The sequence below is a fragment of the Streptomyces sp. 3N207 genome (assembly GCF_052246355.1).
Taxonomy (GTDB): domain Bacteria; phylum Actinomycetota; class Actinomycetes; order Streptomycetales; family Streptomycetaceae; genus Streptomyces.
Window position 1 is genome coordinate 564730 of sequence record NZ_JBQQBV010000001.1, and the last position, 56830, is coordinate 621559.

Here is a 56830-nt window from a genome sequence, read left to right on the forward strand (position 1 = left end):
GTGTGCCGGTTGTCGCGCGGGCAGAACTTCTTCATCTCAAGCCTGTCCGGGTTGTTGCGCCGGTTCTTCTTAGTGATGTAGTTCCGCTCCTTGCACTCCACGCAGGCCAGCGTGATCTTCGGGCGGACGTCTGTGGCAGCCACGTGAGTGCTCCTTGACGAACGGACGGGTTTTAACGCAGAAAGAGTAGCCGATCGGAGGACCGACCCCACAACCGGCTACTGTCGGTGAAGTAGCGGTGACCGGACTTGAACCGGTGACACAGCGATTATGAGCCGCTTGCTCTACCGACTGAGCTACACCGCCACGATGCGGCGACCTCCCGGCGGAAGATCTCTCACATCAGAGCCCCAAAACGGAATCGAACCGTTGACCTTCTCCTTACCATGGAGACGCTCTGCCGACTGAGCTATTGGGGCGAGCGGTGAAGACATTACACGTCCCGCCGCCAAACGTGAAATCGGTATTCGTGCCGTCGGCACGCCCTGATCTTGTCCCGGACCGGGCCGATCACGCACTCGTACGAGTACCTGGCACCGGCCGTCTCAATCGGCTCCGGCACCACACCAGTACGACTATTCGCCTCCTCCCCGCCGCCGGTCACCGGGCGTCCTACGCTCGTCCCAGATGCGACGTGGGAGCCAGATGACCGACAGCGAGCCGCAGGAACCGGGAAAGGCGGGGCGGGATTTCCGCGACGCCGCCGCCCGGCATTCCGCCCGCCCGGCACGCTCTCTCGTGCTGTGCGGCGCACGGCTCGCGGACGGCCGCACCGTGGACGTACGACTCGTCGGCGAACGCATCGAGGCCGTCGGCACGGCCGGCAGCCTCGGGACCGGGCAGGACAGCGCCACGCGTATCGACCTGTCGGGCTATTTGCTGCTCCCCGCGCCCGCCGAGCCCCACGCGCACTACGACACCGCACTGACAGCCGAACCCCCCGGCCGCCCCGATCTCGGTCGGGGCGGCGACAGTCGGCACGGAGACAGCCGACACGGCGACACCGCCGACCCCGCGGCGGAGGACGTACAGCGGCGCACGACCGAAGCGGCGCTCCTGCAGCTCAGTCAGGGCGCCACCGCGCTGCGCACCCATGTGCACGTCGGTGACGTCGCCGGGCTGCGCTCCCTGTCGGCGGTGCTCCAGGCGCGCAGGGCGCTGCGCGGTCTGGTGGACCTGAGCGCCGTCGCCGTACCCCGGCTGCTGACCGGTGCCGCGGGCGCGGAGGGGCTGTCGATACTGCGGGACGCGGTGAAGATGGGCGCGGCGGCGGTCGGCGGCTGCCCCGACCTGGACCCTGATCCGGGTGGCTATGTGGAGGCCGTGCTGGAGGTCGCCGCCGAACACGGTTGCCCGGTCGACCTGCACACCGACGGCAGCGACCCGGCGCGCCTCGCCCGGCTCGCCGCTGCGGTGGGCGGGCTGCGGCCCGGCGTCACGATCGGCCCGTGCGGCGGCCTCGCCCGGCTGCCGCACCAGGTCGCGCAGCGCGCGGCGGGCCAACTGGCTGCCGCGGGGGTGACGGTGGTGTGTCTGCCGCAGGGCAACTGTGGCGTTCTGGAGCGCCCCACCCCCACCGTGCCCTCCCGGACGGCACCCGTACGGGTGCTCACGGCGGCCGGGGTTGCGGTCGCCGCGGGCAGCGGAGCCCTGCGGGACGCCGCCAACCAGGTCGGCCGGGGCGACCCGCTGGAGGCCGCGTATCTGCTCGCCTCCCACGGGGAGGCCCGCCCGTACAGCGCCTATGAGGCGATCAGCATGCGCGCACGAGCCGCGATGGGATTGCCCGAAGTACGCGTCGAAGCCGGCTTTCCCGCCGAGTTGCTCGCTGTCCGTGGAAACGAGCTGGCGGGGGCGCTCTCACTCGCCTACAGCCGGATCGTCGTCCACCGGGGGCGCGTGGTGGCGCGCACCAGTGCCGTACGCGAGTACTGCGACCTGGTCGGAGTACGCGAGTTGGGACTGCCACGCCAGTCCCAGGGGTGACTCGCCGGGCAGGCGGTGCCTGTGCGGTGCGGGTGGCCTCTCGTCCTGGCGGGCCAGGGTGCGCCGGTGACTGTCGTGGTGGGCGTACGGTCGAGGCATGCGCACAGTTATCGCTGGTGGACACGGTCAGATCGCGCTGCGGCTGGAGCGGCTGCTCGCCGGGCGCGGGGACAGGGCGGCGGGCATCGTGCGCCGCCCTGAGCAGGCGAGCGACCTCTTGGCGGCGGGCGCCGAACCCGTCGTGTGCGACCTGGAGACGGCGAGTGTCGAGGAGGTCGCGCGGCATCTGGAGGGCGCCGACGCGGCCGTCTTCGCGGCCGGCGCCGGGCCGGGCAGCGGCAGCGCACGCAAGGAGACGGTGGACCACAAGGCAGCCGTCCTGTTCGCGGACGCTGCGGAGGCGGCGGGCGTACGGCGCTATCTGATGGTCTCCGCCATGCACGCCGACGCCTCCTTGCAGGGGACGCCCGAGGGCATGGATCCGATCTTCGCGGACTATCTGCGCGCCAAGGGAGCCGCCGACGACAACTTGCGGGCCCGGGACGGCCTCGACTGGACGGTGCTGCGCCCCGGCCGGCTGACCGACGACCCTGGCACCGGCCGCGTCCACCTGGCCCCCGAAACCGGCCGCGCCGAGGTGACGAGGGACGACGTGGCAGCGGTCCTGGTGGCCCTGCTGGACGAGCCGCGTACCTCCGGACTGACGCTGGAGCTGGTGGGCGGCCGGATGCCGATCCCCGAGGCGATCGACGAGGTAGCCGGAGTGACCGGCAACTGACCCTCCCGCAGGGGCCGCCAGCCACCCTTCCGGAGGCGCCGACAGCGCCTCCGGAAGAGCCCGGACGGCCACTGAGCCGACAGCGAAAAAGCGGCCCCCTCGCACTGCTGCGAGGGGGCCGCTCTCTGCTGTGGCGGCGCTAGGATTCGAACCTAGGAAGGCTGAGCCGGCAGATTTACAGTCTGCTCCCTTTGGCCGCTCGGGCACACCGCCTGGGATTGCTGCTCGGCACCCCGCTCGGGGCAGTGCGCCGTGGCAACGGTGTAAACCATACCCGATGGCCGGGGGTGGTTCGCCACCCGATTGATCAGTCGCGTACGACCCGCCGTGCGGATCCACCGGACGGCCCCCGGGCGGTTCCTGGTCGCCTCCGTAATACTCCGCCGCGACGCCCCTCGCCGTCGGAGTCGGGTGGCCGTCGCGGGTGGCTAGGCTTTGCGCACGGCCCTCGGGCCGTTTTCTGCCGGATCTATGTACGAGGAGCCAACTCACCATGGCCGACTCCAGTTTCGACATCGTCTCGAAGGTCGAGCGGCAGGAGGTCGACAACGCGCTGAACCAGGCCGCGAAGGAGATCTCCCAGCGCTACGACTTCAAGGGTGTGGACGCTTCCATCGCGTGGTCGGGCGAGCGGATCGAGATGCGGGCGAACTCGGAGGAGCGGGTGAAGGCCGTGCTCGACATCTTCCAGTCCAAGCTGATCAAGCGCGGCATCTCGCTGAAGGCGCTGGACGCCGGGGAGCCGCAGGCATCCGGCAAGGAGTACCGCATCTCCGCGTCGCTCCAGGAAGGCATCTCCCAGGACAACGCGAAGAAGGTCGCGAAGGTGATCCGGGAAGAGGGGCCCAAGGGCGTCAAGGCTCAGGTGCAGGGTGACGAGCTGCGGGTGACCTCCAAGAGTCGGGACAGCCTGCAAGAGGTCATCAGTCTGCTGAAGGGCAAGGACTTCGACTTCGCTTTGCAGTACGTGAACTTCCGCTGAGGTTCGCGCACCGCGGTCGAGGTGCGCGAACCGTCACCGACCCGCTCGGCTCCGCCCCGGAGCTCGCTGCCTTGGAGCGCACCGTCCTGGAGCGCGGCCGAGCGGAGGTGAGTTCTTACCGCCGGGAGTGGGTGAGTGCTTACCGGCGAGCGTGAGTGAGCACTCACCACCATTCATGGGTAAGCACTCACCAGCGTCCATGGGTGAGCACTCACCAGCGGTATCCCGGGTAGGCCGCCGGGGCGCTGGTGGAGACGATCTCGCGGCCGAGCGGCATCAGCGAGACCGGGACCATTTTGAAGTGGGCGAGTCCGAAGGGGATGCCGATGATGGTCACGCAGAGCGCCGCACCCAGGGTGATGTGGCCGAGCGTGAGCCAGATTCCCGCGAGGACGAGCCAGACGATGTTGCCGGCGCCGGATGCCGCACCCGCGTCCCTGCGCTGCACCACCGTCCTGCCGAACGGCCACAGGGCGTATGCGGCGATGCGGAAGCACGCCAGGCCCCAGGGGATCGTGATGATGAGCACGCAGCAGATGAGCCCGGCGAAGACGTAGCCGAGGGCCATCCAAAGCCCGGAGAAAATCAGCCAGATGAGGTTGAGGAGGGTCTTCACCCTCGCCAGCCTGCCATCTTCTCCAGCCTGGCGACACGCTCCGCCATCGGCGGGTGGGTGGAGAAAAGTTTCGTCATTCCGCCCTCGCCCTTGCGGAACGGGTTGGCGATCATCAGGTGGCTCGCAGTCTCGAGCCGTGGCTCAGGCGGCAGCGGCAGTTGCGCCGTACCCGCCTCCAGCTTGCGCAGCGCCGAGGCGAGCGCGAGAGGGTCGCCGGTGAGCTGCGCCCCGGAAGCATCCGCCTCGTACTCACGGGAGCGGGAGACGGCGAGCTGGATGAGGGCGGCGGCGAGCGGGCCCAGCAGCATGATCAGCAGCATGCCGACCAGGCCCGGTCCCTCGTCGTCGTCGGAGCGCCCTATGGGGATCAGCCAGGCGAAGTTGACGAGGAAGAGCACCACAGAGGCGAGGGCGCCCGCGATGGAGGAGATCAGGATGTCCCGGTTGTAGACATGGCTCAGCTCGTGGCCGAGGACGCCGCGCAGCTCACGCTCGTCCAGGATGCGCAGGATGCCGTCCGTGCAGCACACGGCCGCGTTGCGCGGGTTGCGGCCGGTCGCGAAGGCGTTGGGGGCCTGGGTGGGCGAGATGTAGAGGCGTGGCATGGGCTGCCGTGCGGCCGTGGACAGCTCGCGGACCATGCGGTACAACAGCGGGGCCTCGAACTCGCTGACCGGTCGGGCACGCATGGCGCGTAGCGCGATCTTGTCGCTGTTCCAGTACGCGTAGGCGTTGGTGCCCAGCGCGATCAGCAGCGCGAGGACCAGGCCCGTGGTGCCGAAGAAACTCCCGATGACGATGATGAGAGCGGACAGCCCTCCCAGGAGCAGAGCTGTCCTCAGCCCGTTGTGCCGGCGGTGCACGGTTCGCCCTCCAGATGGTGCTGCGGAGCCCTGACCCAGGCAGACCTTCCGCCCTCAGCAGCCCCGTCCAGTGGACCCTCCCTTTTCGTCAACGGAGAGTGGGCGTCCTCAGTTCCCCCGGCACATTCCGGTCATATTCCGGTCAGAACAGCGCTGTGCCGGCGAACCGGAGAACCAGCTGCGGTGCGCCGGATGCGGCCAGGGCGAGCACGCCGGTCAGTGCGACGGTCGCGGTCAGCGGGGCGGAGAGCCGCGGACGGGCCGGGGCGACAGCCTCCTGGCCGGTGGCGGGGCGGAAGAGCAGCGCCGTCCAGGTGAGATAGTAGACGAGCGCGATCACGACGTTGAGGGCCATGACGACGGCGAGCCAGCCCAGCCCCGCGTCCACGGCCGCCTGGAAAACGGTGACCTTCGCGAACAGGCCGACGATCCCGGGCGGCAGTCCTGCCAGGCACAGCAGGAAGAACGCCAGTGCAGCAGCGGCCAGCGGATGCGTCCGGACCAGGCCCCGGTAGTCGTCGAGACGGCCGTCCGCTCCGGGCTGCTGGCGAGCGGCGACGACGGCGAAGGCGCCGAGGTTCACCACGGCGTACATCAGCGCGTAGGCGAGCGTCGCACCGACTGCCTGGTCGGGCTCCTCCGTGTACCCGGCGGCGGCGATCGGGACGAGCAGATAGCCCGCCTGTCCGACCGACGACCACGCGAGCAGACGGACGGCACTGTGCGCGCGGTCGGGGCGCTGGCGCAGCGCACCGAGGTTGCCGACACTCATGGTCAGTGCGGCGAGCACCGCGAGCGCGGGCCCCCAGGCGTCCGCGTACGAAGGGAAGGCCCGCACGGTTACCAGGATCAGCCCTGAGAAGCCCGCCGCCTTGCCGATGACCGACAGATATGCGGCGACCGGCACCGGTGCACCCACGTAGGTGTCCGGAACCCAGAAGTGGAACGGCGCGGCAGCCGTCTTGAAGGCGAAGCCGACAAGGGTGAGCGCCACGCCTGTGGCGGCGAGGGTGCTCAGCCTGCTGTCGACATCGGGCAGAGCCTGGGCGACCGTGCTCAGGTGCATGCTGCCGGTGGCGGCGTAGACGAAGCTGACGCCCAACAGCATCACTGCTGTGGCGGCGACGGACGACAGGAAGAGCTTCAGCGCAGCCTCGGACGAGAGCCGCTCTCCACGCCGCAGACCGACCAGGGCGAACGCCGGGAGGGAGGCGACCTCCAGGGCGACGACGAGCGTTGTGAGGTCACGTGAGGCGGGCAGCAGGGCGGCGCCGGACGCCGAGGAGAGCAGCAGGAACCAGAACTCCCCCGCGGGCAGCCGTTCCTGGCGTACAGCGGTCATCGACAACAGCGCCGTCACAAAGGCGCCGCCCAGTACGAGGAGCTGAACGGTGAGGGTGAACGGGTCGGCGATGTAGCTGCACGCGCGCGTGCCGGAGGTGAGGCAGAAGGTGGCGCGGTCCTCGCCGACGAGAGGTACGAGTGCCAGCCCGGCGAGCGCGAGCGCGGCGGCGGACAGCCGGCCGAGCAGCCCCTTGTGTCGCTCGGCCAGGAACAAGTCGGCCACCAGGACGACCAACGCGGCGACAGCGGCGATCGTGGGCGGCGCAATGGCGGCCCAGTCGATGCTCTGGACGAGGTCGGCGCCCTTGGCGAGGTCGACGCTGTGAGCGGACTGGGCGAGGTGGTACACGCCCTGTGGGGCGGTGAGCACTGTCATCGGGCCACTCCTGGCAGGAGGCTCTGCACGGCCGGGTCCATCAGCCCGAGGAGGGCCCCGGGCCACAGTCCGGCGACGACGGTGAGGACGACCAGGGGCGTCCAGGCAGCGAACTCGTACGGGCGCACGTCCGGCACCGCGGCGAGGCGTTCCGGACGGTCCTCGGCCGGGTCGCCCATGCAGACGCGGCGTACGACGAGCAGCAGGTACGCGGCGGTCAGCAGGGTGCCGAGAGCGCCGAGCGCCAGGAACACCATGAAGGCGGGCCTGCTGAGCCCGGCGGCGGGGTGGTAGGCGCCCAGCAGCGCCAGCAACTCGCCCCAGAACCCGGCCAGTCCGGGCAGCCCCAGGGAGGCGACGGCGCCGAAGGCGAGCAGCCCGCCCAGCCGTGGTGCCCTGCCGTAGAGCGCGCCTCCGGTCGTACCGGCCAGGGTGTCGAGGTCACTGGTGCCCGTGCGGTCCTTCAGTGCGCCGACAAGGAAGAACAACAGGCCGGTGATGAGGCCGTGCGCGAGGTTCGCGTAGAGGGCGCCATTGACGCCTGTTTGGGTGAGCGTGGCGATGCCCAGCAGGACGAAGCCCATATGGCCGACGGAGGAGTATGCGATCAGCCTCTTGAGGTCACCCTTGGCGCCCTTCCGCGCGAGGGCGAGACAGACGAGCGATCCGTAGATGATCCCGGCGACGGCGAACGCCGCCAGGTACGGAGCGAAAGTGTGCGCACCGTCCGGAACGGCGGGCAGCAGGATGCGTACGAACCCATAGGTGCCCATTTTCAGCAGCACGCCTGCCAGCAGCACGGAGCCCACGGTGGGCGCTGCCGTGTGGGCGTCCGGGAGCCAGCTGTGCAGCGGCCACATGGGTGCCTTGACGGCCAGTCCGACACCGATGGCCAGGGCGGCGATCAGCTGGGTGGTGTGGCTGAGGCCCGCACCGTGGGCGTGGGCGAGCCGCACCATGTCGAACGTGCCGGCGTTCAGGCCGAGCACCAGCAGTCCGAGCAGCATCACCACGGAGCCGAGCAATGTGTACAGGATGAACTTCCACGCTGCCGGGCCCCTGCCCTCACCGCCCCACCGGGCGATGAGGAAGTACATCGGGATGAGCACCATCTCGAACGCCAGGAAGAACAGCATCAGGTCGAGCACCGCGAACGTGGCGAGCGTGCCGCACTCCAGCAGGAGCAGCAGGGCGACGAACGCCTTGGGGCTCGGTCCCTGCGGCATTCTGGCGTAGCTGTAGAGCGCGCACAGGAATGTCAGCAGTGCGGTGAGGACGAGCAGCGGCAAGGAGACACCGTCGGTCCCGAAGTGCAGCCGCACACCCAGTGCGGGGATCCAGCTGACGCTTGACTCGGCCTGCATGGTGCCAGGGCGGTCGTGGTCGAATCCGAGGGCCAGCAGGACGGTCAGGGCGAGTACGGCGCCGGTGACGGTCACACCGTGCCGCAGCACCGCCTGGTCCGGGCCGCGGCCGCGCAGCCCGGGCGGTGCGGGCAGCAGCGCGGCGAGCGCTCCGAGCAGCGGCAGGACGACGACGGCGACGAGGAGCGCCTGCATGACGGTGTCGTCGAGCGGGATCACGTCACGCCCCTCCGTTTCCGGTCATGGCCACTACGGCGATGACAGCGAGCATCAGTGAGCCCGTCAGCAGAGCTCCGAGGTAGGTCTGCACGTTGCCCGTCTGGGCGCGCCGGACAGCCGCGCCCAGCAGTCGCGAACCGCGCCCGGCACCTGCCACATAGGCGTCGACGACCTCGCGGTCCAAGAAGCGCACCAGCCGGGCCGCGCCCTGGACGGGACGTACGACAGTGGCGCTGTAGAGCGCGTCCAGGTGGAAACCAGCTGCCGCGTGCCTGTGCAGCGGTCCGAGAAGCAGCACGCCGGGGTCGGCGTCGTGTTCCGGGTGCAGCGCTGCGAGGGCACTGCTGTGCCGCCAGGTCGCGTAGGTGAGAAGGCCGCCCACCAAAGTCACGCCGGTGGCGAGCACCGAGGTGGTCAGCGTGGGGCTGAGGGACGCACCGTCGAGCCAGTCGGGCAGTACGAGAAAAGAGAGTCCGAGCACCAGGGACGGCAGCGCGAGTACCCAGAGGACGACGGTCATGACCGCGGGCGCGGGCTGGTGAGCGTGAGCGTCGCGGTCGGCCGGCTCATGCGCGGGTCGGTGCACCGGACCGGGGTTGGCGAGCTCTGTCTCGGGGGCCTGTTGCGGCACCCGCTCGGGTACGTGTTCGGCGGCCTTCTCGCTCCTGACGGCGAGCGGTGCCACTGCGGAGGCACCGCGGAAAGCCAGCAGCCACAGCCGGGCCGCGTAGGCGGCGGTCAGCAGCGCGGTGACCAGACCCGCGGCAAGGACGATCCATCCGGCGCTCGCGGGGGCGGCGTGCGCTCCCTCGAACGGGGCGTGCGCGTCGCCGAAGGCAGCATGTTCGGCCGCTGCCAGCACGGCTTCCTTGGAGAAGAACCCCGAGAACGGCGGGACGGCGGCCAGCGCCAGCAGGGCGATGGTCATCGTCCAGTAGGCGTCGGGCGCACGCTTGGCGATGTTGCTCGTACGTGCCATCACCGTCAGCGAGTTGGTGCCGGCGGTGTGGATGACAACTCCGGCGCCGAGGAAGAGCAGCGCCTTGAACGCGCCATGGGTGAGCAGGTGGAAAACAGCAGCACCCCGGTCGGCAACAGCCAGCGCCGCGGCCATGTAGGCGAGCTGACTGATGGTCGAGTAGGCGAGTACGCGCTTGATGTCGTCCTGGGCGAGCGCGGCGAGTGCCGCACCGGTCATGGTGAGCGCTGCCAGCACCGCAAGGACAACCAGTGCGACCGTGGAGGCGGTGAAGACGGGCAGCAGCCGGGCCACGAAGTAGATGCCCGCCGCGACCATCGTTGCCGCGTGGATCAGCGCGGAGACCGGCGTAGGGCCCGCCATCGCGTCCGGCAGCCACGAGTGCAGCGGCAGCTGCGCCGACTTGCCCGCGACTCCGGCGAGCAGCAGCAGCGCGATCAGCGTGGGGTGCGTCAGCTCGAAGCCGGAGAGGCTGGAGGTGAGCCGGGTGACGACGGTGCTGATGCGGAAGCTGCCCGTCTCGGAGGCCAGCGCCAGAATGCCGATGAGGAACGGCACATCACCCAGCTTGGTGACGAGGAACGCCTTGAGGGAGGCGGCGCGTGCGGCCGGGGTCTCCCAGTAGTGACCGACCAGGAAGTACGAGCAGATGCCCATGATTTCCCAGCCGACGAGCAGCACGATCAGGTCGTCGCTGTAGACGACGAGAAACATCGCGGCCGTGAAGAGCGAGACCAGCGCAGCGTACGAGGAGTAGCGGGGGTCGTCGCGCAGATAGCCGGTCGAGTAAAGCTGTACGCAGGTGGCGACGACGCCGACGAGGACCGCGACGAGCACCGCGAACCCGTCGAGGTTGAGCGCAAGCTGGATCGGCAGCGCCTCGTTGCCGGTGGGCGCCAGCTCGGTGGCAGCGCGCAGCGGTGTACCGCCGCCCTGGCGGACCGCGACGGCGATGGCGAGGGCCGCAGCGGCAAGCGTGGGCAGCACCGCGAACGGGCGTACGAAGCCCGGGGCGCGACGGCCGAGGAGTAGCCCGGCGAGGGCGCCGAGCGCCGGCAGGACGGGGACGAGCGCTGCGAGGGTCGTGGTGCTCACGCGTGCCGCCTCCCTGCGGCCGGACCCTGAACCTGCTGGTCAGAGCCGCTCTCGGCGTCGTTGTCAGTGGCGGGTGCCACACTCTTCTCATCGCGTGAACCGCCGCTGGAGTCGCCCCCTGGTGGGCCGCCGCTCTCGCGGAGGTCCCTGAGTCTGTCGATGTCGGAGCTGCCGCGGTTGCGGTAGACGAGCAGGACGATCGCCAGACCGATGCCGATCTCGGCCGCGGCGATCGCGATGGTGAAGAGGGTGAGCGCCTGGCCCGCATGCAGGGTGTCGCGGAGCCAGACGTCGAAGGCGACGAGGTTGAGGTTGACGGCGTTGAGCATCAGCTCGACGGCCATCAGGACGAGGATGGCGTTCCTGCGCGCGAGGACGCCGTAGAGGCCGACGCAGAAGAGGAGGACGGCGAGGACGGCGGGATAGGCCAGATGCATCAGCGCTCACCGGCCTTGTTCTGTCCGGGGAGCGCGTCACCGGCGCTGTCCTGCCTGGTGCGGGAATCGCCGGCGTCGTTCCGCCTGGAGAGGACGATGGCGCCGATGAGCGCGGCGAGGAGGAGGACGGACAGTGCCTCGAAGGGCAGCACCCAGTGCCGGAAGAGGGCCGTGCCGGTCACCTCGGAGGAGCCCACGCCAGGACCGGTGGGCTGCTGAAGGTTGATCCAGGTGGAGCGGAAGGCGTCGACGACGACGGTGACGAGGGTCGCCGCCGCCGCGAGGGAGACGGTGAGCGCAATCCAGCGGTTGCCGGAATCGGCGTCGGGTGAGCGCCCGATAGGGGCCTTGGTGAGCATGAGGCCGAAGAGGATGAGGACGACGACGGAGCCGACGTAGATCAGCACCTGCACCCAGGCGATGAACTCCGCGGTCAGCAGGAGGTATTCGACGGCAATCCCGCCGAGCGCGACCACCAGCCACAGCGCGGCGTGCACGAGCTGCCTGGTGGCCACGGTCACCAGGGCGGCGCCGAGGGTGACGATCCCGACGAGGACGAAGACGATCTCGACCCCGGAGGGTGAGAGGAAGCCGGGGTGACCGGCGGCGAGGGGCTGCGTGAGAAGGGTGCTCACTCGGCACCGCCCTGCGCGTCCTGGCCGGGGCGCTGCGTGGGCTTCCGGTCGGGGGCCTCGGCGGTCTCCTGCGCCGGCTGCTCCCGGTGGGCGGCGAGCATGTCGGTCGCGGCGGCCTGGGCTGCCTTGTCGGCGGCCTTGCGGGCTGCCGCCAGCTCCTTGGCCTCCTCGGCGGCCTCGTCCAACGGTGGCGGTTCCGGCACGGTCCACATCCACTCGCGGAGCTTGTCCCGCTCGTGGGTCAGCTCACGGATATCGGTCTCCGCGTACTCGAACTCGGGCGACCAGAACAGCGCGTCGAAAGGACACACCTCGATGCAGATACCGCAGTACATGCACAGGGCGAAGTCGATCGCGAACCGGTCCAGGACGTTGCGGCTGCGCTCGCGTCCGCCCGGCGCGGCGGGAGGCACCGTCTCCTTGTGGGAGTCGATGTAGATGCACCAGTCCGGGCACTCGCGGGCACAGAGCATGCAGACCGTGCAGTTCTCCTCGAACAGACCGATGACGCCCCGGCTGCGGGGCGGCAGTTCGGGCTGTACGTCCGGGTAGTGCTCGGTGACGGAGCGCCGGGTCATCGTGCGAAGGGTGACGGCCAGACCCTTGGCCAGCCCGGAGCCGAACACTCCGCGTTTCGAGCCGGGCCGCTCGGCCGGCGTGCCCGCGGAGTGGGCGCCCTCGGAGTGGGCGTGGGACACGGCTACATCACCACCTTGACGACACCGGTGAGTGCGATCTGGAAGAGGGAGAGCGGGACGAGCGCCGTCCAGGCCAGCCGCTGGATCTGGTCCTCGCGCAGCCGGGGGTAGCTGACTCGGAGCCAGATCACGCCGAAGGCGAGGATGCCGGTCTTGAGAAGCATCCACAGCCAGCCCAAACCGTCGGCGAAGGGACCGTGCCAGCCACCGAGGAAGAGCACGGCGGTGAGCGCGGAGAGTACGACGATGCCCGCGTACTCGGCGAGGAGGAAGAGCGCGAAGCGCAGTCCGGTGTATTCGGTGTACGCGCCGAAGATGATCTCGGAGTCGGCGATCGGCGCGTCGAAGGGCGGACGCTGCAACTCGGCCAGACCCGCGGTGAAGAAGACGACGGCCCCGACCAGCTGCCACGGCAGCCACCACCACTCCCACACCCCCAGGATCCCGGGAAGGGAGAGGGTGCCGGCGGCCATGGCGACGGAAGCGGCGGCGAGCAGCATCGGCAGCTCGTACGCCATCAGCTGGGCTGCGGTACGCAGGCCACCGAGGAGGGAGAACTTGTTGGCCGACGCCCAGCCGCCCATCAGCGAGCCGAGGATGCCGATGCCCATCACGGCCAGCACGAAGAAGATCCCGGTGTCCAGCGCCTGCGCGACTCCCCCGCCGGGGGCGACCGGGATCGCGACCAGGACGAGGAGGTACGGGATCAGCGCGAGGGCGGGCGCCAGCTGGAAGACGCGCCGGTCGGCGCCGTCGGGGACGATGTCCTCCTTCTGGGCGAACTTCACCCCGTCGGCCACCAGTTGGGCCCATCCGTGGAAGCCGCCCGCGTACATCGGGCCGACGCGTCCTTGCATATGGGCCATGACCTTGTGCTCGGTCTGCCCCACCAGGAGCGGCAGCACGAGGAAGGCGAGCAGCACGGCGAGAATGCGGACGGTGACATCGAGGGCGTCCATCAGGCTCCGTCCCCCTGCTCGCCGTTCGGTCTCTGGCTCTGGCTCCGGTTGTTGCCACCGGTTCGGTTGTTGCCACCGGTTCGGTTGTTGCCACCGGTTCGGTTGTTGCCACCGGTTCGGTCGGCGTCACCGGCTGGGTTGTTGCTGTCGGCTGGGTTGTCGCCGTCGGCGGGGCTGTCGCTGTCGGCTCGGTTGCCGTCGCCGGTGGCGTCTTGGTCCACGTCCCGGTCGCCTCGTCCTGCGTTCCGGTCGCCTCGCTCTGCGTTCCGGGGGCCTTGGTCGGCGTTCCGGGGGCCTTGGTCGGTGTCCCGGTTGTCGTCCTGACCGGCCTCCGGGGCGTTCTCCGGAGTGCTTTCCGGGGCCCGGCTGTCGGGGCCGGTCCCGTCGTCGCCGGTCGGCGGGGCGTGGTGCCACGGGGCGTCGGTGGAGCGCGGCGTCTCGGGTCGGATGCCGGTCTCCGGGCGCTCGCCCATGGTGCGGCCCTTCTCAGCCGCCGGGCGCTCATCCTTCGGTGCGGGCTTCTCCGCGGGGGCGGACTCTTCTGCCGGGGCAGCCTTTTCCGCGGGGGCGGACTCCTCCGCGGGGGCAGGCTTCTGTGCCGGTGCAGGCTCCTCCGTCGACGCGGGCTTCTCCGCCTCCGCCGCGCGTTGTGAGGCCGAGCCGCTGTCGGCGCTGCGGGCTCGGCGTGGCCTGCGCGGGGTGGCCGCTGCTGCGTCCGCATCCTGCTGAGACGCCGAACCGGCGCTCGCGCTGCGAGTGCGGCGCGGGGTTTCGCCGGCGGCGCGGCGGGAGCGTTCGCGGGTGGGGGCCGGGGGGAGCTGTCCCTTGAGGGGGCCCCACTCGTTCGGGTCGGGAACGCCGGGAGGGAGCATCTGGCGGCGCTTGGGGCCGCCGTGCCCCGACTCACCGGGCTCCTTCGCACCCGGCCACGCCTTGACGACGCGGGCTGCGAGGACGAAGTCCTTGCGCAAGGGGTGCCCCTCGAAGGAGTCGGGCAGCAGCAGGGGTACGAGATGGGGGTGGCCCGGGAAGTCGACGCCGAACATCTCGTGGGTTTCGCGCTCGTGCCAGGCCGCACCGGCGTAGACGCCGGTGGCGGTGGGCAGCGCTGCGGCCTCGTGCGGAACCGTCGTACGCAGAACGAAGCGGCGCACGCCGCTGCCCGGGGTGGGCAGCGCCACCAGATGGGCGCAGATCCGGAAGCCGGTGCCCGGCTCGTCGACGGCGCTGAGCCAGTCGAAGTAGGTGCAGCCCAGCTCGTCGCGGGCTGCGGTCAGCGCGGGGATCCAGGCGTCGGCGGGTACGTCGACGGTGAGCAGCCCGTAGGCGTCCTCGGCAGTCGCACCCTCACCGAACAGTTCGTCGGCAGGGCGCGGCAGCCAGCCTGGGCACTGGGGCGGCTCGGTCACCGTCCGTCCTCCTCGGCGTCACCGTCCGGGCCCTCGTCCGGTGCCGGCGGCGACGCCGTCGGTGGGGCGACCAGGCCGCTGGTGAGGGCCCCGGCGGAGGGGGTGCCGGCGGAGGGGGCGCCGTCCGCACCGCTCCCGTAGCGGTCCGCGGTGGACTCGGCGGCGATCTTCTCCTGGAGCTTCAGTACGCCTTGCAGCAGTGCCTCGGGCCGGGGCGGGCAGCCGGGCACATAGACATCGACGGGGATGATCTGGTCGACGCCCTTGGTGACCGCGTACGAATCCCAGTAGGGGCCGCCGCAGTTGGAGCAGGCGCCGAAGGAGATGACGTACTTGGGCTCCGGCATCTGCTCGTACAGCCGCTTGACGGCAGGGGCCATCTTGTCGGTGACCGTGCCGGAGACCACCATCAGGTCGGCCTGCCGGGGGCCGGGCGCGAAGGGGATGACACCGAGCCGGATGAAGTCGTGCCGTGCCATGGAAGCGGCGATGAACTCGATGGCGCAGCAGGCCAGGCCGAAATTGAAGACCCAGAGGCTGTAGCGGCGGCCCCAGTTGAGGACCACCTTCATCGGTTCGGGAGCCAGCCGCGAGAGCAGGCCGAGCTGGGGGCGTCCCTCGGCTCGCGGTGTTGCTGCGGGAGTCGGGGTGTTCGTTACGTCCATTCCAGGACGCCCTTCTTGTACGCGTACAGCAGGCCGACGGCCAGGAAGCCGAGAAAGACGAACATCTCCGCGAGCGTGGTCCCGCCGTAGCCGGGCGCGGCAAACACCGTCGCCCAGGGGAAGAGGAAGACCGCGTCGACGGCGAAGATGACATACAGGAACGCGTAGACGTAGTAACGGATCTGCGTGTGTGCCCAGCCCTCGCCGACGGGGTCGACCCCGCACTCGTACGTCAGCATCTTCTCGGGCGTGGGAACCACCGGCCGCAGCAGCCGACCTGCGGCGAAGGCCACGCAGACGAAGAGCACACCGACGACGGCTACCAGCCCGACGACTGAATAGCCGTGGAAGTAGTCCGGCACGCCTGCCCCGTCCTGTGTCGGTGTTATACGTTCGACGATCTGTACGCACGGAGTGTAGGCCCTGCCGGACTCGCTGAGGACAGCCACGTCACACTCTGGGCTTCACCGCCGGCCCCTCGCCAAGATCACCGTCCAGCCGCCACACGGCCATGGCCCACGACGCGGGGTCGTCGCGGGCAACGCGGCGATGGCACGGTCGACGCGGCGACGTTGCGGGCCATCGCATCGATCGCGGCCCGACCTCACGCGGGCAAGAAGAGAGACAAGAAGAGAGAGGCGCGGCCCCAGCAAGTCCACCGGCACCGGTCTCGAGGTAGGGATAACCCCCGTATCAAGACTCCAGCTCACGCGATTTCCCTCGGCGCCTCGGCAGTCGATGCTTGATCCATGACTGGCAATGCTTGCTCCATCACTCCTGCGGCTCCGGCGCCGCGTCACCCCTGGTGGCTCGTCCTCCTGCGGGCTCCGCTGGCCCGGCGGTCGATGCGCGAGCTGGCGTATGTCGTATCGGGGCTGCCGCTGGCGGGCGTCGCTTTCTGCTACGCCTTCGGCACGCTCATACTGGGCTCCGCGCTGCTGATCACCTTTGTGGGGCTGCCAGTGCTGGCGGCCGGGCTGGCCGGGTGCCGGGCGCTGGGGCATCTGGAGCGCGGGCGGGCGCGGGCGCTGCTGGGTCTTGAGGTGGGCGAGCCGGAGCCGGTGCGGACGCTTCGGAGGTCGAGCGGGCTGATGTCCTGGATATGGGCGCTGTTGCGCAGCGGGGCCACGTGGCGGCACCTGCTCTACGCGCTGCTGCACCTGCCCTGGTCATTCTTCAGCTGCGGTGTGGGGCTGCTGGCCTGGTGTGCCGGCTGGTCGATGGTCACCTATCCGCTGTGGCAGTGGCTCTCCCCCGACTCGGTGGACGTTCCCGCGCTCCGGATCGGCCGCGACGGCATCACATCCGCCTCGACCCCGCAGCAGAGCAGCACGGTGCTGGACGGTGGTGCCGAGCAGGCGTTCGTCCTGGGATTGGGGGTGGTGATCGCTCTGCTGACGCCCTGGCTGATTCGCGGGCTGGTGCAAGTGGACAAACTGCTGGTCAGCGGGTTGCTGGGGCCGTCGTGGCTGGCTACGCGAGTGTCCCAGCTCGAGACGGACCGGGGGGTCGTGGTGGATACGGCAGCAGCGGATCTGCGCAGGATCGAGCGGAATCTGCACGACGGTGCACAGGCGCGCCTGGTCTCGCTGGCCATGGGGCTGGGGCTGGCGAAGGAGAGGCTGCTGGACGATCCGGACCCGGACCCGCAGGCCGTGGCGGCTGTTATCGATGAAGCGCACGGCGAGGTGAAGCTCGCCCTGCAGGAGCTACGGGACCTGGCCCGGGGCATCCACCCGGCGATACTGACCGACAGGGGTCTCGGCCCGGCGCTCTCCGCGCTCGCAGCCCGCTGCGCCGTGCCGGTCTCTGTCACGGTCGAGCTGGCACAGCGACCGGCCGCCGCGATCGAGGGCATCGCCTACTTCACCGTCTCGGAGCTGCTGCAAAACATCAGCAAGCACAGCGCGGCGCGTCACGGGTCGGTGGAGATGTGGCGCAGCGAGCAGCGGCTGCTCATACAGGTGACGGACGACGGCAAGGGGGGCGTCCAGGTCGAGGACAGCTCCGGGCTCGCGGGACTGGCCGACCGACTGCGGGCGGTGGACGGGCTGCTGGCCGTGCGTTCCCCGAGCGGCGGACCGACGACGGTGACAGCGGAGCTGCCCTGGCGGTGACCGTTCTGGAATGCTCGAAGCCCGAGACAGCGAGAGCCAGGGCGAAGGGCAGCACAGGTGGGGGAGCAAGTGGGGGAGAACGTGAAGCACGGGGAGCACGGGGAGCACGGGGTGCGGGTGGTGATCGCTGAGGACTCCGTTCTGCTGCGGGAGGGACTGACCCGGCTGCTGACGGACCGGGGGCACGAGGTGGTCGCCGGGGTGGGGGACGGCGAGGCGCTGGTGAAGATCGTGGGCGAGCTTGCCTCCCGGGGGGAGGCACCCGATGTGGTGGTGGCGGATGTCCGGATGCCGCCGACGCACACGGACGAGGGGGTACGGGCCGCGGTCCGGCTGCGCGCGGAGCATCCGGCGGTGGGGGTGCTGGTGCTGTCGCAGTACGTGGAGGAGCAGTACGCGACGGAGCTGCTGGCCGGATCGAGCCGGGGGGTGGGCTATCTGCTCAAGGACCGGGTGGCCGAGGTGCGGGAATTCGTGGAGGCGGTAGCGCGGGTGGCGGGGGGCGGCACCGCCCTGGACCCGGAGGTGGTTGCCCAGCTGCTGGGGCGCAGTCGGAAGCAGGACGTGCTGGCGGGGCTCACTCCTCGGGAGCGGGAGGTCCTGGCTCTGATGGCGGAGGGTCGGACGAACTCCGCGATCGCCGGCCGGTTGGTGATCAGCCCGGGAGCTGTGGAGAAGCACGTCAGCAGCATCTTCGTAAAGCTGGGGCTGTCCCAGAGTGATGCGGATCACCGCAGGGTGCTGGCTGTGCTGGCGTATCTGAACTCGTGAAAGCTCTGCCGAGCTCTCTATTCCCGAGCTGCCATGGATCTCCAGCCTGGCCGCCGCTGAGTCGCCATGGAGCCGCCACTGAGCTTCCGTGGAGGCGCCGCGGAGCTTTCGGGGGCTGCATGAGCTGCTGGCGATTCTCCGCAGGCTCTCCGCGGCTCGGGCAAGCCACGCCCGGGGGGGCGGCGAGGGACGGCTCGGGACGCCGGGGCATAACGGGGAATAGAGGCGAGCAGTGAGGGCGCTTTACGGGGGGTGACTGCGGCAGGGCTGGTTTGAGGAGCCCTCCAGGGGAGGGGCGGACCGTGGGTCCTAAGGCGCGCACAGACGCCTCAGGTAGCTCTGGTGCCTTAGGTGTCTCAGAAATCTGTCCACGATGGGAACAGCCGCGGGAAGGCAACCCTTAGCGACGTACGATGGCAGGCGAGCCGCCGCCTTGAGGGAGGTCCGATCCAACGTGACCAGTCAGGTCAGTAGCCCAGCCGGGCATCAGTCCGGCCCCGTGGGGGGCCAGGACAGCGGACAGGACAAGGAGGTCCGGCGCCTGGACCGGGTCATCATCCGGTTCGCGGGAGACTCCGGCGACGGTATGCAGCTCACCGGAGACCGCTTCACATCCGAGACGGCCTCGTTCGGCAACGACCTGTCGACGCTGCCGAACTTCCCGGCGGAGATCCGTGCCCCCGCGGGCACCCTGCCGGGCGTCTCCAGCTTCCAGCTGCACTTCGCCGACCACGACATCCTCACCCCGGGTGACGCGCCGAACGTGCTGGTCGCGATGAACCCGGCGGCGCTGAAGGCGAACATCGCGGACGTGCCGCGGGGCGCCGAGATCATCGTGAACACGGATGAGTTCACCAAGCGGGCGATGGCGAAGGTCGGCTACGACGCCAGTCCGCTGGAGGACGGCTCGCTGGACGGCTACAGCGTGCATCCGGTCCCGCTGACGACACTGACCGTCGAGGCACTCAAGGAATACGACCTGGGCCGCAAGGAGGCCGGGCGGTCGAAGAACATGTTCGCGCTGGGCCTGCTGTCGTGGATGTACAACAGGCCGACCGAGCAGACCGAGGCGTTCCTGCGGTCGAAGTTCGCGAAGAAGCCGACGGTGGCCGAGGCGAACATCACGGCGTTCCGCGCCGGGTGGAACTTCGGCGAGACGACGGAGGACTTCGCGGTCTCCTACGAGGTCGCGCCCGCTTCCAGCGCCTTCCCTCCGGGGACGTACCGGAACATTTCCGGCAACCTCGCGCTGTCTTACGGACTGATCGCCGCGTCTCAGCAAGCGGACCTGCCGCTCTTCCTCGGCTCGTACCCGATCACCCCGGCCTCCGATGTGCTGCACGAGCTGAGCAAGCACAAGAACTTCGGGGTGCGCTCCTTCCAGGCCGAGGACGAGATCGCGGGCATCGGTGCTGCGCTCGGTGCAGCCTTCGGGGGCTCGCTGGCGGTCACCACCACTTCGGGGCCCGGCGTGGCGCTCAAGTCGGAGACGATCGGCCTGGCGGTCTCGCTGGAGCTGCCGCTGCTGATCATCGACATCCAACGCGGCGGCCCTTCCACGGGACTGCCGACCAAGACGGAGCAGGCCGACCTGCTCCAGGCGATGTACGGGCGCAACGGCGAGGCGCCGGTGCCGATCGTGGCGCCCGCCACCCCGGCCGACTGCTTCACGGCGGCGCTGGACGCGGCCCGGATCGCGCTCACCTACCGGACGCCGGTGTTCCTCCTTTCGGACGGTTACCTGGCCAACGGGTCCGAGCCCTGGCGGATCCCCGAGGTGGACGAGCTGCCCGATCTGCGGACGCAGTTCGCCTCCGGGCCCAACCACGAGCTGGACGACGGCACCGAGGTCTTCTGGCCGTACAAGCGCGACCCGCACACCCTGGCCCGGCCGTGGGCGGTGCCGGGCACGCCGGGGCTCGAACACCGCATCGGCGGCATCGAGAAGCAGGACGGCACCGGCAACATCTCCTACGACCCGGCCAACCACGACTTCATGGTCCGTACCCGCCAGGCCAAGGTGGACGGCGTCGAGGTGCCGGACGTGGAGGTCAGCGATCCCGGCGGGAACGCCCGGCTGCTGGTGCTGGGCTGGGGTTCGACGTACGGGCCCATCACCGCCGCCGTGCGGCGGATCCGCAAGGCCGGGGACGAGATCGCGCAGGCGCATCTGCGGCACCTCAACCCGTTCCCGCAGAATCTCGGTGAGGTGCTGCGGCGCTACGAGAAGGTCGTCATCCCGGAGATGAACCTCGGCCAGCTCGCCACTCTGATCCGCGCCCGATACCTGGTCGACGCACAGTCGTATACGCAGGTCCGCGGCCTGCCCTTCAAGGCCGAGCAGCTCGCGACCGCACTCAAGGAGGCCATCACACATGGCTGAGACGTCCTCCGGTCTCGCTCCGGAGACCGCCCGGGCCCAGCAGAACGGTTCCCCCGCGTCCCCCACATCGGCTCCCACGTCCGAGGCGCTGTCGCTGGTGCCCAAGGCGGTCGGCAAGCAGTCGATGAAGGACTTCAAGTCCGACCAGGAGGTGCGCTGGTGCCCCGGCTGCGGCGACTACGCCGTACTGGCGGCCGTCCAGGGGTTCATGCCGGAGCTGGGGCTGGCGAAGGAGAACATCGTCTTCGTCTCCGGTATCGGCTGCTCCTCCCGCTTCCCGTACTACATGAACACCTACGGGATGCACTCCATCCACGGTCGCGCCCCGGCGATCGCCACCGGGCTGGCGGCCTCGCGGCGTGATCTGAGCGTGTGGGTGGTGACCGGTGACGGGGACGCGCTCTCCATCGGCGGCAACCATCTGATCCACGCGCTGCGGCGCAATGTGAACCTGAAGATCCTGCTGTTCAACAACCGGATCTACGGGCTGACCAAGGGCCAGTACAGCCCGACGTCGGAGGCCGGGAAGATCACCAAGTCGACGCCGATGGGTTCGCTGGACGCGCCGTTCAATCCGGTGTCGCTGGCGCTGGGCGCCGAGGCGTCGTTCGTGGCCCGTACGGTCGACTCGGACCGCAAGCACCTCACCAGCGTGCTGCGGGCCGCCGCCGACCACCCGGGCTCGGCGCTGGTGGAGATCTACCAGAACTGCAACATCTTCAACGACGGCGCTTTCGATGCCCTCAAGGAGAATGAGCAGGCGCAGGAGGCCGTGATCCGGCTGGAGCAGGGTGAGCCGATCCGCTTCGGCGCCCCCGCGGAGGACGGCCTCGGCTCCCAGGGCGTGGTCCGCGACCGGGCCACCGGCGATCTGCGGATCGTGGACGTCCGCGAAGAGGGCACCGCCGAGGTGCTGGTGCACGACGCCCAGGCCGCCTCGCCGACCAACGCGTTCGCCCTCTCCCGGCTGGCCGACCCGGACACGCTGCATCACACCCCCATCGGGGTGCTGCGTGACGTGCGGCGTCCGGTCTACGACACGGAGATGGCCGACCAGTTGGAACGCGCCGTCGAACAGAACGGCAAGGGCGACCTGTCCGCGCTGCTGCACGGCAACGACACCTGGACAGTCGTCGGCTGACGCCTCGCCCATGACACGGGCCCGGCACCTCTGGGTGCCGGGCCCGTGTGCGTCGTCCCGGTCTCGTGCGTCGTCTTGTGCGTCGTCGGTCCTCTCCGAAGCCGGCTGCCGGGCGACAGGACCATAAATGGGAACGGGAATGACAAGTGAGGGTGCCTCCGTTACCTTTCGAGGAGCCGGTGCACATCACATCCGGGACAGTCGGAACAGCCGAGGCAGTCGGAACAGCCGAGGCAGCCGGGGCAGTCGGGACAGAAGGCAGGGAGGGTCATGCAGACACCGAGTACACAGCGCACGGGGCTGCTGTTCGGCTTCGCGGCGTACGGGATGTGGGGCCTGCTGCCTCTGTACTGGCACGCGCTCTCCGACACCGGTGCCGGAGAGGTGCTCGCCCACCGCATGCTCTGGTCGCTGCCGACAGCGCTGGTGATCGTCGCGCTGCTGCGCCGCTGGTCATGGGTGAGCGCGTTGGTGCGCCAGCCGAAGAAGCTGGGAATGGTGGTGCTGGCCTCGGCCGTCATCTCCCTCAACTGGGGGCTCTTCATCTGGGCCGTCGCCGCCGACCGGGTGCTCGAATCCTCCCTCGGCTACTTCATCAACCCCCTGGTCTCCATAGCCTTCGGCGTTCTGCTGCTACGGGAGCGGCTGCGCGTCGCGCAGTGGGCGGCCGTCGCTATCGGTGCCACCGCTGTGGTCGTGATGACCGTCGCCTACGGCAAGCTGCCCTGGCTCTCCCTCTGCCTGGCGTTCAGCTTCGCGACGTACGGGCTGATCAAGAAACATGTGAAGCTGGACGGTGTGGAGGGCTTCAGCGCGGAGACCGCGGTGCAGTTCCTGCCCGCGCTCGGCTTCCTGATCTACCTCGGCTCGCGTGGCGAGTCGTCGTTCACGTCCGGCGGGCTCGGCAATGCGCTGCTGCTGGCCTGCGCCGGGGTGGCCACCGCACTGCCGCTGATCTTCTTCGGCAGCGCCGCCGTGCGGCTCCCGCTGTCCACCATCGGGCTGCTCCAGTATCTGGCCCCGGCCTTCATGTTCGTCCTGGGCCTCACTGTCTTCCACGAGGAGATGCCGCCGGAGCGGTGGGCCGGGTTCGGCCTGGTGTGGGTGGCCCTCACGATCCTCACCTGGGACGCCCTCCGTACGGCGCGGCGGGGTCGGGTCGAGTTGCGGGCCGCCGCCGAGCGCGCCCGCGAGGAGGCCGCCAGTGCCGCGGAGGCCGCTGCCGCGGAGTCGCCCGTCGCGGGGCCGGCCGAACGGTAAGAGGCACCCCGTGCCGGATCGGGAGAGGGGCCGGGCAAGATCCGTCAGGACACGCCCTATGCCGTCACATCGCGGTTGTTGAACCGGGCCCAGGCCGCGGAGCCGAAAACGGCTGCGTACAGGGCCTGGAGGCCCAGGTTCTTCAGGATGTCGTCCCAGTAGACCGGGTCCCGCAACACGTCGGCGAAGCTCAGCCAGTAGTTGGGGAACAGGAACGGGTGGAACTCGTCCAGCTGCGGGATGGTGTTGATGATCTGCACCGTGATCAGCAGTCCCACCGTGGCGGCCATGGCGGCGATACCGCTGTTGGTGAGGGTCGACACGAACAGGCCGAGTGCCGCCAGACCGAGCAGGCTGAGGGCGACCACCGCGGCGATGGCCAAGGCGCGGAGCAGCCCCTCGCCGAAGGAGACGGTGGTGCCGGACAGCAGGGTGACCTCTCCGGTGGGGAAGAGCAGCGCACCGGTCACCAGCGCGGAGACGGCCACCGTCAGGGTCGCCGCCAGACAGAAGACCACCACCGTGGTCAGCTTCGCCAGCAGCAGCCGGGTACGGCCTGCCGGAGCCACCAGGAGATAGCGCAAGGTGCCCGCACTGGCCTCTCCCGCCACGGCGTCCCCTGCCACCACGCCGACCGTCATCGGCAAGAAGAACGGCAGCGTGGCGGCCAGCGAGGTGAAGACCAGGAACAGCCCGTTGTTGGTGATCTGGGAGATGAACGCCGGGCCCTCTCCCCCACCGTCGCCGACCGAGCCGCCGTCGCTGGTCTCGACCTTCACCGCGATGCCCACCAGCACCGGCACGGCCGCCAGCACGGCCAGCAGCGCCAGGGTGCGCCACCGCCGGAAGGTGACGAGCAGTTCGCTGCGGAACAGCCCCAACGACCACAGCGCGCCGACGGCGCGAGGGGCCACCACCGAGCGTTCGCCGTACGCCGTCCCAGCCGACTCCACCGTCCCAGCCGACTCCGCCGTCTCAGCCGTCTCAGCCGTCTCAGCCGTCTCAGCCGTCTCAGCCGTCTCAGCCTGCGACATCGAAGCCCTCCCCGGTGAGTGAGACGAACACGTCCTCCAGCGAAGCACGCTGCACGCCGAAGGCGCGGACCCGGACGCCGGCCCGGACGAGCGCCGCGTTGAGCTCGGCGAGATCGCCCGGCGGCGGGTCGCCGGTCAGCTCTTCCCCGTCGGTGATCAGGTCGGCCACCCCGTGCTCCTTCAGCACCCGGGCGGCCTCGCCCGGATCGGGGGTGGTGACGGCCAGCCTGCCGCGGGCGCCCGCCGACATCTGGGCGACGGTTCCCTGGGTGACGAGCCGGCCGCGGTGCATGACGGCCGTATGGGTGCAGACCTGTTCGATCTCGTCCAGCAGATGGGAGGAGAGGAAGACGGTGCTGCCGTCGCCCGCCAACTCCCGTACCAGCGAACGGATCTCCCGCATGCCCTGCGGGTCGAGCCCGTTGGTCGGCTCGTCCAGGACGAGCAGCTCGCGCGGCTGGAGCAGCGCGGCGGCCAGGCCCAGGCGCTGCTTCATGCCCAGCGAGTAGGCCCGCGCCTTCTTGCCCGCGGCTGCCGCGAGCCCCACGCGTTCCAGCGCCCGGTCCACCCGGGCCGGGCGGGTACGGGGGTCGGCCGCGTCGTAGCGCAGCAGGTTCTCCCGCCCGGAGAGGAACCCGTAGAGCGCCGGACCCTCGATGAGGGCGCCCACCCTGGGCAGCACCCGCCGGACCGAGCCCGGCATCGGCTCGCCCAGCAGATGAGCTGTGCCGCCGGTGGGTTCGATGAGGCCGAGCAGCATCCGGATGGTGGTGGTCTTGCCCGAGCCGTTGGGCCCGAGGAAGCCGAAGACGCTGCCGCGCGGGACGGACAGATCGAGGGAGTCGACGGCGAGCTGACCGCCGCGGTAGCGCTTGGTGAGCCCTTGGGTCGAGATCACCGCGCTGTCATCCCCCGTTACGGCGGTCGGCTCCGTCATAGGCCCCCTTCCCTGTCCTTCCTCGTCGGCCGCCGCCCGGTCGGGCGCCGTGCCAGCTGACTGCCGCCACGTGGCTGCTACTGGCTGCCGCTGCCACGTGGCTGCGCTACTACTCCAGCCGTGCTACTCCATGGCCGCTGCTACTTGGCAGCCCTGTCCTGGTTGGCGGCCTTGATCAGGCCGTCCTTGGTGACGGCTCCGACGTAGACCTTGCCGTCGTCGGTCATCAGGGCGTTCACCAGGCGGGTGCTGAAGACCCGTCCGGTGCCGAAGTCGCCCTTGACCTCGTCGGTGAAGCGGTCCAGCAGCTTCGTGGAGTCGGCATCGCCGGACTTCTGACCGCCGAGCCCGCCGGGCATCCCGGTGTCGAGCCTGGCGACCTTGTTCCAGTCGCTCGCGGACTTGTTGACGACCTCCAGACCCGAGCCCGAGAGCCCGTCGAGCCCCTCGGGGCCACGTCGGTCGCTGCCGCCGGCCGACTCGTGCGGCTTGGCCTCGGTGACCTTGGTGCCCTTGGGCGGGGTGAAGTCGAAGCTGCTCGCGTCGGGCTTGCCGAAGTCCACCTTCGTGTACGCCACATCGACGGCAGGCTTGTCACCGTCCTTCGGGTTGAGGGTGAACCTGAGCGGCACGCCGTTGTCCGCGTCCACGGCTATGCGAACAGATTCGACGGTGGAGTCCGACGCGCCCTTGGGCTTGATGACCAGCTGGTAGGCGTCGCGCCCGGCAACCTTCGCGGTCCCGTCGACGGTCACGGAGGTGGACTTGCCGACCGCCTTGAGCGCCTGCTTCGCAGCCTGCTGCGGGGTGACCGCGTCGGGCTTCTCGCCCTTCCACCGCTGGGCGGACTTGCCGTGCGCGTCCGTGGGATGCGCGTCCTTGGGCGCCTTCTTGTGCCAGGCGGTGTTGCTGCCGCTGTCGTACGCCCACAGGTCGCGCCCGTTGTGGACGAGGCTGTACTCGGCCGCGTTCTCCATGATCGAGACGCGCTGTTTGTCGGGACCGTCCGCGGCGAAGCGGAGCGTGTGCTCCCCGGAGGCCAGCTCGGACAGCTTCTTGCTCGGGGAGGCGTCTCCCTTGCTGTCCTTGCCTTCACCTCCACCCTCACCCTCACCGGAAGCGTGCGGCCCGCCTCCGAAGCCGCCGCCCCCACTGCCGCCCCCGCCTCCGGGCAGGGAGGGCAGGCCGAGGTCGGTGCTCACTTTGACTGTGCCGGACATGTGGTCGACGTCGGACTTGGCCACCTTGGCGACCAGCTCCTCCGCGCTGACCTTCGGCAGGTCAGGATCGCCGGAGCTGGCGAGCGCGGGCACCAGGCCGACGGTCGCGGCGGCGACCCCGGCAACGGCGACCGGTACGCCGTACCGGGCCGCCTTGTGCCGGGGGTTCCTCGGTTGGATCTGTGCCATCTGTCTGTCCTACCTCCGTGCTCGGCGGCGGCTCCATGGGTCGCACTCGTCCACCCCTCGCCGCCATTCTCACCCGAATCGGTGTGGGGTGGGTGCTTCCATGGCATCAAATCCCGCGCTATACCGCGTCAGCCGACGGAGGCACATTCCGCTACTCCCTCGGGATGACGCCCCTCCGCCTTCGGGTTGGTCGGATGCGAGGGCCACTCGGGGCTCATCTCGTCACGGACACATCGAAGTTCGCCCGCAGCACCGGAGAACGGACGCACAAGGGCACGAGGCAAAGAGCACAATGCAAGCCGTACGAGACAAGCCGTACGAGGCGACGATGACTACGGACCTACATGCCCACGGGCATACGAGCCTACGGGGCCAGGGACCTACATGCCTACGGACCTACCGGCGTCAGCCCGCCCGGTCCACCACCGCTGTGCACAGGCCGGACAGCGCGGCCTTGGCGGGGTTGTCGGGCAGCGGAGCCAGCATCTCGCGGGCCTCGTCGGCGTACCGGACGGTGGCGCGGCGGGCCTGCTCCAGCGCGGGGTGGGCGCGCAGCGCGGCCAGCGCCTCGGTGAGCCGCCCGTCGTCGGTGAGGTCCCCGTCGAGCAGGGCGCACAGCTCACGGTCCTCGCGGGTCGCGTCCGGGCTCGCCGCACGCGCGCGCAGATAGAGCACCGGCAGGGTGGCGATGCCCTCCCGCAGGTCGGTGCCCGGGGTCTTGCCGGACTCGTGCTCGTCGCTGGCGATGTCGAGGACGTCGTCGGCGAGCTGGAAGGCGACACCGATGCGCTCGCCGTACTGGGTGAGCACCGAGACGGTCCGCTCGTCGGCGCCGGACATCATGGCGCCGAAGCGGCCCGCGACGGCGATCAGCGAGCCGGTCTTGCCCGCGATCACTTCGAGGTAGTGGTCGATGGCGTCGTGGCCGTCGGCAGGGCCCGCGGTCTCCAAGATCTGGCCGGTGACCAGCCGTTCGAACGCCTGGGCCTGGATTCGGACCGCTTCCGGGCCGAGGTCGGCCAGTATGTGCGAGGCCCGGGAGAAGAGGAAGTCACCGGTGAGGACGGCGACCGAGTTGTCCCAGTTGGCGTTGGCGCTGGGCACCCCGCGCCGCACATCGGCCTCGTCCATCACGTCGTCGTGGTAGAGCGTGGCGAGGTGGGTCAGCTCGACGACCACCGCGGCGGGGACGACGCCGGGCGCGTGCGGATCGCCGAACTGGGCGCCGAGCATCACCAGCAGTGGCCGAAACCGTTTGCCGCCGGCCCGCACGAGGTGCTGCGCCGCCTCCGTTATGAAGGGCACGTCGCTCTTGGTGGCCTCGATGAGGCCCTCCTCGACGGCCGCCAACCCGGCCAGGACATCGGCTTCGACAGCCTGGTCCCGCACGCTCAGCCCGAAGGGCCCGACGACGGTCACGAGGGGTACTCCTGTCTGCGTACGTGGAACGAACGGGTAGCGGGTCTTCTCGGCGTCTACCGGTGTCGCTGGTGGTGCTGCTGGTGGTGCTGGTGGCGCCGGCGGCGCCGCCGCTGGTGTGTCTGCTTCGCTGGTGGTGTCTGCTGCTGGTGTCCGATTCACATCTTCCTGGCCGGATGTCACCCGTCCCACGAGTGCACCCTCCTGTGGCAGCGTAACCGGTCACATAACGATCACGGTCGGCGCCCGCCCAGCAGACCACTCTTGTCGCGCCATGCCGGTATATCCCGGACCTGGGGCAAGTCGCGCATCGGGCGCGTTATACGGAGAAACCCGACGCGGGAGAAGCCGTCGGGCTCCGACCGGAAGCGCCGACGGACTCCGTGCGGCGGGGCCGGCCGACTCCCCCGCAGAGACCGGTCTTTCGCGGAAACGGGTAGCGCCAGGGCAGGCACCCGGCACATAACCTGACCCTCATGAGTGACAGTGCCCGTGACAGTGCCCTCTTCGGCCCGGACAACCTTCCGTATGGCCTCTTCAGCACCCCGGACCGGCCCGGCCACCGCCGGCTCGGTGTCCGGTTCGGCGACGACGTGCTCGACCTGGGTTCGGCCGCCGCCACGTTCGGCTCCGCCCATGCCGACGTGCTGCGAGCGCCCTCGCTCAACCCGCTGCTGGCCGCCGGCCGGCCCGTCTGGCAGGAGGTGCGCAGCCAACTGCACGGCTGGCTGACCGACGACGCGCACCGCGAGACCACGGCACGCCATCTGCTGCCGCTGTCCGGCGTACAGCTCCATCTCCCGTTCGAGGTCGCCGACTACGTCGACTTCTACGCCAGCGAGCACCACGCCACCAACGTCGGCCGGATCTTCCGCCCCGACGGTGACGCACTCACCCCCAACTGGAAGCACCTCCCGATCGGTTACCACGGGCGTGCGGGCACCGTCGTCGTCTCCGGCACGCCCGTGGTGCGCCCCCAGGGGCAGCGCAAGCCCCCGAAGGAGCCGCTGCCCGTCTTCGGCCCCTCGCAGCGGCTGGACATCGAGGCGGAGGTCGGCTTCGTCGTCGGCACCCCGAGCGAGCTGGGCCGCCCGGTGGGGCTGGCCGGGTTCCGCGACCATGTGTTCGGGGTGACGCTGCTGAACGACTGGTCGGCGCGGGACCTCCAGGCATGGGAGTACGTGCCGCTGGGGCCCTTCCTGGGCAAGTCCTTCGCCACCTCCGTCTCGCCGTGGGTCACCCCGCTGGAGGCACTGGACGCCGCCCGGGTGGCGCCCCCGCAGCGGGACTTCCCGCTGCTGCCGTATCTGGACGACTCGGCGGAGGGGATCGAGCCCGGCGGGTTCGACCTGCGGATCACGGTGGAGCTGAACGGGCACGTCATCGCGGAGCCGCCGTTCGCCGCGATGTACTGGACGGCGGCGCAGCAGCTGGCGCATTTGACGGTGAACGGTGCTTCGCTGCGTACGGGTGACCTGTATGCGTCCGGCACCGTGAGCGGCCCCGAGCACAGGCAGCGCGGCTCCCTGCTGGAGCTGACCTGGGGCGGGCGCGAGCCGCTCGCCCTTCCTGAGGGCGAGCGGGCCTTTCTGGCAGACGGTGACGAGGTGACGCTGACCGCTTGGGCGCCGGGGCCTGGCGGGGGCCGGGTCGGACTGGGAGAGGTGCGCGGGAGGGTGGAGCCCAGCGCATAAGTGAGGGCGACGCCTGATGGGTGCCCCCTCTCCCTGTGCCGGGGAGGGGGTGCCCCTGTCCGTCGTCCGCGGCCTACGGGTGTGTTGTGGCTTGTCGCGCAGTTCCCCGCGCCCCTGACGGGGCGCGGTCGCTCTCCTCCTTGCTGCGCTTGGGCAGTCTGCGCCAGGGGCGCAGGGTGGGCAAGCGCAGCCCCCCGGGAGGGCTTAGCCCGCGAGTGCGGCCAGCACCCCCTCCCCGTAAGTCGCGAGCTTCCTCTCGCCGACGCCTGCGACGTCACCGAGCTCCGCGAGGGTGCCAGGGCGGCGGACGGCGATCTCGCGGAGCGTCGCGTCGTGGAAGACGAAGTACGGCGGGACGCCCTGTTCCCGCGCCTGCTCGGTGCGCCAGGCGCGGAGGGTCTCGAAGACCGGCTGGGCCTCCTCGGGGAGGTCCACGGGGGCGGCGCTCTTCCCGGCCCCGCCCCGCGAGCGCGTACCCTCGGCTTCGCGCTGGCGGGGCGCCTTCACCGGCGCCGGGTCCTTGCGCAGCCGCACCTCCCGCTCGCCGCGCAGCGCTGTGGCGCTCGCGTCGGTGAGCACCAGCGTGCCGTGCTCGCCCTCGATCTCCAGCAGGCCCTGGGCGATCAACTGGCGGATGACGCCGCGCCATTCGGCCTCGCCCAGCTCGGTGCCGATACCGAAGACCGACAGCGCGTCGTGGTCGAACTGGATGACCTTGGCGGTTCTGCGGCCCAGCAGGATGTCCACCAGCTGGCCCGAACCGAACTTCTGGCCACGCTCCCTCTTGAGCCGTACGACGGCGGAGAGCACCTTCTGCGCAGGTACGGTCCCGTCCCACGATTCGGGCGGGGTCAGACAGGTGTCGCAGTTGCCGCACGAGGTGTCCGCGGCGCCCTCCTCGGGCTGCTGGCCGAAGTAGGCGAGCAGCTGCCCGCGCCGGCAGCGGACCGTCTCGCACAGCGAGAGCATCGCGTCCAGATGCGTTCGTGCCCGGCGCTGGAAGGCCGGATCGCCCTCGCCGTTCTCGATCAGCTTGCGCTGCTGGACGACGTCCTGGAGGCCGTAGGCGAGCCAGGCGGTCGACGGCTGGCCGTCGCGCCCGGCGCGGCCGGTCTCCTGGTAGTAGCCCTCGACCGACTTGGGCAGGTCGAGGTGGGCGACGAAGCGCACGTCCGGCTTGTCGATGCCCATGCCGAAGGCGATGGTGGCCACCACGACCAGGCCCTCCTCACGCAGAAAACGCGACTGATGCGCGGCACGGGTGCCCGCGTCCAGCCCCGCGTGGTACGGCACCGCCTCGATGCCGTTGTCGCACAGGAACCGGGCAGTGCGCTCGACCGCGTTCCGCGACAGGCAGTAGACGATGCCCGCGTCGCCCTGGTGCTCGTCCTTGAGGAAGCGCAGCAGCTGCTTCTTCGGGTCGCGCTTGGGCACGATGCGGTACTGGACATTGGGCCGGTCGAAGCTGGCGACGAAGTCACGCGCCCCGTCCAGCCCGAGCCGCTGGACGATCTCGCGGTGGGTGGCGCGGGTCGCGGTGGCCGTCAGCGCGATACGCGGAACGTCGGGCCAGCGCTCGCCGAGCAGCGACAGGTTCAGATAGTCGGGGCGGAAATCGTGACCCCATTGAGCGACACAGTGCGCCTCGTCGATCGCGAAGACCGACACCTTGCCGCGCTCCAGCAGCCCCGTCGTCGCCTCCAGGCGCAGCCGCTCGGGGGCGATGTAGAGCAGGTCCAGCTCGCCCGCCAGGAACTCGGCCTCCACCACCCGCCGCTGGTCGAAGTCGAGCGTGGAGTTGATGAACCCGGCGCGTACGCCCAGCGCCCGCAGCGCGTCCACCTGGTCCTGCATCAGAGCGATGAGGGGAGAGATCACGACGCCCGTACCCGGTCTGACCAGGGCCGGGATCTGATAGCAGAGTGACTTGCCGCCGCCGGTCGGCATCAGCACGACCGCGTCACCACCGCGGATGACGTGCTCGATGGCGGCTTCCTGCTGGCCGCGGAACGCGTCGTAGCCGAAGACCCTGCGCAGTACGCGCAGCGCCGCCGTCTCGGACGCCCCGCCGGATCCCTCGGCACTCTCCTGAAGCATGCCCGCCACGATAGGCGGCGCCGCTGACATCGGTGGCCGGGTCTGTGGAGGAAGGCCCGCCGCCACTTCGCACTCGGGCGCCGACCTGCGCCCGGGCCGCGTCCGGGACCGGCCCGACCGGGCGGCCACACTGCCCTGCTAGGTTGTCGTGACCCTGCGGAACGAACGAACCGGGGCACGGCAAACGAGGAGGGGAAGTGCGCACGTCAGCGCGGATGACGGGGGCAATGGCCGCGGCGGCGGCGATCGCGCTCCTGGTGAGCGGCTGCGGCAGCAGCGACGACGGCAAGAAGGACGAGAAGTCCAAGGCGGACGGGAAGAAGTCGGCCGGGCCCACCCCGAGCGAGCAGCCCGCGGGCAAGGCGGAGCTGCCCGGCGTGTGGTCGGGGCAGGCTGAAGGCGAGAAGCTGACGCTGACCGTCGTCGGCGACGCGGTGTCCCTGCTGCGGGACAAGAAGATGTGCGACGGCCACATCATGAAGTCGGGCGCCGACAAATCCCTCATGCTCAAGTGCCCCGCCGGCGTCGGCGAGGAGCGCACCAACGGCAAGGTCGAGAAGGTGTCGGCCAAGACGCTGAAGATCGCCTGGAACGGCGGCAGCACCGACACCTACACCAAGATCGCGAAGGCGCCCGCGAAGCTGCCCAAGGACCCCCGCGAGCTGGGTGACGTACCCGGCCTCAAGGACAAGCTCAAGAAGGTCACCGAGGAGCCCGGCAAGGTGCGGGAGTACCCCGGGAACTGAGCCCGAGGGTGTGACGTGGCGCGCCGCGCCCCCGGGACTTGCGGGTGTGCGCGGCGAAAGCCCCGGAGGGTTGTGGCAGCGTGCCCACGAAGGACCCAGAACTGCGGGGACCACGTCTGCGCTAACCTGGGGGAACTTTTCTGTCGCGAGCCTCTCTTCAGGGATCGCGCGGCGAGAGCAGATGCACCGACTCCTGCTCGTTGGGATCGGTGCGCGCCACCACGACGGTGACGGGTTCCTCGCCGGTGACCGGCATGTGCGGCATGTTCGCCGGGACGTAGACCATGTCGCCCGGGTGGAGGGTGTCGCGGTTCGAGAGGTCCTCCCCGTGCCAGATCTCGTGCGCGCCGCTGACGACGTATATCGCCGACTCGTGGCCCGCGTGCAGATGGGGCTCACCCCGGGAGTTCGCAGGGATGTGCAGAACGTGCAAACACAGTCCCTTCGCACCCACCGACTCGGCGGATACCCCCTCGGTGAAGATCCCGCCTTGCTTCCCCTCGTAACCGCCGTTCTCACGGCGGAGAATCACACAACCCATGCCAGAAATTCCTACCGTTTCAGCGCACTTGTTGTCACCGTTACCTCACAAGAGGCCGCCAGAGTCCCTCTCGTGGGTCTCTGGCGGCCTCTTGGTGAGCATTGCGACCGACATCTACGACGCGGAACGGCAAGCCGGTCGGGTGCGTTGCATGGCCCCTTGAGCAATCACCGTACGAACACCCCCGCTTGACCCGCCAGATCCAGGAAGTACTGCGGCGCCACACCGAGCACGACCGTGACCACCACGCCGAGCGCGATGGCGGAGGTCGTCATGACGCTCGGTACCGCCACGCTCGGCCCGTCGGCCTGCGGCTCGCTGAAGAACATCAGGACGATGACCCGCAGGTAGAAGAAGGCCGCGATGGCCGAGGCGATCACACCGACCACGACCAGCGCGCCCGCTCCGCCTTCGGCCGCCGCCTTGAACACCGCGAACTTCCCCGCGAAACCGGACGTTAGAGGGATACCCGCGAACGCCAGCAGGAAGACTGCGAATACCGCGGCCAGCAACGGCGACCGCCGCCCCAGCCCCGCCCACTTGGACAGATGCGTCGCTTCGCCGCCCGCGTCCCGCACCAGAGTGACCACCGCGAAGGCGCCCAGCGTCACGAACGAATAGGCGCCCAGATAGAACAGCACCGAGGAGATGCCGTCCTCCGATGTGGCGATGACACCTGCCAGCAGGAAGCCGGCGTGTGCGATGGAGGAGTAGGCCAGCAGCCGCTTGATGTCCGTCTGGGTGATGGCCACCACGGCGCCGCCGAGCATCGTCAGGATCGCCACGCCCCACATCACAGGGCGCCAGTCCCAGCGCAGCCCCGGCAGCACCACGTACAGCAGCCGCAGCAGCGCGCCGAAGGCTGCCACCTTGGTGGCCGCGGCCATGAAGCCGGTCACCGGCGTGGGTGCGCCCTGGTACACGTCCGGGGTCCACATGTGGAACGGGACGGCGCCGACCTTGAAGAGCAGCCCCATCACCACCAGCGCGCCGCCGATCAGCAGCAGCGCGTCGTTGCCCGTCGTGTCGGCCAGCACGGGGTCGCTGACGGCGTCGGCGCCGGAGACCACCCGGGCGATGGCCGAGTAGTTGACGGTGCCCGCATAGCCGTACAGCAGCGCGGTGCCGAACAGCAGGAACGCCGAGGAGAACGCGCCCAGCAGGAAGTACTTGACCGCCGCCTCCTGGGACAGCAGCCGCCTGCGGCGGGCCAGCGCGCACAGCAGGTACAGCGGGAGGGAGAAGACCTCCAGCGCGATGAAGAGGGTCAGCAGGTCGTTGGCGGCGGGGAAGAGCATCATGCCGCCGACCGCGAACATCAGCAGCGGGAAGACCTCGGTGGTCGTCCAGCCCGCTTTGACGGCCTGCTGCTCGCCGTCACCGCCGGGCACCGAGGCGGGCTGCGCGGCGAAGGAGTCCACCCGGCTGCCGTGCGCGGACGGCTCCAGCCTGCGCTCGGCGAAGGTGAAGGCCCCCACGATGCCCACCAGCAGCAGGGTGCCCTGCAGGAAGAGCGTCGGCCCGTCGATGGCGAGCGCGCCCATACCGGCGATCTGTGCCTTGGTGCTGCCGACGCCGCTGGCCGCCAGGCCGATGACGGCGGCGAACGCGGCGGCCAGCCCCGCCAGCGCGACGAACAGCTGAGCGCCGTAGCGGGCCTTGCGCGGCGCGAACGCGTCGATCACCACGCCGAGCGCGGCGGCGCCGAGCACGATCAGCACCGGGGAGAGCTTGCCGTACTCGATGCTGGGGGCCTGGAGCTTCTCGCCCGCGTCGGCCGCGACTGTCCACAGGCTGGGGACGCCGGATGCCCCGGGAGCACCTCCCGCCGACGCCAGGTCTGCGATGCCTGTCACTCGTGGTCACCTCCGCCGTGTCCAGCCGGCTTGTAGTCGAACCACGCGGTGTGGTCGGCGACGGGATGCTGCGGCTTGGGATCCTTCTTCTGTACGTCCGAAAGGGTGTGCTCCACCGCTGGGTTCACGATCTCGCTGAGCGGCTTGGGGAAGACGCCGAGGAAGATCAGCAGCGCCACCAGCGGCGCCACCACGGCCAGCTCCCGCACCTTCAGGTCCGGCATCCTCTCGATCTCCGGCTTGCGGACCGGGCCCGTCATCGTCCGCTGGTAGAGGACCAGCACGTACAGCGCCGCGAGGATTATCCCGGCGGTGGCCACGATTCCGGCCACCGGATAGCGGCTGTAGGTGCCCACCAGCACCAGGAACTCGCTGACGAACGGCGCCAGTCCCGGCAGCGAGAGCGTCGCCAGGCCGCCCACCAGGAAGGTGCCCGCCAGCACGGGTGCGACCTTCTGCACTCCGCCGTAGTCCGCGATCAGACGCGAGCCGCGGCGCGAGATGAGGAAGCCCGCCACCAGCATCAGCGCGGCTGTCGAGATGCCGTGGAAGACCATGTAGAGCGTGGCACCGCCCTGGCCCTGGCTGGTCATCGCGAAGATGCCCAGAATGATGAAGCCGAAGTGCGAGATGGAGGCGTACGCCACCAGCCGCTTGATGTCCCGCTGGCCGACCGCCAGCAGCGCCCCGTACAACACGCTGACCAGCGCCAGGCCGAGCACCACGGGGGTGGCCCAGTCGCTGGCGCCCGGGAACAGGCCCAGGCAGAAGCGGAGCATCGCGAAGGTGCCGACCTTGTCGACGACCGCCGTGATGAGCACCGCGATCGGCGCCGTGGCCTCCCCCATCGCGTTGGGCAGCCAGGTGTGCAGCGGCCACAGCGGGGCCTTGATGGCGAAAGCGACGAAGAAGCCGAGGAACAGCAGCCGTTCGGTGGTCATCGACATCGTCAGCTCGCCGCTCGCCCGTGCCCTGAGCAGTTCCGGCAGCGAGAAGGTGCCCTCGCCCAGGCTGTCCGAGCTGACGACGAACAGCCCGATGACGGCGGCCAGCATGATCAGTCCGCCGGCCAGGTTGTAGAGCAGGAACTTCACCGCCGCGTACGACCGCTGCTTGGCGCCCTCTTCCTCACCGGCCGCGTGCGCCCGGTCCCCGAAGCCGCCGATGAGGAAGTACATCGGGATGAGCATGGCCTCGAAGAAGATGTAGAAGAGGAAGACATCGGTGGCGGCGAAGGAGATCAGCACCATCGCCTCGACGGCCAGGATCAGCGCGAAGAAGCCCTGGGTGGGCCGCCAGCGGCTGGTGACCCGCTCGTCGGGGTCGGGGTCGGCATCGTGCCAGCCGGCGCCGATGACGAACGGGATCAGCAGCGCCGTCAGCGCAATCAGCGCGGCGCCGATCCCGTCGACGCCCAGCTCGTAGCGGACCCCGAAGTCGGAGATCCAGGCGTGGGATTCGGTCAGCTGGTAGCGGGCGCCGTCCGGGTCGAAGCGGGCCAGCACCACACCGGCCAGCACCAGCGTGGCCAGCGAGAACAGCAGCGCCAGCCACTTCGCGGCGGTGCGCTTGGCCGCCGGTACGGCGGCGGTGACAACGGCCCCGACGGCGGGCAGCGCTGCCGTGACCGTCAGCAGAGGAAATGACATAGCTCAGACCGCCCTCATCAGCAGGGTCGCGGCGATCAGCACTGCCGCGCCGCCGAACATCGAGACCGCGTAGGAGCGGGCGAAACCGTTCTGGAGCCGCCGCAGCCGCCCGGACAGCCCGCCGAAGGTGGCGGCCGTGCCGTTGACCGCGCCGTCGACGACCTTGTGGTCGACGTAGACCAGGCTGCGGGTCAGATGCGTACCGCCGCTGACCAGCACCACATGGTTGAAGTCGTCCTGGAGCAGATCGCGGCGGGCGGCCCTGGTGAGCAGATTGCCGCGTGGTGCCACGACCGGCACCGGCTTGCGCCCGTACTGGAACCAGGCGGCTCCCACGCCGATGACCAGCGCCACGACTGTCGCCGTCGTCACCGTGGCGGCCGAGACCGGCGAGTGACCGTGCTCGAACGCCGTCACCGGCTCCAGCCAGTTGACGAAGGACTCGCCCGCCTTGAAGATGCCGCCCGCAAAGACGGAACCGAGGGCCAGCACGATCATCGGGATCGTCATGACCTTCGGGGACTCGTGCGGGTGCGGTTCAGCGTGCTCGCCGCGGGTCTCGGCGGCGGGCTCCACGCTCGGCTGGTCAGGGGAGGGGGTGGGCGCCTTGCGCCAGCGCTCCTCGCCGAAGAAGGTCATCAGCATCACCCGCGTCATGTAGTACGCAGTGATCGCCGCGCCCAGCAGGGTGACCGCACCCAGGATCCAGCCCTCGGTGCCGCCCTTGGCGAAGGCGGCCTCGATGATCTGGTCCTTGGAGAAGAACCCGGACAGTCCCGGGAAGCCGATGATGGCCAGGTAACCCAGCCCGAACGTGACGAAGGTGACGGGCATGTACTTGCGCAGCCCTCCGTAGCGCCGCATGTCGACCTCGTCGTTCATGCCGTGCATCACCGAACCGGCGCCGAGGAAGAGCCCGGCCTTGAAGAAGCCGTGGGTGACCAGGTGCATGATGGCGAAGGCGTAGCCGATCGGGCCCAGCCCGGCGGCCAGGATCATGTAGCCGATCTGCGACATGGTCGAGCCCGCCAGGGCCTTCTTGATGTCGTCCTTCGCACAACCGACGATCGCACCGAACAGCAGCGTGACCGCGCCGACCACGACCACCACCAGTTGCGCGTCCGGAGCCCCGTTGAAGATGGCGCCGGAGCGGGTGATCAGGTAGACGCCGGCGGTCACCATCGTCGCCGCGTGGATGAGGGCCGAGACCGGGGTCGGGCCCTCCATCGCGTCGCCGAGCCAGGACTGGAGCGGCACCTGCGCCGACTTGCCGCACGCCGCCAGCAGCAGCATCAGCCCGACGGCCGTCAGCTTGCCCTCGCCCGCTTCCGTCGCGTTCGACAGCACCGGCGCGAAGGCGAAGGACCCGAAGGTGGTGAACATCAGGAAGATGGCGATCGCCAGGCCCGCGTCACCGACCCGGTTGACCAGGAACGCCTTCTTCGCCGCGGTGGCCGCGGTCGGTTTGTGCTGCCAGAACCCGATCAGCAGGTACGAGGCGAGACCCACGCCCTCCCAGCCGACGTAGAGCAGCAGATAGTTGTCGGCGAGGACGAGCAGCAGCATCGCTGCCAGGAACAGATTGAGGTAGCCGAAGAAGCGCCGACGCCCCGGGTCGTGCTCCATGTAGCCGACCGAGTAGAGGTGGATGAGCGTGCCCACGCCGGTGATCAGCAGGACGAACGTCATCGACAACTGGTCGAGCTGGAAGGCGACATCGGCCTGGAAGCCCTCCACCGGCACCCAGGAGAACAGTTTCGTGTGCATGGCCCGGTGCTCGGCACTCTTCCCCAGCATGGAGAAGAACAGCCCCGCACCGATGGCGAAGGACACCGCGGCCAGCAGCGTCCCCACCCAGTGCCCGGAACGGTCCAGGCGCCGCCCGCCGCACAGCAGCACGGCGGCACCGAGCAGGGGTACCCCGACGAGCAGTCCGATCATTGACTCCACTGGTTCGTACCCCTTACAGCTTCATCAGGCTGGCGTCGTCGACCGAGGCCGAGTGGCGGGCGCGGTAGAGCATGACGATGATCGCCAGCCCGACCACGACCTCGGCGGCAGCGACGACCATGACGAAGAACGCCATGATCTGGCCGTCGAGATTGCCGTGCATCCGGGAGAAGGCGACCAGCGTGAGGTTGGCGGCGTTCAGCATCAGCTCGATGCACATGAACACCACGATGGCGTTGCGCCGGATGAGGACTCCGGCGGCGCCGATGGTGAACAGCAGCGCTGCCAGATAGACGTAGTTGATCGGGCTCACTTGGCGGCCTCCTCGCGCTCGGTCCCGCGTTCGGTGGCTCGTTCCTCGTCCCCCGGACGGCCTTCGTCGGTGGGCCGGTCCTTGGAACGGTCCGCCGCGGCGTCCCGTTCGAGGGCGCGTTCACCGGGGTCCTTGGGGCCGGGGTAGGCGGACCCGCCGTGGTATTCGGCGGTGCGCTGCTCGATCGCGGCCAGCCGGGCCAGCTGCTCGGCGCTGACCTCGCGGATCTGGCCGCGGTTGCGCAGGGTGGGGTTGACGCTGAGCTCGGAAGGCGAACCGTCGGGCAGCAGCGCGGGGCGGTCCACCGCGTTGTGCCGGGCGTAGACGCCGGGCGCGGGCAGCGGCGGGAGCTGCTTGCCGCCACGTACCCGCTCGATGGCCTGCTCGCGCTGGGACTTGATCTTCTCGACGCGCTCGCGGTGGGTGAGCAGCGTGGCACCGACCGCGGAGACGGTCAGCAGGGCGCCGACGACCTCGAAGGCGACCACGTACTTGGTGAACAGCAGCGAGGCGAGCGCCGGAACGTTGCCCTGCGCGTTGGCCGCTTCCAGACCGTTGAAGCTGCCCACCGGGACCTGGCCGATACCCGCGATCAGCAGGATGCCGAGCCCGAGCCCGCAGCCGACCGCCAGCCAGCGCTGGCCCTTGAGGGTCTCCTTGAGGGAGTCGGCCGCGCTGACGCCGACGAGCATCAGCACGAACAGGAACAGCATCATGACCGCGCCGGTGTAGACGACGATCTGGACGACGCCGAGAAAATAGGCGCCGTTGGCGAGATAGAACAACGCCAGGATGATCATGGTCCCGGCCAGGCACAGCGCACTGTGCACGGCGCGGCGCATCAGTACGGTGCCCAGTCCGCCCAGCACGGCGATGGTGCCCAGCACCCAGAACTGGAGGGCCTCACCGGTGGAGGTGGCGGTGGCCGCCAGCTCGGTCATCGGGGCGGCGAGCGCGCTCATCGTTCCCCCTCCCCGCTGCTGGTCACGGTCCCGTGCGTCATGGGGCCGTGCGGTGCAGCGTCGAAGGTGGCATCCCCCGCTGCGGCCGGTTCGTCGGCGCCGAAGGTGTCCGCGGACTCCTGCGGCGCCCCGGTGTCGGTGGGGGTCTGCCGCACCGTGCCGGGCGCGACCTCGCTCACCAGGCCCCGGTAGTAGTCCTTCTCCGTCATCCCGGGGTAGATGGCGTGCGGCGAGTCGACCATGCCCTCTTCCAGGCCGGCGAGCAGCTCCTCCTTGGTGTAGATGAGGGACTCACGGCTGTCGTCGGCCAGTTCGTACTCGTTCGTCATGGTCAGCGCCCTGGTGGGGCACGCCTCGACGCACAGGCCGCACAGGATGCAGCGCAGATAGTTGATCTGGTAGACGCGGCCGTAGCGCTCGCCGGGCGAGTAGCGCTCCTCGTCGGTGTTGTCGGCGCCCTCTACGTAGATCGCATCGGCGGGACAGGCCCAGGCACACAGTTCGCAGCCGATGCACTTCTCCAGCCCGTCCGGGTGCCGGTTGAGCTGGTGGCGGCCGTGGAAGCGGGGCGCCGTCGGCTTCTTGTACTCGGGGTACTGCTCGGTCAGCCGCTTCTTGAACATGTCCTTGAAGGTCACGCCGAAGCCGGCCACGGGGTTCTCAGGCACCGTCAGCCCCCTTGCTCTCGGTGGTTCCGTCATTAGCGGTGGCCGGCCCGCCCGCCTGGGCACCGACCGGCTCGCGGTCCCGGTCGGCACGCGAGGGCCGCCGTGGCACCGGTGGCAGTGTCTGTCCTGGCAGCGGCGGTACGGGGTAGCCGCCGGCCATGGGGTCGAACGGTTTCTCCGCTGCCGGGGGCTCTTCCTCCTCCTCGCCGCCGCGGAAGAAGTCCACGACGAAGGTGATCAGCAGCAGCGCCAGTGCGGTCCCGGCGACCCAGTAGACGACCTCGCTGTAGTCCCAGCCTTCGTTGCGCATGGCGCGGACGGTGGCCACGAGCATCAGCCACACCAGCGCGACCGGGATGAGGACCTTCCAGCCGAGCTTCATGAACTGGTCGTAGCGCACCCTCGGCAGCGTGCCGCGGATCCAGATGAAGAAGAAGATCAGCACGACGAGCTTGGCGCTGAACCACAGGATCGGCCACCAGCCGTGGTTGGCCCCCTCCCACCAGGTGGAGATCGGCGCCGGAGCCCGCCAGCCCCCCAGGAAGAGGGTGACCGCGAGCGCGGAGACCGTCACCACGTGGATGTACTCGGTCAGCATGAACATCGCGAACTTGATCGAGCTGTACTCGGTCTGGAAGCCCGCGACCAGGTCGCCCTCGGACTCCGGCATGTCGAAGGGCGCGCGGTGTGCCTCGCCGACCATCGAGATCAGATAGATCAGGAAGGAGACCGGCAGCAGATAGGCGAACCAGCCGTCAGCCTGCTCCCCCACGATGGTCGAGGTGGACATCGAGCCGGAGTAGAGGAAGACCGCGGCGAAGCTGAGGCCCATCGCGAGCTCGTAGCTGACGATCTGCGCCGTGGCCCGCACCCCGCCCAGCAGCGGGTAGGTCGAACCGGACGACCAGCCGGCCAGCACCACGCCGTAGGCGGCGATGGAGGAGGTGGCCAGGATGAACAGGACGGCGACGGGCATGTCCGTCAGCTGCATCGCCGTACGGTGCCCGAAGATCGAGATCTCGTTGTCAGCGGGCCCGAACGGGATGACCGCGATCGCCATGAAGGCGGGCACGGCGCCGATCACCGGGGCCAGCAGATAGACGAGCTTGTCGCTGCCCTTGACGGTGATGTCCTCCTTGAGCATCAGCTTCACACCGTCGGCGAGCGACTGGAGCATGCCCCAGGGACCGTGCCGGTTGGGCCCGATGCGCAGCTGCATCCAGCCGACGATCTTCCGCTCGAAGACGATGGAGACCAGCACCGTCACCATCAGGAACGCGAAGCAGAAGACCGCCTTCAGCGCGACCAGCCAGAAGGGGTCCGTGCCGAACATCGACAGATCCTCGGCGGCCAGCCCCAGCTTCCCCGGGCCCGGCGCCCCGCCTCCCAGCACTTCGGAACTCAGCGTCGCGGCGCTCATGCACCCACCTCCTGCGTGGTTTCCCGCACGGCGGCACCGGCCGGGCCGATGCGCACCACATCGCCGGGCAGCGCACCGGTGTCGGCCGGTACGCCGGAGCCGTGCGAGTTGAGCGGCAGCCATACGACGCGGTCGGGCATCGCGGTGACCTGGAGCGGCAGCCGCACCTCGCCGCGCGGCCCGCTGACGGCCAGTTGGTCGCCGTCCTTGACGCCGACCTCGTCCGCCGTCGCGGCCGACAGCCGCGCTGCCGCCGGATGCCGGGTACCGGCCAGCGCCTCGTCGCCCTCCTGGAGCCGGCCCTGGTCGAGCAGCAGCCGGTGCCCGGACAGCACGGCCTCGCCCGCCTTCGGCTGCGGCGCGGTGCGGGCCTCCGGGACGGCCGCCGGCCGGGGGCCGCCCTGGCGGTGGCCGAGCCGGTCGAGCTCGCCGCGCACCATGCCGACGTCCGGCAGCCCGAGGTGCACATCGAGCGCGTCCGCGAGCATGTTGAGCACCCGCGCGTCGGGCTGGGCGTGGCGGCGCGTCATCTGGTCGGGCTTTATCGCCGCCTCGAACGACCGCAGCCTGCCCTCCCAGTTGAGGAAGGTGCCGGACTTCTCCACGGTGGCGGAGACCGGCAGCACCACATCGGCCAGCTGCGTCACGGCACCGGGCCGCAGCTCCAGGCTGACCAGGAAGCCGACGGCCTTCAGCGCCTGCCGGGCCCGCGCCGGATCGGGCAGGTCCTCGACGCCGACGCCGCCGACGACCAGCGCGGCCAGCTCGCCCTCGGCTGCGGCCTCGATGATCTGCGTAGTGTCCCGGCCGGGCTGCGCGGGGAGCTCGGCGACGCCCCAGGCGCGGGCGACCTCCGCACGCGCCTCCGCGTCATCCACCGACCGTGCCCCGGGCAGCAGCCCCGGCAGACAGCCGGCCTCCACGGCACCCCGCTCGCCCGCGCGCCGCGGCACCCACACCAGCGTGGCGCCGGTGGCGACCGCGGTGCGTACGGCGGCGGTGAGCGCACCCGGCACGGTGGCCAGCCGCTCGCCGACCAGGATCAACGAGCCCTCGCCGCGCAGCGCCTCGGCTGCCGCGGCCCCCAGCTCGTCCAGCCCGACGCCGCCCGCGAGCGCGTCCAGCCACTCCGTCTCGGTGCCGGGCGCGGCGGCCAGCAGCGTGCCGCCCGCCTTCTCCAGTCCGCGGGTGGCGTGGCTCGCCAGCGCGAAGGTGCGCTGCCCGTGCTTACGCCACGCCTTGCGCAGCCGCAGAAAGACGCCGGGCGCCTCCTCCTCGGCCTCGAGTCCGGCCAGCAGCACGGCGGGCGCGGCCTCCAGTGCCGTGTAGGTGACTCCCGAGGAGTCCAGATCGCGGCCGTGGCCCGCCACATGGGAGGCGAGGAAGGAGGCTTCCTCGGCCGAGTGCGGCCGGGCACGGAAGTCGATGTCGTTGGTGCGCAGCGCGACCCGCGCGAACTTGGCGTACGCGTAGGCGTCCTCGACGGTGACCCGGCCGCCGGTCAGCACGCCCGCGCGGCCCTGCGCCCCGGCGAGTCCACGGGCTGCGGCGTCCAGCGCCTCGGGCCAGCTGGCGGGCGCCAGTTCGCCGTCCTCACCGCGGACCAGCGGCGTGTGCAGCCGGTCGGGTCGCTGCGCGTAGCGGAACGCGAAGCGGCCCTTGTCGCACAGCCACTCCTCGTTGACCTCGGGGTCGTCCTCGGCCAGCCGCCGCATCACCTTGCCGCGCCGGTGGTCGTGCCGGATGGCGCAGCCGCCCGCGCAGTGCTCGCAGACACCGGGCGAGGAGACCAGGTCGAAGGGGCGGGAACGGAACCGGTAGGCGGCCGAGGTGAGCGCGCCGACCGGGCAGATCTGGATGGTGTTCCCGGAGAAGTACGACTGGAAGGGCTGGTCCTCACCGGTGCCGACCTGCTGCAGCGCGCCCCGCTCCAGCAGCTCGATCATCGGGTCGCCCGCGACCTGGTTGGAGAAGCGGGTGCAGCGCGCACACAGCACGCAGCGCTCCCGGTCCAGCAGCACCTGGGTGGAGACGGCGACGGGCTTTTCGAAGGTGCGCTTCCTGCCCTCGAAGCGGGAGTCGGCGTTCCCGTGCGACATCGCCTGGTTCTGCAGCGGGCACTCGCCGCCCTTGTCGCAGACGGGGCAGTCCAGCGGGTGGTTGATGAGCAGCAGCTCCATCACGCCGCGCTGGGCCTTGCTCGCCACCGGGGAGGTGAGATGGGTCTTGACGACCATGCCGTCGGTGCACTGGATGGTGCAGGACGCCATCGGCTTGCGCTGGCCCTCCACCTCGACGATGCACTGCCGGCAGGCGCCCGCCGGGTCGAGCAGCGGGTGGTCGCAGAAGCGGGGGATCTCGATGCCGAGCTGCTCGGCCGCGCGGATGACCAGCGTGCCCTTGGGTACGGAGATCTGGGCGCCGTCGATGGTCAGCGACACGAGGTCTTCGGGCGGCGGGGCGACCTCCCCTCCCCCTTGGGAGGTGCCAGCAGTCGTGACGGTCACGCGTTCACCTCCAGGTGAGCGGAGCCTGGGCCATCAGCCCACGCGGTGGACTTCTCGGGGTCGAAGGGGCAGCCGCGGCCCGCGAGGTGGGCTTCGTACTCGTCGCGGAAGTACTGCAACGAGGAGAAGATCGGGGATGCCGCGCCGTCGCCGAGGGCGCAGAAGGACTTGCCGTTGATGTTGTCGGCGATGTCGGCGATCTTGTCCAGATCGGAGGGGCTCGCCTTGCCCGCCTCGATGTCCCGCATCAGCTGGACGAGCCAGTAGGTGCCCTCGCGGCAGGGGGTGCACTTGCCGCAGGACTCGTGTGCGTAGAACTCGGTCCAGCGGGTGACGGCCCGCACCACGCAGGTGGTCTCGTCGAAGCACTGCAGCGCCTTGGTGCCGAGCATGGAGCCGGCGTTGCCGACGCCCTCGTAGTCGAGGGGGACGTCCAGGTGCTCGTCGGTGAGCAGCGGGGTGGAGGAGCCGCCGGGTGTCCAGAACTTCAGCCGGTGCCCCGGCCGCATGCCGCCGCTCATGTCGAGGAGCTGGCGCAGGGTGATGCCCAGCGGCGCCTCGTACTGGCCGGGTCGTGCGACGTGGCCGCTGAGGGAGTAGAGCGTGAAGCCGGGCGACCGCTCGCTGCCCAGGGCCAGCGAGCGGAACCAGTCCTTGCCCCTGTCCACGAGTGCAGGAACCGAGGCGATGGACTCGACGTTGTTCACCACTGTGGGGCACGCGTACAGGCCGGCGACGGCCGGGAAGGGGGGACGCAGCCGCGGCTGGCCGCGGCGCCCTTCGAGCGAGTCCAGAAGTGCGGTCTCCTCGCCGCAGATATAGGCGCCGGCGCCCGCGTGCACGGTGAGTTCGAGGCCCTTGCCGGGGCCGAGCGCATCCGGTCCGAGATAGCCCGCCTCGTACGCCTCGCGTACGGCCAGATGGAGGCGGCGCAGCACGGGCACGACCTCGCCGCGCAGATAGATGAAGGCGTGGTTCGAGCGGATCGCATGGCAGGCGATCACGATGCCCTCGATGAGGGAGTGCGGGTTGGCGAAGAGGAGGGGGATGTCCTTGCAGGTGCCGGGCTCCGACTCGTCGGCGTTGACGACGAGATAGTGCGGCTTGCCGTCGCCCTGCGGAATGAACTGCCACTTCATCCCGGTGGGGAAGCCTGCGCCGCCACGGCCGCGCAGCCCCGCCTCCTTGACGTAGGCGATCAGGTCGTCGGGATCCATGTCGAGCGCCTTGCGCAGCGCCTGGTAGCCGCCGTGCCGCCGGTAGCCGGCCAGCGTGTAGGAGTCGGACTCGTCCCAGTGCGCGGACAGTACGGGGGTCAGCAGCTTCTGCGGGTCGGCGCTGCCCTGCCCCGGGTGCGGGGACCTTTCGTCCTGCCCGCCGTCGTGAGGTGCCACCGTCGTCACTTCCCCTCCTCGTCGGATGCCGCGTCGCGGGGAGCGACGACGCCAGGGGTGCTCTCTCCCTTGGCCAGCCGCAGCCCGGCCAGCGAGGCGGGGCCGGCGCTGCCGGAGGCTTCCACCGCGCCGGGCCGCTGGTCGGGGAAGCCCGCCAGCACCCGTGCGGTCTCCTTGAAGGTGCACAGCGGGGCGCCACGGGTGGGGGTGGCCTCGCGGCCCGCACGCAGATCGTCGACGAGGGCGCGGGCGCTCTCGGGGGTCTGGTTGTCGAAGAACTCCCAGTTGACCATCACGACCGGCGCGAAGTCGCAGGCCGCGTTGCACTCCACGTGCTCCAGCGTGATCTTGCCGTCCTCGGTGGTCTCCCCGTCCCCCACACCCAGGTGTTCGCGCAGCGACGCGTAGATGGCGTCGCCGCCCATCACCGCGCACAGCGTGTTGGTGCACACCCCGACCTGATAGTCGCCGGACGCCTTGCGGCGGTACATGGAGTAGAACGTGGCGACGGCATTGACCTCGGCCGTGGTCAGGTCCAGTACCTCCGCGCAGAAGCGCTGCCCGGTGCGGGTGACATGGCCCTCCTCGGACTGCACCAGGTGCAGCAGCGGCAGCAGCGCGGAGCGGCTGTCCGGGTAGCGGGCGATGATGTCGCGGGCGTCCGCCTCCAGCCGCTCGCGTACCTCGGCGGGGTAGTCGGGCGCGGGCATCTCGGGGATGCCCATCTCGACGCTTGTCACCGGTCGACGCCTCCCATCACGGGGTCGATGGACGCGACGGCGACGATGACGTCCGCGACCATGCCGCCCTCGCACATCGCCGCCATGGATTGCAGGTTGGTGAAGGAGGGGTCGCGGAAGTGCACCCGGTAGGGGCGGGTGCCGCCGTCGCTGACCACATGCACACCGAGCTCCCCCTTGGGCGACTCGACCGCCGCGTACGCCTCGCCCGGCGGGACCCGGAAGCCCTCGGTCACCAGCTTGAAGTGGTGGATCAACGCCTCCATGGAGGTGCCCATGATGTTCTTGATGTGGTCGAGGGAGTTGCCGAGCCCGTCCGGGCCCAGGGCGAGCTGCGCGGGCCAGGCGATCTTCTTGTCGGCGACCATCACCGGGCCCGGCTCCAGCCGGTCCACACACTGCTCGATGATCCGCAGTGACTGGCGCATCTCCTCCAGGCGCACCAGGAACCGCCCGTAGGAGTCGCAGGTGTCGACGGTCGGGATGTCGAAGTCGTAGGTCTCGTAACCGCAGTAGGGCTGGGCTTTACGCAGATCGTGCGGCAGTCCGGCCGAGCGCAGGATCGGACCCGTGGCGCCCAGCGCCATACAGCCGGCCAGGTCGAGATAGCCGATGTCCTGCAGCCGGGCCTTGAAGACGGGATTGCCGGTGGCGAGCGCGTCGTACTCCGGCAGGTTCTTGCGCATCTTCTTGAGGAACTCGCGCAGCGCGTCCACGGTCCCCGGCGGAATGTCCTGCGAGAGCCCGCCGGGACGGATGTAGGCGTGGTTCATCCGCAGCCCGGTGATCAGCTCGTACAGGTCGAGGATCAGCTCGCGGTCCCGGAAGCCGAAGATCATGACGGTGGTGGCACCCAGCTCCATACCGCCGGTGGCGATGGCCACCAGATGCGAGGAGAGCCGGTTGAGCTCCATCAGCAGCACACGGATGACGTTGGCGCGGTCGGGCACCTCGTCCTCGATGCCCAGCAGCCGCTCCACGGCCAGGCAGTACGCCGTCTCGTTGAAGAACGGCGTCAGATAGTCCATCCGCGTGACGAACGTGGTGCCCTGGGTCCAGGTCCGGTACTCGAGGTTCTTCTCGATGCCGGTGTGCAGGTAGCCGATGCCGCAGCGGGCCTCGGTGACCGTCTCGCCGTCGATCTCCAGGATCAGCCGGAGCACCCCGTGTGTGGAGGGGTGCTGGGGGCCCATGTTGACGATGATCCGCTCGTCGTCGCTCTTGGCGGCGTGCGCGGCCAGCTCGTCCCAGTCCCCTCCGGTCACGTCGTAGACGGTGCCTTCGGTGGTCTCCCGAATGCCTGCGGGTGCGTGGGTTGTAGAAGCCATTTAGGTGTACGACCTCCGCTGGTCAGGAGCGGGAATCTGGGCGCCCTTGTACTCGACGGGAATACCGCCGAGCGGATAGTCCTTGCGCTGCGGAAAGCCCTGCCAGTCGTCCGGCATTATGATCCGCGTCAGCGCGGGGTGGCCGTCGAAGATCAGCCCGAAGAAGTCGTACGTCTCGCGCTCGTGCCAGTCGTTCGTCGGATAGATATCGACGATCGAGGGGACATGCGGGTCCGCGTCGGGCGCGCTGACCTCCATCCGGATCAGCCGGTTGTGGGTGATCGAGCGCAGGTGGTAGACGGCGTGCAGCTCCCGGCCCTTGTCGCCCGGGTAGTGGACGCCGCTGACCCCGGTGCACAGCTCGAAGCGCAGCGCGGGGTCGTCGCGCAGGGTGCGGGCCACGCGGGACAGATGTGCGCGGGCGATATGGAAGGTCAGCTCGCCGCGGTCGACCACCGTCCGCTCGATGACCTGCTCGGGGTCCAGCCCCTGCTCCTCCAGCGCCCCTTCGAGCTCGTCGGCGACCTCGTCGAACCATCCCCCGTACGGCCGGGGCGTCGCGCCCGGCAGCCGTACGGTGCGTACCAGGCCGCCGTAGCCGGAGGTGTCGCCGCCGTTGCGGGCGCCGAACATGCCGCGGCGGACATCGATGACCTCGCCCGGGTCTCCCTGCGGGACGGGCAGCGACTCCTCGGCCCGCTGGTCGGGGTCGTTCTCGTTGGGCCCCTTGGGACGCTTGGGCTCGCCGGGGCCGTTCCCGGTCTTCTCCGTCATCGCAGCAGCCCCTTCATCTCGATCGTCGGTACGGCCTTCATGGCCGCCTCCTCCGCCTCGCGAGCCGCTTCCTTCTGATTGACGCCGAGCTTGGAATTCAAAATCTTCTCGTGCAGTTTGAGAATAGAATCGAGCAACATTTCGGGGCGTGGGGGGCAGCCGGGCAAATAGATATCGACGGGAACGACATGGTCGACGCCCTGCACGATGGCGTAGTTGTTGAACATGCCGCCGGACGAGGCGCACACGCCCATCGAGATGACCCATTTGGGGTTCGGCATCTGGTCGTAGACCTGCCGCAGCACCGGCGCCATCTTCTGGCTGACCCGGCCCGCCACGATCATCAGGTCGGCCTGGCGCGGCGAGCCGCGGAAGACCTCCATGCCGAACCGGGCGAGGTCGTAGCGCCCTGCGCCGGTCGTCATCATCTCGATGGCGCAGCAGGCGAGCCCGAACGTCGCCGGGAACATGGATGATTTACGCGCCGCACCGGCCATCTTCTCGACCGTGGTGAGCAGAAATCCACTCGGCAGTTTCTCTTCAAGTCCCATTGCTTATCCTGCCCCTAGTCCCATTCCAGGCCGCCGCGCCGCCAGTCGTAGGCGTACGCGATACCGATGAGGGCGACGAAGACCAGCATTTCGACGAGCCCGAACATCCCGAGTGAGTCGAAATGGACGGCCCACGGGTAGAGGAAGACGATTTCGATGTCGAAGATGATGAAGAGCATCGCCGTCAGGTAGTACTTCACCGGGAAGCGGCCGCCTCCGGCCGGCTGCGGCGTGGGCTCGATGCCGCACTCGTACGCCTCCAGCTTTGCCCGGTTGTAGCGCTTGGGGCCGACGATCGAGGCCACGACCACGGAGAAGACCGTGAACGCGGCCGCGATCGCTCCCAGTACGAGGATTGGTGTGTAGACGTTCACCGCTCCCGTCTCCTTCCAGGCGTCGACTCTGACTGCCGGCAGACCGCTGGGCCGCTGCGCACCCCCACGAAGATCGCTCTTATGTGAGGCAGTTCACAAGCCCTGTTCGCAGGCATCTTAAGCCCGCCCCTCTGTGATCTGCGACACGGGGGGCGGCAACTAGTTTGTGATCTCCACCACCTGACGGCCAATCATCCGATCCGATGAGCAGTAATCTTCATACGCAAAGCCCCAGGATGATCACCCGAGGTGACATACAGGCGTGCTCACACCCCTTGCGGGCGGGTCGCTTACCAAGCACGTGGCTGCATTGGCAAATTCGCGCTGGACGGTTTCACCTGCTATGCGCGAACCACTGGGGCTCGTGCGCTCGTGAAGCCCGGCACAAACCCCGAGACCCCCGCGCGATCCGGCCGAGTCCTGCCCGTGACCGAGCAGGATGGGCGATAAGCACCCAACGCCCGCTTTGCACGAAGAGTTGAGTTCGAGCCCCGGGCGAAAATGTGAGCTGCGCCACACACATTTCCGGCAGCCGCTGCCTTCTTTGCGCTCACCATTTCTCCGTGGTAAGCACACAAGGGATTCCGGCAATGCGGACAACTGCGTGGTCACGGCCCCGTAGTTGGGCAATGATCGCGTCGGAGAAGGGCCTCCGAGCGATAGCTGTAGGGCTCAAGTGGCCGTGCACGGGGCGACTGTGGCGCATCGCACGATTGTTGAGGGAAGTGTTTGGAGCCTGCTAGGCATTCCCTCATGTCCCCGAAAGCTCAGATACCCAGCCACCGAAAGCCCCGCTCCAGCAAGATGAATACGGCGCTGCGTGCGGGTATGACGGGCGGCGTCATGGGCACCATCGCCCTCACCGCTGCGGCGACGCCGGCCCTCGCGGCCGACAAGACCGCACCGGCCGAGACCGTCGAGATGCCCACCCTCTCCACGGCCGACTCGAGCACCCTCGCTGCCGAGTCCCTCCACAACTCCGCCGAGCAGTACAGCCTCCAGGAGGCCCAGGACGACGCGGCGTCCGAGGCCAAGAAGCAGGCCAAGGAGAACAAGGAGAAGGCCGAGGCCGAGGCGAAGCGCAAGGCAGAGGCCAAGCGCAAGGCCGAAGCCGCCCGTAAGGCAGCAGCACAGACGACGGAGCGCGCCTCCCGCTCCGCCGACCGCGCCTCCCTCCCGGAAGCCTCCGCGCCCCAGGGCGGGAACGTGGCCACCCTGCTGAACTTCCTGCGGGCCCAGATCGGCAAGTCCTACGTCCTGGGCGCCACCGGCCCCTCCGCGTACGACTGCTCGGGTCTGACGCAGGCGGCCTTCAAGCAGGTCGGCGTCAACCTGCCGCGCACCTCGCAGCCGCAGTCCACCACCGGCACCCCCGTCTCCCTGGACAACCTCCAGCCGGGCGACATCCTCTACTGGGGCAGCGCGGGCAGCGCCTACCACGTGGCCGTCTACTCGGGCGGCGGCAAGTTCATCGGCGCCCAGAACTCCTCCACCGGGATCGTGGAGCGCCCCATGAACTACGACCAGCCCACCGGCGCGGTACGAGTGCTCTAGGCCGCAGCCGCAACGTATGAGGGCCCCGCCGTTCCGGCGGGGCCCTCGTCGTGTGTCGGTCGGTGCGGCGTCAGGCCCTGGGGGTCACCTTGGCGAGGCCGTTGATGATGCGGTCCATGGCGTCGCCGCCGGTGGGGTCGGTAAGGTTGGCGAGCATTTTGAGGGTGAAGCGCATCAGCACCGGGTGCGAGAGGCCGCGCTCGGTGGCGAGCTTCATGACCTTCGGGTTGCCGATGAGCTTCACGAACGCGCGGCCCATCGTGTAATAGCCGCCGTAGGTGTCCTTGAGGACCTTCGGGTAGCGGCGCAGGGCCAGCTCCCGTTGGGCCTCGGTCGCCCGCGCATGTGCCTGGACGATGGTCTCGGCGGCGATGACACCGGACTCCATCGCGTACGCGATGCCCTCCCCGTTGAACGGGTTCACCAGGCCGCCCGCGTCACCGACCAGCAGCAGACCGCGCGTGTAGTGCGGCTGCCGGTTGAACGCCATCGGCAGCGCGGCGCCGCGGATGGGGCCCGTCATGTTGTCCGGGGTGTAGCCCCACTCCTCCGGCATCGAGGCGCACCACGCCTTGAGGATCTCGCGCCAGTCGAGCTCCTTGAAGGCGGCGGAGGTGTTGAGGACACCGAGGCCGACGTTGGAGGTGCCGTCGCCCATGCCGAAGATCCAGCCGTAGCCGGGCAGCAGCCGGTCCTGCTCGCCGCGCCGGTCCCACAGCTCCAGCCAGGACTCCAGATAGTCGTCGTCGTGCCGGGGCGAGGTGAAGTACGTACGGACCGCGACGCCCATCGGGCGGTCCTCACGGCGGTGCAGGCCCATCTTCAGCGAGAGCCGGGTGGAGTTGCCGTCCGCGGCCACCACGATCGGCGCATGGAAGGTGACCGGGGTCTTCTCCTCGCCCAGCTTGGCGTGCACGCCGGTGAGCCGGCCGGTCCTCTCGTCCAGGATCGGGTCCGTCACGTTGCAGCGCTCGTGCAGCCGGGCTCCGGCCTTCTGCGCCTGGCGGGCGAGCTGTTCGTCGAAGTCGTCGCGCTTGCGGACGAGCCCGTAGTCCGGGTAGCTGGCCAGCTCCGGCCACGGCAGCTGGAGGCGGTGGCCGCCGCCGATGATGCGCAGCCCCTTGTTACGCAGCCAGCCCGCCTCTTCGGAGATGTCGATGCCCATGGCCACCAGTTGCTTGGTGGCGCGCGGAGTGAGGCCGTCGCCGCACACCTTCTCGCGCGGGAACGCCGTTTTCTCCAGCAGCAGCACATCGAGGCCGCTGCGGGCCAGGTGGTACGCGGTCGTGGAGCCCGCGGGCCCGGCGCCGACAACGATCACATCGGCGACCCGCTCGGAAGCGGCCGCCTCCGGCTGGGGCTGCACCTCGGACTCGGAGTGCGCCTTCGGTTGGGGGTCGGCCACGAGGACTCCCGCATGCTGGCTGGTTCGGCTGACCTCGCCAGTCTATGCGGGGGCCGGGACCGCGCCGCGTTCCGGTCCCTCCCCCGCCGTCCGTCAGGTGCCGTTCTCGTCCCAGGTGCGCAGCGCGGTGCTGAAGACCTGTTCCCGGTCCGGGTCCCACTCGTCATAGCGGCTCTCGGCGTAGAGGCTGTACTCCGTACCGTCCTCGCCGACGTACGCCTGGTCGATGGCGTGGATGGTGCGGCCCGATTCGTCCGAGGTGTAGACGAACTCCCAGCGGGCGCCCGGCCGTCCCCGGAAGGTGTTCTCCGTCAGTTCGAGGCGCCGGTAGCCGTCCCGTTTGCGGGCGCCCTTCTCCAGGGTGCGGAAGTTGTCGTACGAGGACTGGCCCGCGTTCTCGATGATGCCGACGCGCAGATAGTCGCCCCCGGTAGGAGCCTCGTAGTCGACCTGGGTGCCCTTCGCCCGGCGCTGCCAGCCCTCCATCACTCCGACGGAGAAGCCCTTGGGGTCGTCCGCCGTGGTGAAGCCGTCGGGCAGCTCGGTGGTCTCCGGGGTGCCGGGGGAGCCGCCCGACTGCGCGTCCGGATCGGAGTCGTCGGGGCTGTCGGAGCTGTCCGACGGTGCGGGGCTCGGCCCTTCGGGGCTCTCGTCGGCGGGCTCCTTCTCCTTCTCCTTCGTGGACGCCTTGGCGGGCTCTTTCGCCGCCGGCTTGCTGTCGCCCTTGGCGTCGTCGCCCGCAAGATAGAAGGCACCTCCGGCCCCGGCGCCGCCTACCAGGAATGCGGCGAGGATGAGGCCCGCCCACAGGAGCCCGCGCCTGCGCTGCGGGGGCGGCACCGGGCCGCCGCCCCCACCCGGGCTCTGGACATCGGGGCCTGGTGCGGTGTCGGTCGCGGGGTACGCGGCGCCGGGTTGGTCACCCTGCGCGGGTGGCGCGGCGGGAGGGGGTGACACCGGCGGAGCGGCCGGTATGCCGTGGGTGCCCGCACCGTGAGGGACTGCGCCGTACGCGCCCGCACCCAGGCCCGTGCCGCCGAGGCCGGTCCCGCCGGGGCCGCCCTTGCCGAACTGGGCACGCAGGAAGGGGACCAGCAGCGTGCCGCCGTAGGACCACAGCAGCGCGAACAGCAGCAGCTCGGCGATACCGGCCGCGATCTCACCGTGGGCGTAGAAGCGGTCGCCGGACCCGAATTCGCCGCCGTAATCGCCGCCGTAGTCGCTTCCGTAGTCGTCGTCGTAGTTGCCGCCGTAGTCGTCTGGAAGGCCGCCCCCGCTGCCGTCGCCGATGTCGGCGGTCGACTCGCGGAACCCGGCGTCGAAGCTGGCCCCGGCCAGCCCGGCGACCAGCAGCAGCCCGAGGACGAAGAACCCGGCAGCGAGCAGTTGTTCGCGGCGGTCGACGCTGCGCCGCGCCACCAGCGTGCCCAGCAGCAGAGCGCACGCCAGCCCGCCGGCCAGCGCGCCGACGACCGCCCAGTCGCCGTTGACCAGGTCGCTCAACTCTCCGTAGCCGAACGACTCGCGCCCCGCGTCCCACTGGCTGATGTCCCACTTCACGTCGATGGGCGCACCCCAGGCCAGCGCGAGGCCGAACGTGCCGACGTTGGGCAGCAGCGCGACCAGCCCCCATACGTCACCGGCGCTGACGTCGTCCTCACTGGCCAGCAGGACGACGAACATCACCACGGAGGCCAGCGCGATCACACCCGCCAGTGCGAGCCCCGCCGTCCGCAGCGCGCCCATCACGGCGCGCGGGCCGGGGCGCGCGGCCAGCCAGGCGTCGGTCCCGCCCCGGGTCAGCACGAGCGCCGCGACGAAGGTGGAGAGCAGGAACGCCCACAGAAGGGTGAGTCCGGGCGAGGACTCCAACTCCAGGCCCTCGTACGAGGGAGAGGCGTACAGCCCCAGCGCGAGCCCTCCGAGTCCGCACACTGCGCCGATCCGCAGCGCGGCCTCGAATCCGGCCGAGGGGGTCGCCGGTGCCAGTCGGCGCCGCTCGAAGCGGGCCGCGACGACGAGGGCGCCGATCCATACGGCAGTCGCCAGCAGCGGCAGTCCGGAGACCGACGCATCGCCCGCCACGCGTGCACCCTGGGTCTGGGAATCGGGATCGGCCGAGACGCCGAATCCGCCGCCGATGCCCTGGAGCAGTGCGGCAAGTGCGACCCGCATCCGGGTGCCCCAGCCGATGTCGAGGTCGTCGATGTCCTCGTCGGACCAGATGCCGAGCAGGCAGGCCCCCAGGAACAGCAACCCCAACGGCCAGCCGGCGACGCGCAGTGCGCCGAGCCAGTCGCCCTTGAGGGTCCGCGCCAGAAACATCCCGACCGGGCTGGGCCGAGCGGGCTGGGGAGGAGCGGGCGGAGGCGGCGCGTAGCCGGGTTGCGCAGGCTGCGCGGTCTGGGTCGGTACGTACGTGGGCGGGGGCGCGTGCTCGGGCGGCGCGGCGTGCTCAGGCGGCGCGGCGGGCGGGGGCGGGCCCGCCGGTGCGGGCGGGGCCGCGGGCCCGGGCGGGGCCGCGAGCTCGGGCGGGCCCGCCGGTGCGGGCGGGGCCGCAGGCTCGGGCGGGCCCGCCGGTGCGGGCGGGGCCGCGGGCTCAGGCGGGGCCGCGGGCTCAGGCGGGGCCGCGGGCTCAGGCGGGGCCGCAGGTGCCGTCGGGGCGCCGCAGGACATGCAGAAGCGGGCCTCGGCGGGGGAATCGGCTCCACATTGCGGGCACGGCGACGATGACGGCGGCGGCGGGGACGACATGGCGCTCCGATGCGGTTGCGTTCGGCCTTCGGGGAAGCCGAGGAGAGGGGACGAAGCGGCACACAGGGGCACCGCGTGTGTGCGTACGGTACGTGGGGACGGGCTACATCGTTCCGCCGAACGCCCCTTGGGGGAAGGAGATTTATCCAAGCGCAACCGGACTTGGCCAACTACTCCTCGAATTGACGCTCCGTCAGTCAGTCGGACCCGTCGGACCGCTCGGACGGAAGCCGCGGTGCAGGGCGACGATGCCGCCCGTCAGATTGCGCCAGGCGACCCGGGTCCAGCCCGCATCCTGGAGGCGGGCCGCCAGTTGCGGCTGGTTCGGCCACTCGCGGATGGACTCCGCGAGGTAGACGTAGGCGTCGGGGTTGCTGCTGACCTGCCGTGCGATGGACGGCAGCGCTCGCATCAGATACTGGGTGTAGACGGTGCGGAAGGGCGCCCAAGTGGGCTGGCTGAACTCGCAGATCACCACCCGTCCGCCGGGTCGGGTGACGCGCCGCATCTCCGCGAGGGCAGCGTCCACCGCGCTGATGTTGCGCAGCCCGTAGGAGATCGTCACCGCGTCGAACGTGCCGTCGGCGAAGGGCAGTCGGGTGGCGTCCCCGGCGGTGAACGGCATCCAGGGATGACGCTCCTTGCCCTTGCGCAGCATGCCGAGCGAGAAGTCGCACGGCACGGTGAAGGCGCCGCCCTCCACGAACGGCAGCGAGGAGGTGCCGGTGCCCGCCGCCAGGTCGAGCACCTTCTCGCCGGGCCGGGCGTCGACGGCGGCGGCGACGGCGCGCCGCCACAGCCGGGCCTGGCCGAGCGTGAGCACGTCGTTTGTGAGGTCGTACTTGGCCGCCACGTCGTCGAACATGGCAGCGACCTCGTGCGGCTGCTTCTCCAGGGATGCGCGGCTCATAGTCGGTTGCCCGCCCGTCAGTTCGCGTCGATGAGGGCCAGCTCGGGGTGGGCGGTGCCACCCTCGATGGCGGTGGAGGAGAGGTGCGAGACGACCTTGTCGTCCACGGGGTCGTTCGCCGGGTCGTCGTGCACCACGAGGTGCTCGTACGTCGTGGCCCGCTGCGCCGGGACGCGGCCCGCCTTGCGGATGAGGTCGATCAGCTCCATCCGGTTGGAGCGGTGCTTGGCGCCCGCCGAGGAGACGACGTTCTCCTCCAGCATCACCGAGCCGAGGTCGTCGGCGCCGTAGTGCAGCGAGAGCTGTCCGAGGTCCTTGCCGGTGGTCAGCCAGGAGCCCTGGATGTGGGCGACGTTGTCGAGGAAGATCCGCGCGATGGCGATCATCCGCAGGTACTCGAAGACGGTCGCCTGCGTCTGCCCCTTCAGATGGTTGTTCTCCGGCTGGTAGGTGTACGGGATGAAGGCGCGGAAGCCGCCGGTGCGGTCCTGCACATCACGAATCATCCGCAGGTGCTCGATGCGCTCGGCGTTGGTCTCGCCCGTGCCCATCAGCATGGTGGAGGTGGACTCCACACCGAGGTTGTGGGCGATCTCCATGATCTCCAGCCACCGCTCGCCCGACTCCTTGAGCGGCGCGATGGCCTTACGCGGCCGCTCGGGCAACAGCTCGGCGCCGGCGCCCGCGAAGGAGTCGAGACCTGCCGCGTGAATGCGCTCGATCGCCTCCTTCGGCGACACTCCGGAGATCCGCGCCATGTGCTCGAC

The 56830-nt window shown here is 70.0% G+C and carries 48 protein-coding genes and 3 tRNA genes (2 of these 51 running past the window's edge); 11 read left to right on the plus strand and 40 right to left on the minus strand.

The annotated features are described in order from the left end of the window. The 3 genes from rpmG to ACTWP9_RS02620 all read right to left on the minus strand — a co-directional run. Nucleotides 1–143 carry the 5' portion of a 50S ribosomal protein L33 gene (gene rpmG, locus ACTWP9_RS02610; protein ID WP_019354206.1) on the minus strand. It extends 22 nt beyond the left edge of the window, so the window shows 143 of its 165 coding nt (coding positions 1–143); its start codon is at nucleotides 141–143; its stop codon lies off the left edge, out of view. 90 nt (nucleotides 144–233) lie between these two features. Continuing rightward, nucleotides 234–306, minus strand: a tRNA-Met gene (locus tag ACTWP9_RS02615). 40 nt (nucleotides 307–346) lie between these two features. After that, nucleotides 347–419: transfer RNA gene (locus ACTWP9_RS02620), tRNA-Thr, on the minus strand. 226 nt (nucleotides 420–645) lie between these two features. Between ACTWP9_RS02620 and ACTWP9_RS02625 the strand changes: the two genes are divergently transcribed. After that, on the plus strand, nucleotides 646–1986 hold the full coding sequence (locus ACTWP9_RS02625) for an amidohydrolase family protein (RefSeq protein WP_443244384.1): 1341 nt from the start codon (nucleotides 646–648) through the stop codon (nucleotides 1984–1986). Nucleotides 1987–2083: 97 nt separating this feature from the next. Then, nucleotides 2084–2764 (plus strand): SDR family oxidoreductase, encoded by a 681-nt coding sequence (locus tag ACTWP9_RS02630; protein ID WP_443244267.1) that lies wholly within the window; start codon nucleotides 2084–2086, stop codon nucleotides 2762–2764. A 131-nt stretch (nucleotides 2765–2895) separates the two neighbouring features. On the opposite strand, the gene ACTWP9_RS02635 is transcribed toward ACTWP9_RS02630, so the two are convergent. Continuing rightward, nucleotides 2896–2977, minus strand: a tRNA-Tyr gene (locus ACTWP9_RS02635). 280 nt (nucleotides 2978–3257) lie between these two features. Between ACTWP9_RS02635 and ACTWP9_RS02640 the strand changes: the two genes are divergently transcribed. After that, nucleotides 3258–3746 carry a YajQ family cyclic di-GMP-binding protein gene (locus ACTWP9_RS02640; protein WP_443244268.1) on the plus strand — a complete coding sequence of 163 codons (489 nt, stop codon included), beginning with the start codon at nucleotides 3258–3260 and terminating at the stop codon, nucleotides 3744–3746. Nucleotides 3747–3957: 211 nt separating this feature from the next. Here ACTWP9_RS02640 and ACTWP9_RS02645 read toward each other — a convergent pair whose 3' ends face one another. From ACTWP9_RS02645 to ACTWP9_RS02700, 12 genes are all read right to left on the minus strand, one after another. Then, the gene (locus ACTWP9_RS02645; protein WP_443244269.1) at nucleotides 3958–4362 is read right to left on the minus strand and encodes a YccF domain-containing protein; all 405 of its coding nucleotides are present in this window, start codon (nucleotides 4360–4362) and stop codon (nucleotides 3958–3960) included. Continuing rightward, a complete protein-coding gene (gene htpX / locus ACTWP9_RS02650; RefSeq protein ID WP_443244270.1) occupies nucleotides 4359–5225 on the minus strand; it encodes a zinc metalloprotease HtpX in 867 nt (288 codons plus the stop codon). Before htpX ends, ACTWP9_RS02645 begins: the two co-directional genes overlap by 4 nt. A 142-nt stretch (nucleotides 5226–5367) precedes the next feature. Next, nucleotides 5368–6945 carry an NADH-quinone oxidoreductase subunit N gene (locus ACTWP9_RS02655; RefSeq protein ID WP_443244271.1) on the minus strand — a complete coding sequence of 526 codons (1578 nt, stop codon included), beginning with the start codon at nucleotides 6943–6945 and terminating at the stop codon, nucleotides 5368–5370. Then, nucleotides 6942–8504 carry a complex I subunit 4 family protein gene (locus tag ACTWP9_RS02660; RefSeq protein ID WP_443244385.1) on the minus strand — a complete coding sequence of 521 codons (1563 nt, stop codon included), beginning with the start codon at nucleotides 8502–8504 and terminating at the stop codon, nucleotides 6942–6944. Before ACTWP9_RS02660 ends, ACTWP9_RS02655 begins: the two co-directional genes overlap by 4 nt. Before the next feature lie 25 nt (nucleotides 8505–8529). Further along, nucleotides 8530–10602 (minus strand): NADH-quinone oxidoreductase subunit 5 family protein, encoded by a 2073-nt coding sequence (locus ACTWP9_RS02665; RefSeq protein WP_443244272.1) that lies wholly within the window; start codon nucleotides 10600–10602, stop codon nucleotides 8530–8532. Continuing rightward, the gene (gene nuoK / locus ACTWP9_RS02670) at nucleotides 10599–11039 is read right to left on the minus strand and encodes an NADH-quinone oxidoreductase subunit NuoK (protein WP_443244273.1); all 441 of its coding nucleotides are present in this window, start codon (nucleotides 11037–11039) and stop codon (nucleotides 10599–10601) included. The genes ACTWP9_RS02665 and nuoK (ACTWP9_RS02670) overlap by 4 nt, the downstream gene beginning before the upstream one ends. Next, nucleotides 11039–11674: an NADH-quinone oxidoreductase subunit J family protein gene (locus ACTWP9_RS02675; RefSeq protein WP_443244274.1), complete on the minus strand. Its 636-nt coding sequence runs from the start codon at nucleotides 11672–11674 to the stop codon at nucleotides 11039–11041. Before ACTWP9_RS02675 ends, nuoK (ACTWP9_RS02670) begins: the two co-directional genes overlap by 1 nt. Then, nucleotides 11671–12252 carry a 4Fe-4S binding protein gene (locus ACTWP9_RS02680; RefSeq protein WP_443244386.1) on the minus strand — a complete coding sequence of 194 codons (582 nt, stop codon included), beginning with the start codon at nucleotides 12250–12252 and terminating at the stop codon, nucleotides 11671–11673. Before ACTWP9_RS02680 ends, ACTWP9_RS02675 begins: the two co-directional genes overlap by 4 nt. A gap of 122 nt (nucleotides 12253–12374) precedes the next feature. Next, complete coding sequence (locus tag ACTWP9_RS02685) at nucleotides 12375–13334, minus strand: complex I subunit 1/NuoH family protein (RefSeq protein ID WP_443244387.1); 960 nt, start codon at nucleotides 13332–13334, stop codon at nucleotides 12375–12377. Next, the gene (locus tag ACTWP9_RS02690) at nucleotides 13331–14740 is read right to left on the minus strand and encodes an NADH-quinone oxidoreductase subunit C (RefSeq protein WP_443244275.1); all 1410 of its coding nucleotides are present in this window, start codon (nucleotides 14738–14740) and stop codon (nucleotides 13331–13333) included. The genes ACTWP9_RS02685 and ACTWP9_RS02690 overlap by 4 nt, the downstream gene beginning before the upstream one ends. Continuing rightward, nucleotides 14737–15405, minus strand: a complete 669-nt coding sequence (locus ACTWP9_RS02695) for an NADH-quinone oxidoreductase subunit B (RefSeq protein WP_443244276.1) — start codon at nucleotides 15403–15405, stop codon at nucleotides 14737–14739. The genes ACTWP9_RS02690 and ACTWP9_RS02695 overlap by 4 nt, the downstream gene beginning before the upstream one ends. Next, on the minus strand, nucleotides 15396–15794 hold the full coding sequence (locus ACTWP9_RS02700) for an NADH-quinone oxidoreductase subunit A (protein ID WP_443244388.1): 399 nt from the start codon (nucleotides 15792–15794) through the stop codon (nucleotides 15396–15398). The genes ACTWP9_RS02695 and ACTWP9_RS02700 overlap by 10 nt, the downstream gene beginning before the upstream one ends. A 360-nt stretch (nucleotides 15795–16154) precedes the next feature. Here ACTWP9_RS02700 and ACTWP9_RS02705 point away from each other — a divergent pair, with 360 nt between their 5' ends. From ACTWP9_RS02705 to rarD, 5 genes are all read left to right on the plus strand, one after another. Further along, entirely contained in the window at nucleotides 16155–17522 is a 1368-nt protein-coding gene (locus ACTWP9_RS02705; protein ID WP_443244277.1) for a sensor histidine kinase, read from the plus strand. Between the two features lie 111 nt (nucleotides 17523–17633). Then, nucleotides 17634–18293 carry a response regulator transcription factor gene (locus tag ACTWP9_RS02710; RefSeq protein ID WP_443244389.1) on the plus strand — a complete coding sequence of 220 codons (660 nt, stop codon included), beginning with the start codon at nucleotides 17634–17636 and terminating at the stop codon, nucleotides 18291–18293. Between the two features lie 454 nt (nucleotides 18294–18747). Then, on the plus strand, nucleotides 18748–20676 hold the full coding sequence (locus ACTWP9_RS02715; protein ID WP_443244278.1) for a 2-oxoacid:acceptor oxidoreductase subunit alpha: 1929 nt from the start codon (nucleotides 18748–18750) through the stop codon (nucleotides 20674–20676). 124 nt (nucleotides 20677–20800) lie between these two features. Further along, nucleotides 20801–21817, plus strand: a complete 1017-nt coding sequence (locus ACTWP9_RS02720) for a 2-oxoacid:ferredoxin oxidoreductase subunit beta (RefSeq protein WP_443244390.1) — start codon at nucleotides 20801–20803, stop codon at nucleotides 21815–21817. Between the two features lie 270 nt (nucleotides 21818–22087). Beyond that, complete coding sequence (gene rarD / locus ACTWP9_RS02725) at nucleotides 22088–23077, plus strand: EamA family transporter RarD (RefSeq protein WP_443244279.1); 990 nt, start codon at nucleotides 22088–22090, stop codon at nucleotides 23075–23077. Nucleotides 23078–23133: 56 nt separating this feature from the next. On the opposite strand, the gene ACTWP9_RS02730 is transcribed toward rarD, so the two are convergent. The 4 genes from ACTWP9_RS02730 to ACTWP9_RS02745 form a co-directional block, all read right to left on the minus strand. After that, nucleotides 23134–24111 (minus strand): ABC transporter permease, encoded by a 978-nt coding sequence (locus ACTWP9_RS02730; RefSeq protein WP_443244280.1) that lies wholly within the window; start codon nucleotides 24109–24111, stop codon nucleotides 23134–23136. Next, nucleotides 24098–25048, minus strand: coding sequence for an ATP-binding cassette domain-containing protein (locus ACTWP9_RS02735; protein ID WP_443244281.1), 951 nt, complete (start codon nucleotides 25046–25048; stop codon nucleotides 24098–24100). The genes ACTWP9_RS02730 and ACTWP9_RS02735 overlap by 14 nt, the downstream gene beginning before the upstream one ends. Nucleotides 25049–25188: 140 nt before the next feature. Further along, complete coding sequence (locus tag ACTWP9_RS02740; protein ID WP_443244282.1) at nucleotides 25189–26457, minus strand: LolA family protein; 1269 nt, start codon at nucleotides 26455–26457, stop codon at nucleotides 25189–25191. 405 nt (nucleotides 26458–26862) lie between these two features. Beyond that, entirely contained in the window at nucleotides 26863–27876 is a 1014-nt protein-coding gene (locus ACTWP9_RS02745; protein ID WP_443244283.1) for a polyprenyl synthetase family protein, read from the minus strand. Between the two features lie 476 nt (nucleotides 27877–28352). Between ACTWP9_RS02745 and fahA the strand changes: the two genes are divergently transcribed. Next, a complete protein-coding gene (gene fahA / locus ACTWP9_RS02750; RefSeq protein ID WP_443244284.1) occupies nucleotides 28353–29570 on the plus strand; it encodes a fumarylacetoacetase in 1218 nt (405 codons plus the stop codon). Between the two features lie 204 nt (nucleotides 29571–29774). Here fahA and recQ read toward each other — a convergent pair whose 3' ends face one another. Further along, nucleotides 29775–31667: a DNA helicase RecQ gene (gene recQ, locus ACTWP9_RS02755; protein WP_443244285.1), complete on the minus strand. Its 1893-nt coding sequence runs from the start codon at nucleotides 31665–31667 to the stop codon at nucleotides 29775–29777. Nucleotides 31668–31864: 197 nt separating this feature from the next. Here recQ and ACTWP9_RS02760 point away from each other — a divergent pair, with 197 nt between their 5' ends. Next, a complete protein-coding gene (locus tag ACTWP9_RS02760) occupies nucleotides 31865–32413 on the plus strand; it encodes a hypothetical protein (protein WP_443244286.1) in 549 nt (182 codons plus the stop codon). A gap of 157 nt (nucleotides 32414–32570) precedes the next feature. On the opposite strand, the gene ACTWP9_RS02765 is transcribed toward ACTWP9_RS02760, so the two are convergent. The 15 genes from ACTWP9_RS02765 to ACTWP9_RS02835 all read right to left on the minus strand — a co-directional run bounded on the left by ACTWP9_RS02765 (nucleotide 32571) and on the right by ACTWP9_RS02835 (nucleotide 49440). Further along, entirely contained in the window at nucleotides 32571–32954 is a 384-nt protein-coding gene (locus ACTWP9_RS02765; RefSeq protein ID WP_443244287.1) for a cupin domain-containing protein, read from the minus strand. Between the two features lie 167 nt (nucleotides 32955–33121). Next, entirely contained in the window at nucleotides 33122–34801 is a 1680-nt protein-coding gene (nuoN, locus tag ACTWP9_RS02770) for an NADH-quinone oxidoreductase subunit NuoN (protein ID WP_443244391.1), read from the minus strand. 5 nt (nucleotides 34802–34806) lie between these two features. Beyond that, nucleotides 34807–36459 carry an NADH-quinone oxidoreductase subunit M gene (locus ACTWP9_RS02775; protein ID WP_443244288.1) on the minus strand — a complete coding sequence of 551 codons (1653 nt, stop codon included), beginning with the start codon at nucleotides 36457–36459 and terminating at the stop codon, nucleotides 34807–34809. Between the two features lie 3 nt (nucleotides 36460–36462). Continuing rightward, entirely contained in the window at nucleotides 36463–38409 is a 1947-nt protein-coding gene (gene nuoL, locus ACTWP9_RS02780) for an NADH-quinone oxidoreductase subunit L (protein ID WP_443244289.1), read from the minus strand. A 13-nt stretch (nucleotides 38410–38422) separates the two neighbouring features. Continuing rightward, nucleotides 38423–38722, minus strand: a complete 300-nt coding sequence (gene nuoK, locus ACTWP9_RS02785) for an NADH-quinone oxidoreductase subunit NuoK (protein ID WP_019354175.1) — start codon at nucleotides 38720–38722, stop codon at nucleotides 38423–38425. Then, nucleotides 38719–39663 carry an NADH-quinone oxidoreductase subunit J gene (locus ACTWP9_RS02790; RefSeq protein ID WP_443244392.1) on the minus strand — a complete coding sequence of 315 codons (945 nt, stop codon included), beginning with the start codon at nucleotides 39661–39663 and terminating at the stop codon, nucleotides 38719–38721. The genes nuoK (ACTWP9_RS02785) and ACTWP9_RS02790 overlap by 4 nt, the downstream gene beginning before the upstream one ends. 17 nt (nucleotides 39664–39680) lie before the next feature. Further along, nucleotides 39681–40307, minus strand: a complete 627-nt coding sequence (gene nuoI, locus ACTWP9_RS02795; RefSeq protein WP_443244393.1) for an NADH-quinone oxidoreductase subunit NuoI — start codon at nucleotides 40305–40307, stop codon at nucleotides 39681–39683. Nucleotides 40308–40344: 37 nt separating this feature from the next. Further along, a complete protein-coding gene (nuoH, locus tag ACTWP9_RS02800; RefSeq protein WP_443244290.1) occupies nucleotides 40345–41772 on the minus strand; it encodes an NADH-quinone oxidoreductase subunit NuoH in 1428 nt (475 codons plus the stop codon). Next, nucleotides 41769–44279, minus strand: a complete 2511-nt coding sequence (locus tag ACTWP9_RS02805; RefSeq protein ID WP_443244291.1) for an NADH-quinone oxidoreductase subunit G — start codon at nucleotides 44277–44279, stop codon at nucleotides 41769–41771. Before ACTWP9_RS02805 ends, nuoH begins: the two co-directional genes overlap by 4 nt. Beyond that, nucleotides 44276–45682: an NADH-quinone oxidoreductase subunit NuoF gene (gene nuoF, locus ACTWP9_RS02810; RefSeq protein ID WP_443244292.1), complete on the minus strand. Its 1407-nt coding sequence runs from the start codon at nucleotides 45680–45682 to the stop codon at nucleotides 44276–44278. The genes ACTWP9_RS02805 and nuoF overlap by 4 nt, the downstream gene beginning before the upstream one ends. Next, on the minus strand, nucleotides 45679–46398 hold the full coding sequence (gene nuoE, locus ACTWP9_RS02815) for an NADH-quinone oxidoreductase subunit NuoE (RefSeq protein ID WP_443244394.1): 720 nt from the start codon (nucleotides 46396–46398) through the stop codon (nucleotides 45679–45681). The genes nuoF and nuoE overlap by 4 nt, the downstream gene beginning before the upstream one ends. A gap of 11 nt (nucleotides 46399–46409) precedes the next feature. Further along, nucleotides 46410–47741, minus strand: a complete 1332-nt coding sequence (locus tag ACTWP9_RS02820; protein WP_443244293.1) for an NADH-quinone oxidoreductase subunit D — start codon at nucleotides 47739–47741, stop codon at nucleotides 46410–46412. Next, the gene (locus ACTWP9_RS02825; protein ID WP_443244294.1) at nucleotides 47742–48515 is read right to left on the minus strand and encodes an NADH-quinone oxidoreductase subunit C; all 774 of its coding nucleotides are present in this window, start codon (nucleotides 48513–48515) and stop codon (nucleotides 47742–47744) included. It lies immediately after the preceding gene. Continuing rightward, entirely contained in the window at nucleotides 48512–49066 is a 555-nt protein-coding gene (locus ACTWP9_RS02830; protein WP_443244295.1) for a NuoB/complex I 20 kDa subunit family protein, read from the minus strand. The genes ACTWP9_RS02825 and ACTWP9_RS02830 overlap by 4 nt, the downstream gene beginning before the upstream one ends. A 14-nt stretch (nucleotides 49067–49080) precedes the next feature. Further along, on the minus strand, nucleotides 49081–49440 hold the full coding sequence (locus tag ACTWP9_RS02835) for an NADH-quinone oxidoreductase subunit A (RefSeq protein WP_019354165.1): 360 nt from the start codon (nucleotides 49438–49440) through the stop codon (nucleotides 49081–49083). A 753-nt stretch (nucleotides 49441–50193) separates the two neighbouring features. Here ACTWP9_RS02835 and ACTWP9_RS02840 point away from each other — a divergent pair. Next, nucleotides 50194–50994, plus strand: a complete 801-nt coding sequence (locus ACTWP9_RS02840) for a C40 family peptidase (protein WP_443244296.1) — start codon at nucleotides 50194–50196, stop codon at nucleotides 50992–50994. Nucleotides 50995–51064: 70 nt separating this feature from the next. Here ACTWP9_RS02840 and ACTWP9_RS02845 read toward each other — a convergent pair whose 3' ends face one another. From ACTWP9_RS02845 to mqnC, 4 genes are all read right to left on the minus strand, one after another. After that, nucleotides 51065–52360, minus strand: coding sequence for a geranylgeranyl reductase family protein (locus ACTWP9_RS02845; RefSeq protein ID WP_443244395.1), 1296 nt, complete (start codon nucleotides 52358–52360; stop codon nucleotides 51065–51067). A 132-nt stretch (nucleotides 52361–52492) separates the two neighbouring features. Further along, nucleotides 52493–54724, minus strand: coding sequence for a hypothetical protein (locus ACTWP9_RS02850; RefSeq protein ID WP_443244297.1), 2232 nt, complete (start codon nucleotides 54722–54724; stop codon nucleotides 52493–52495). A 622-nt stretch (nucleotides 54725–55346) separates the two neighbouring features. Beyond that, nucleotides 55347–56063 carry a demethylmenaquinone methyltransferase gene (locus ACTWP9_RS02855; protein WP_443244298.1) on the minus strand — a complete coding sequence of 239 codons (717 nt, stop codon included), beginning with the start codon at nucleotides 56061–56063 and terminating at the stop codon, nucleotides 55347–55349. Nucleotides 56064–56080: 17 nt separating this feature from the next. Next, nucleotides 56081–56830: the 3' portion of a cyclic dehypoxanthinyl futalosine synthase gene (mqnC, locus tag ACTWP9_RS02860; protein ID WP_443244299.1), read on the minus strand. It continues 456 nt past the right edge of the window; only the last 750 of its 1206 coding nucleotides appear in the window; its start codon lies off the right edge, out of view — the gene reads right to left on this strand; it ends in the stop codon at nucleotides 56081–56083.

Excerpts from the sequence above, each read along its gene's own strand:
- ACTWP9_RS02850 (WP_443244297.1), bottom strand. The coding sequence starts at position 54,724 with ATGTTTCTGGCGCGGACCCTCAAGGGCGACTGGCTCGGCGCACTGCGC.
- ACTWP9_RS02775 (WP_443244288.1), bottom strand. The coding sequence starts at position 36,459 with ATGTCATTTCCTCTGCTGACGGTCACGGCAGCGCTGCCCGCCGTCGGG.
- ACTWP9_RS02705 (WP_443244277.1), top strand. The coding sequence starts at position 16,155 with ATGACTGGCAATGCTTGCTCCATCACTCCTGCGGCTCCGGCGCCGCGT.
- ACTWP9_RS02640 (WP_443244268.1), top strand. The coding sequence starts at position 3,258 with ATGGCCGACTCCAGTTTCGACATCGTCTCGAAGGTCGAGCGGCAGGAG.
- ACTWP9_RS02830 (WP_443244295.1), bottom strand. The coding sequence starts at position 49,066 with ATGGGACTTGAAGAGAAACTGCCGAGTGGATTTCTGCTCACCACGGTC.
- ACTWP9_RS02655 (WP_443244271.1), bottom strand. The coding sequence starts at position 6,945 with ATGACAGTGCTCACCGCCCCACAGGGCGTGTACCACCTCGCCCAGTCC.
- ACTWP9_RS02660 (WP_443244385.1), bottom strand. The coding sequence starts at position 8,504 with ATGCAGGCGCTCCTCGTCGCCGTCGTCGTCCTGCCGCTGCTCGGAGCG.
- ACTWP9_RS02820 (WP_443244293.1), bottom strand. The coding sequence starts at position 47,741 with ATGGCTTCTACAACCCACGCACCCGCAGGCATTCGGGAGACCACCGAA.
- nuoI (WP_443244393.1), bottom strand. The coding sequence starts at position 40,307 with ATGTTCAAGAAGCGGCTGACCGAGCAGTACCCCGAGTACAAGAAGCCG.
- ACTWP9_RS02840 (WP_443244296.1), top strand. The coding sequence starts at position 50,194 with ATGTCCCCGAAAGCTCAGATACCCAGCCACCGAAAGCCCCGCTCCAGC.
- nuoE (WP_443244394.1), bottom strand. The coding sequence starts at position 46,398 with ATGGGCATCCCCGAGATGCCCGCGCCCGACTACCCCGCCGAGGTACGC.
- ACTWP9_RS02695 (WP_443244276.1), bottom strand. The coding sequence starts at position 15,405 with ATGGACGTAACGAACACCCCGACTCCCGCAGCAACACCGCGAGCCGAG.
- nuoH (WP_443244290.1), bottom strand. The coding sequence starts at position 41,772 with ATGAGCGCCGCGACGCTGAGTTCCGAAGTGCTGGGAGGCGGGGCGCCG.
- ACTWP9_RS02720 (WP_443244390.1), top strand. The coding sequence starts at position 20,801 with ATGAAGGACTTCAAGTCCGACCAGGAGGTGCGCTGGTGCCCCGGCTGC.
- ACTWP9_RS02790 (WP_443244392.1), bottom strand. The coding sequence starts at position 39,663 with ATGACCGAGCTGGCGGCCACCGCCACCTCCACCGGTGAGGCCCTCCAG.
- ACTWP9_RS02625 (WP_443244384.1), top strand. The coding sequence starts at position 646 with ATGACCGACAGCGAGCCGCAGGAACCGGGAAAGGCGGGGCGGGATTTC.
- ACTWP9_RS02630 (WP_443244267.1), top strand. The coding sequence starts at position 2,084 with ATGCGCACAGTTATCGCTGGTGGACACGGTCAGATCGCGCTGCGGCTG.
- rarD (WP_443244279.1), top strand. The coding sequence starts at position 22,088 with ATGCAGACACCGAGTACACAGCGCACGGGGCTGCTGTTCGGCTTCGCG.
- ACTWP9_RS02740 (WP_443244282.1), bottom strand. The coding sequence starts at position 26,457 with ATGGCACAGATCCAACCGAGGAACCCCCGGCACAAGGCGGCCCGGTAC.
- ACTWP9_RS02765 (WP_443244287.1), bottom strand. The coding sequence starts at position 32,954 with ATGGGTTGTGTGATTCTCCGCCGTGAGAACGGCGGTTACGAGGGGAAG.
- ACTWP9_RS02735 (WP_443244281.1), bottom strand. The coding sequence starts at position 25,048 with ATGACGGAGCCGACCGCCGTAACGGGGGATGACAGCGCGGTGATCTCG.
- nuoK (WP_443244273.1), bottom strand. The coding sequence starts at position 11,039 with ATGCATCTGGCCTATCCCGCCGTCCTCGCCGTCCTCCTCTTCTGCGTC.
- ACTWP9_RS02730 (WP_443244280.1), bottom strand. The coding sequence starts at position 24,111 with ATGTCGCAGGCTGAGACGGCTGAGACGGCTGAGACGGCTGAGACGGCT.
- ACTWP9_RS02855 (WP_443244298.1), bottom strand. The coding sequence starts at position 56,063 with ATGAGCCGCGCATCCCTGGAGAAGCAGCCGCACGAGGTCGCTGCCATG.
- ACTWP9_RS02680 (WP_443244386.1), bottom strand. The coding sequence starts at position 12,252 with ATGACCCGGCGCTCCGTCACCGAGCACTACCCGGACGTACAGCCCGAA.
- fahA (WP_443244284.1), top strand. The coding sequence starts at position 28,353 with ATGAGTGACAGTGCCCGTGACAGTGCCCTCTTCGGCCCGGACAACCTT.
- recQ (WP_443244285.1), bottom strand. The coding sequence starts at position 31,667 with ATGCTTCAGGAGAGTGCCGAGGGATCCGGCGGGGCGTCCGAGACGGCG.
- ACTWP9_RS02825 (WP_443244294.1), bottom strand. The coding sequence starts at position 48,515 with ATGACGGAGAAGACCGGGAACGGCCCCGGCGAGCCCAAGCGTCCCAAG.